Origin of the sequence: Stenotrophomonas bentonitica (assembly GCF_013185915.1) — a bacterium.
Taxonomy (GTDB): Bacteria; Pseudomonadota; Gammaproteobacteria; order Xanthomonadales; family Xanthomonadaceae; genus Stenotrophomonas; species Stenotrophomonas bentonitica.
Map to the genome: position 1 here is coordinate 1,604,471 of NZ_JAAZUH010000001.1, position 54,937 is coordinate 1,659,407.

Annotated in this window: 57 protein-coding genes and 1 other RNA gene (2 of these 58 cut by a window edge); 27 read left to right on the forward strand and 31 right to left on the reverse strand. The window is 68.4% G+C overall.

Features of this window, described 5'->3' with window-relative positions:
* The 11 genes from HGB51_RS07070 to HGB51_RS07120 form a co-directional block, all read right to left on the reverse strand.
* On the reverse strand, positions 1-2,045 hold the 5' portion of the coding sequence (locus tag HGB51_RS07070) for a CS1-pili formation C-terminal domain-containing protein (protein ID WP_070207388.1). Its footprint begins 559 nt before the window's first position; the window shows 2,045 of its 2,604 coding nt (coding positions 1-2,045); its start codon is at positions 2,043-2,045; the stop codon falls past the left edge of the window.
* Positions 2,046-2,093: 48 nt separating this feature from the next.
* A complete protein-coding gene (locus tag HGB51_RS07075; RefSeq protein ID WP_070207387.1) occupies positions 2,094-2,606 on the reverse strand; it encodes a CS1 type fimbrial major subunit in 513 nt (170 codons plus the stop codon).
* Positions 2,607-2,861: 255 nt separating this feature from the next.
* Complete coding sequence (locus HGB51_RS07080; protein WP_070207386.1) at positions 2,862-4,139, reverse strand: citrate synthase; 1,278 nt, start codon at positions 4,137-4,139, stop codon at positions 2,862-2,864.
* Positions 4,140-4,459: 320 nt separating this feature from the next.
* Positions 4,460-4,720 carry a type B 50S ribosomal protein L31 gene (locus HGB51_RS07085; protein WP_070207385.1) on the reverse strand — a complete coding sequence of 87 codons (261 nt, stop codon included), beginning with the start codon at positions 4,718-4,720 and terminating at the stop codon, positions 4,460-4,462.
* Positions 4,721-4,830: 110 nt separating this feature from the next.
* Complete coding sequence (locus HGB51_RS07090) at positions 4,831-5,769, reverse strand: nucleoside hydrolase (protein ID WP_070207384.1); 939 nt, start codon at positions 5,767-5,769, stop codon at positions 4,831-4,833.
* 63 nt (positions 5,770-5,832) lie between these two features.
* Positions 5,833-7,944: an ATP-dependent DNA helicase RecG gene (recG, locus tag HGB51_RS07095; RefSeq protein ID WP_070207383.1), complete on the reverse strand. Its 2,112-nt coding sequence runs from the start codon at positions 7,942-7,944 to the stop codon at positions 5,833-5,835.
* A gap of 8 nt (positions 7,945-7,952) precedes the next feature.
* Positions 7,953-8,339 (reverse strand): RidA family protein, encoded by a 387-nt coding sequence (locus HGB51_RS07100; protein ID WP_070207382.1) that lies wholly within the window; start codon positions 8,337-8,339, stop codon positions 7,953-7,955.
* 43 nt (positions 8,340-8,382) lie between these two features.
* Entirely contained in the window at positions 8,383-10,542 is a 2,160-nt protein-coding gene (locus HGB51_RS07105; protein WP_070207381.1) for a RelA/SpoT family protein, read from the reverse strand.
* A gap of 110 nt (positions 10,543-10,652) precedes the next feature.
* Entirely contained in the window at positions 10,653-10,952 is a 300-nt protein-coding gene (gene rpoZ / locus HGB51_RS07110; protein WP_068853884.1) for a DNA-directed RNA polymerase subunit omega, read from the reverse strand.
* Positions 10,953-11,068: 116 nt separating this feature from the next.
* Positions 11,069-11,731, reverse strand: coding sequence for a guanylate kinase (gene gmk / locus HGB51_RS07115; protein WP_070207380.1), 663 nt, complete (start codon positions 11,729-11,731; stop codon positions 11,069-11,071).
* Positions 11,728-12,588 (reverse strand): YicC/YloC family endoribonuclease, encoded by an 861-nt coding sequence (locus tag HGB51_RS07120; RefSeq protein ID WP_070207379.1) that lies wholly within the window; start codon positions 12,586-12,588, stop codon positions 11,728-11,730. Before HGB51_RS07120 ends, gmk begins: the two co-directional genes overlap by 4 nt.
* A 120-nt stretch (positions 12,589-12,708) precedes the next feature.
* Here HGB51_RS07120 and rph point away from each other — a divergent pair, with 120 nt between their 5' ends.
* The 7 genes from rph (at position 12,709) to pepQ (ending at position 19,936) form a co-directional block, all read left to right on the forward strand.
* A complete protein-coding gene (rph, locus tag HGB51_RS07125; protein WP_070207378.1) occupies positions 12,709-13,437 on the forward strand; it encodes a ribonuclease PH in 729 nt (242 codons plus the stop codon).
* The gene (locus tag HGB51_RS07130; RefSeq protein WP_070207377.1) at positions 13,434-13,823 is read left to right on the forward strand and encodes a VOC family protein; all 390 of its coding nucleotides are present in this window, start codon (positions 13,434-13,436) and stop codon (positions 13,821-13,823) included. The genes rph and HGB51_RS07130 overlap by 4 nt, the downstream gene beginning before the upstream one ends.
* Positions 13,820-14,407 carry an RdgB/HAM1 family non-canonical purine NTP pyrophosphatase gene (rdgB, locus tag HGB51_RS07135; RefSeq protein WP_070207376.1) on the forward strand — a complete coding sequence of 196 codons (588 nt, stop codon included), beginning with the start codon at positions 13,820-13,822 and terminating at the stop codon, positions 14,405-14,407. The genes HGB51_RS07130 and rdgB overlap by 4 nt, the downstream gene beginning before the upstream one ends.
* A gap of 36 nt (positions 14,408-14,443) precedes the next feature.
* Entirely contained in the window at positions 14,444-15,652 is a 1,209-nt protein-coding gene (gene hemW, locus HGB51_RS07140; RefSeq protein WP_246233411.1) for a radical SAM family heme chaperone HemW, read from the forward strand.
* A gap of 74 nt (positions 15,653-15,726) precedes the next feature.
* On the forward strand, positions 15,727-18,186 hold the full coding sequence (locus HGB51_RS07145) for a DUF1631 domain-containing protein (protein ID WP_070207375.1): 2,460 nt from the start codon (positions 15,727-15,729) through the stop codon (positions 18,184-18,186).
* Positions 18,183-18,530: a PilZ domain-containing protein gene (locus HGB51_RS07150; protein WP_070207374.1), complete on the forward strand. Its 348-nt coding sequence runs from the start codon at positions 18,183-18,185 to the stop codon at positions 18,528-18,530. The genes HGB51_RS07145 and HGB51_RS07150 overlap by 4 nt, the downstream gene beginning before the upstream one ends.
* 80 nt (positions 18,531-18,610) lie before the next feature.
* Positions 18,611-19,936: a Xaa-Pro dipeptidase gene (gene pepQ, locus HGB51_RS07155; protein WP_070207373.1), complete on the forward strand. Its 1,326-nt coding sequence runs from the start codon at positions 18,611-18,613 to the stop codon at positions 19,934-19,936.
* 567 nt (positions 19,937-20,503) lie between these two features.
* On the opposite strand, the gene HGB51_RS07160 is transcribed toward pepQ, so the two are convergent.
* A complete protein-coding gene (locus HGB51_RS07160; protein ID WP_141739088.1) occupies positions 20,504-21,832 on the reverse strand; it encodes an aminopeptidase P N-terminal domain-containing protein in 1,329 nt (442 codons plus the stop codon).
* Positions 21,833-21,839: 7 nt separating this feature from the next.
* Positions 21,840-22,388, reverse strand: a complete 549-nt coding sequence (locus tag HGB51_RS07165; protein WP_070207333.1) for a UPF0149 family protein — start codon at positions 22,386-22,388, stop codon at positions 21,840-21,842.
* Positions 22,389-22,517: 129 nt separating this feature from the next.
* Between HGB51_RS07165 and HGB51_RS07170 the strand changes: the two genes are divergently transcribed.
* From HGB51_RS07170 to HGB51_RS07205, 8 genes are all read left to right on the forward strand, one after another.
* The gene (locus tag HGB51_RS07170) at positions 22,518-22,739 is read left to right on the forward strand and encodes a TIGR02449 family protein (RefSeq protein ID WP_070207332.1); all 222 of its coding nucleotides are present in this window, start codon (positions 22,518-22,520) and stop codon (positions 22,737-22,739) included.
* On the forward strand, positions 22,736-23,032 hold the full coding sequence (locus HGB51_RS07175; RefSeq protein WP_070207331.1) for a cell division protein ZapA: 297 nt from the start codon (positions 22,736-22,738) through the stop codon (positions 23,030-23,032). The genes HGB51_RS07170 and HGB51_RS07175 overlap by 4 nt, the downstream gene beginning before the upstream one ends.
* Positions 23,033-23,117: 85 nt before the next feature.
* A non-coding RNA gene (gene ssrS / locus HGB51_RS07180) (6S RNA) lies at positions 23,118-23,302 on the forward strand.
* A 70-nt stretch (positions 23,303-23,372) separates the two neighbouring features.
* Positions 23,373-23,963, forward strand: coding sequence for a 5-formyltetrahydrofolate cyclo-ligase (locus HGB51_RS07185; RefSeq protein ID WP_070207330.1), 591 nt, complete (start codon positions 23,373-23,375; stop codon positions 23,961-23,963).
* Positions 23,960-24,436, forward strand: a complete 477-nt coding sequence (locus tag HGB51_RS07190) for an EVE domain-containing protein (protein ID WP_070207329.1) — start codon at positions 23,960-23,962, stop codon at positions 24,434-24,436. Before HGB51_RS07185 ends, HGB51_RS07190 begins: the two co-directional genes overlap by 4 nt.
* A gap of 26 nt (positions 24,437-24,462) precedes the next feature.
* Positions 24,463-25,110 carry a ribose-5-phosphate isomerase RpiA gene (gene rpiA, locus HGB51_RS07195; protein ID WP_070207328.1) on the forward strand — a complete coding sequence of 216 codons (648 nt, stop codon included), beginning with the start codon at positions 24,463-24,465 and terminating at the stop codon, positions 25,108-25,110.
* A gap of 48 nt (positions 25,111-25,158) precedes the next feature.
* Positions 25,159-25,614 carry a DUF192 domain-containing protein gene (locus HGB51_RS07200; protein WP_070207327.1) on the forward strand — a complete coding sequence of 152 codons (456 nt, stop codon included), beginning with the start codon at positions 25,159-25,161 and terminating at the stop codon, positions 25,612-25,614.
* Between the two features lie 74 nt (positions 25,615-25,688).
* A complete protein-coding gene (locus HGB51_RS07205) occupies positions 25,689-26,534 on the forward strand; it encodes a SirB1 family protein (protein ID WP_070207326.1) in 846 nt (281 codons plus the stop codon).
* Here HGB51_RS07205 and HGB51_RS07210 read toward each other — a convergent pair.
* Positions 26,531-26,722 carry a rubredoxin gene (locus HGB51_RS07210; RefSeq protein WP_070207325.1) on the reverse strand — a complete coding sequence of 64 codons (192 nt, stop codon included), beginning with the start codon at positions 26,720-26,722 and terminating at the stop codon, positions 26,531-26,533. The two genes, HGB51_RS07205 and HGB51_RS07210, sit on opposite strands and share 4 nt — an antisense overlap.
* 72 nt (positions 26,723-26,794) lie before the next feature.
* Between HGB51_RS07210 and thiE the strand changes: the two genes are divergently transcribed.
* Positions 26,795-27,442 (forward strand): thiamine phosphate synthase, encoded by a 648-nt coding sequence (gene thiE, locus HGB51_RS07215; protein ID WP_070207324.1) that lies wholly within the window; start codon positions 26,795-26,797, stop codon positions 27,440-27,442.
* Positions 27,439-28,731, forward strand: coding sequence for a glutamate-1-semialdehyde 2,1-aminomutase (gene hemL / locus HGB51_RS07220; protein WP_070207323.1), 1,293 nt, complete (start codon positions 27,439-27,441; stop codon positions 28,729-28,731). The genes thiE and hemL overlap by 4 nt, the downstream gene beginning before the upstream one ends.
* 73 nt (positions 28,732-28,804) lie before the next feature.
* On the opposite strand, the gene azu is transcribed toward hemL, so the two are convergent.
* Positions 28,805-29,263 carry an azurin gene (gene azu, locus HGB51_RS07225; protein WP_070207322.1) on the reverse strand — a complete coding sequence of 153 codons (459 nt, stop codon included), beginning with the start codon at positions 29,261-29,263 and terminating at the stop codon, positions 28,805-28,807.
* Between the two features lie 113 nt (positions 29,264-29,376).
* Between azu and HGB51_RS07230 the strand changes: the two genes are divergently transcribed.
* A complete protein-coding gene (locus HGB51_RS07230) occupies positions 29,377-29,991 on the forward strand; it encodes an HAD-IA family hydrolase (protein ID WP_070207321.1) in 615 nt (204 codons plus the stop codon).
* 18 nt (positions 29,992-30,009) lie between these two features.
* Here the strand turns inward: HGB51_RS07230 and HGB51_RS07235 are convergent, their stop codons facing one another.
* Positions 30,010-31,239 (reverse strand): acetylornithine transaminase, encoded by a 1,230-nt coding sequence (locus tag HGB51_RS07235; RefSeq protein WP_070207320.1) that lies wholly within the window; start codon positions 31,237-31,239, stop codon positions 30,010-30,012.
* A gap of 64 nt (positions 31,240-31,303) precedes the next feature.
* Between HGB51_RS07235 and HGB51_RS07240 the strand changes: the two genes are divergently transcribed.
* Positions 31,304-32,176, forward strand: a complete 873-nt coding sequence (locus HGB51_RS07240; protein ID WP_070207319.1) for an ion transporter — start codon at positions 31,304-31,306, stop codon at positions 32,174-32,176.
* Positions 32,177-32,403: 227 nt separating this feature from the next.
* Here HGB51_RS07240 and HGB51_RS07245 read toward each other — a convergent pair whose 3' ends face one another.
* A complete protein-coding gene (locus HGB51_RS07245) occupies positions 32,404-33,222 on the reverse strand; it encodes an SDR family oxidoreductase (RefSeq protein WP_070207338.1) in 819 nt (272 codons plus the stop codon).
* A gap of 108 nt (positions 33,223-33,330) precedes the next feature.
* Between HGB51_RS07245 and HGB51_RS07250 the strand changes: the two genes are divergently transcribed.
* Entirely contained in the window at positions 33,331-34,023 is a 693-nt protein-coding gene (locus HGB51_RS07250; protein WP_070207318.1) for a hypothetical protein, read from the forward strand.
* 7 nt (positions 34,024-34,030) lie between these two features.
* Here HGB51_RS07250 and HGB51_RS07255 read toward each other — a convergent pair whose 3' ends face one another.
* Positions 34,031-34,693, reverse strand: a complete 663-nt coding sequence (locus HGB51_RS07255) for a phosphotransferase (RefSeq protein WP_070207337.1) — start codon at positions 34,691-34,693, stop codon at positions 34,031-34,033.
* A 103-nt stretch (positions 34,694-34,796) separates the two neighbouring features.
* Between HGB51_RS07255 and HGB51_RS07260 the strand changes: the two genes are divergently transcribed.
* Positions 34,797-36,788, forward strand: coding sequence for a bifunctional DedA family/phosphatase PAP2 family protein (locus HGB51_RS07260; RefSeq protein ID WP_070207317.1), 1,992 nt, complete (start codon positions 34,797-34,799; stop codon positions 36,786-36,788).
* Position 36,789: 1 nt separating this feature from the next.
* On the opposite strand, the gene HGB51_RS07265 is transcribed toward HGB51_RS07260, so the two are convergent.
* From HGB51_RS07265 to HGB51_RS07275, 3 genes are all read right to left on the reverse strand, one after another.
* Positions 36,790-37,398: an LON peptidase substrate-binding domain-containing protein gene (locus tag HGB51_RS07265; RefSeq protein ID WP_070207316.1), complete on the reverse strand. Its 609-nt coding sequence runs from the start codon at positions 37,396-37,398 to the stop codon at positions 36,790-36,792.
* Between the two features lie 8 nt (positions 37,399-37,406).
* Complete coding sequence (mpl, locus tag HGB51_RS07270; protein WP_070207315.1) at positions 37,407-38,771, reverse strand: UDP-N-acetylmuramate:L-alanyl-gamma-D-glutamyl-meso-diaminopimelate ligase; 1,365 nt, start codon at positions 38,769-38,771, stop codon at positions 37,407-37,409.
* 370 nt (positions 38,772-39,141) lie between these two features.
* Entirely contained in the window at positions 39,142-39,705 is a 564-nt protein-coding gene (locus HGB51_RS07275; protein ID WP_070207314.1) for an adenylate kinase, read from the reverse strand.
* A 140-nt stretch (positions 39,706-39,845) separates the two neighbouring features.
* Here HGB51_RS07275 and HGB51_RS07280 point away from each other — a divergent pair, with 140 nt between their 5' ends.
* Positions 39,846-41,102, forward strand: coding sequence for a 6-phosphofructokinase (locus HGB51_RS07280; RefSeq protein WP_070207313.1), 1,257 nt, complete (start codon positions 39,846-39,848; stop codon positions 41,100-41,102).
* A 121-nt stretch (positions 41,103-41,223) separates the two neighbouring features.
* Complete coding sequence (locus HGB51_RS07285; protein ID WP_070207312.1) at positions 41,224-42,027, forward strand: hypothetical protein; 804 nt, start codon at positions 41,224-41,226, stop codon at positions 42,025-42,027.
* Positions 42,028-42,094: 67 nt separating this feature from the next.
* Here HGB51_RS07285 and HGB51_RS07290 read toward each other — a convergent pair whose 3' ends face one another.
* Positions 42,095-42,598: a hypothetical protein gene (locus HGB51_RS07290; RefSeq protein ID WP_070207311.1), complete on the reverse strand. Its 504-nt coding sequence runs from the start codon at positions 42,596-42,598 to the stop codon at positions 42,095-42,097.
* A gap of 317 nt (positions 42,599-42,915) precedes the next feature.
* Here HGB51_RS07290 and HGB51_RS07295 point away from each other — a divergent pair, with 317 nt between their 5' ends.
* On the forward strand, positions 42,916-44,943 hold the full coding sequence (locus HGB51_RS07295) for a sodium-translocating pyrophosphatase (protein WP_070207310.1): 2,028 nt from the start codon (positions 42,916-42,918) through the stop codon (positions 44,941-44,943).
* A gap of 44 nt (positions 44,944-44,987) precedes the next feature.
* Here the strand turns inward: HGB51_RS07295 and HGB51_RS07300 are convergent, their stop codons facing one another.
* Together HGB51_RS07300 and HGB51_RS07305 are read right to left on the reverse strand one after the other, a co-directional pair.
* A complete protein-coding gene (locus HGB51_RS07300; RefSeq protein ID WP_070207309.1) occupies positions 44,988-45,350 on the reverse strand; it encodes a YbaN family protein in 363 nt (120 codons plus the stop codon).
* A gap of 28 nt (positions 45,351-45,378) precedes the next feature.
* Positions 45,379-45,966 carry a biliverdin-producing heme oxygenase gene (locus HGB51_RS07305; protein WP_070207308.1) on the reverse strand — a complete coding sequence of 196 codons (588 nt, stop codon included), beginning with the start codon at positions 45,964-45,966 and terminating at the stop codon, positions 45,379-45,381.
* Positions 45,967-46,125: 159 nt separating this feature from the next.
* Between HGB51_RS07305 and HGB51_RS07310 the strand changes: the two genes are divergently transcribed.
* A complete protein-coding gene (locus tag HGB51_RS07310; RefSeq protein WP_070207336.1) occupies positions 46,126-46,371 on the forward strand; it encodes a DUF2789 domain-containing protein in 246 nt (81 codons plus the stop codon).
* Between the two features lie 36 nt (positions 46,372-46,407).
* On the opposite strand, the gene HGB51_RS07315 is transcribed toward HGB51_RS07310, so the two are convergent.
* The 7 genes from HGB51_RS07315 to HGB51_RS07345 form a co-directional block, all read right to left on the reverse strand.
* Positions 46,408-49,335 carry a TonB-dependent receptor gene (locus tag HGB51_RS07315; RefSeq protein ID WP_070207307.1) on the reverse strand — a complete coding sequence of 976 codons (2,928 nt, stop codon included), beginning with the start codon at positions 49,333-49,335 and terminating at the stop codon, positions 46,408-46,410.
* A 134-nt stretch (positions 49,336-49,469) separates the two neighbouring features.
* A complete protein-coding gene (locus HGB51_RS07320; RefSeq protein WP_070207306.1) occupies positions 49,470-50,426 on the reverse strand; it encodes a FecR family protein in 957 nt (318 codons plus the stop codon).
* A 76-nt stretch (positions 50,427-50,502) separates the two neighbouring features.
* Positions 50,503-51,003, reverse strand: coding sequence for an RNA polymerase sigma factor (locus tag HGB51_RS07325; RefSeq protein WP_070207305.1), 501 nt, complete (start codon positions 51,001-51,003; stop codon positions 50,503-50,505).
* Positions 51,004-51,042: 39 nt separating this feature from the next.
* Positions 51,043-51,678, reverse strand: coding sequence for a Vgb family protein (locus HGB51_RS07330; RefSeq protein WP_070207304.1), 636 nt, complete (start codon positions 51,676-51,678; stop codon positions 51,043-51,045).
* A gap of 43 nt (positions 51,679-51,721) precedes the next feature.
* The gene (locus HGB51_RS07335) at positions 51,722-52,942 is read right to left on the reverse strand and encodes a DNA-binding protein (protein ID WP_070207303.1); all 1,221 of its coding nucleotides are present in this window, start codon (positions 52,940-52,942) and stop codon (positions 51,722-51,724) included.
* A gap of 9 nt (positions 52,943-52,951) precedes the next feature.
* The gene (locus HGB51_RS07340) at positions 52,952-53,461 is read right to left on the reverse strand and encodes a hypothetical protein (RefSeq protein ID WP_070207302.1); all 510 of its coding nucleotides are present in this window, start codon (positions 53,459-53,461) and stop codon (positions 52,952-52,954) included.
* Between the two features lie 22 nt (positions 53,462-53,483).
* Positions 53,484-54,011 carry a hypothetical protein gene (locus HGB51_RS07345; RefSeq protein WP_070207301.1) on the reverse strand — a complete coding sequence of 176 codons (528 nt, stop codon included), beginning with the start codon at positions 54,009-54,011 and terminating at the stop codon, positions 53,484-53,486.
* A gap of 184 nt (positions 54,012-54,195) precedes the next feature.
* On the opposite strand from HGB51_RS07345, the gene ppa reads away from it, so the two are divergent.
* Entirely contained in the window at positions 54,196-54,732 is a 537-nt protein-coding gene (gene ppa / locus HGB51_RS07350; protein ID WP_070207300.1) for an inorganic diphosphatase, read from the forward strand.
* 153 nt (positions 54,733-54,885) lie between these two features.
* Positions 54,886-54,937, forward strand: the 5' end (the start) of a protein-coding gene (locus tag HGB51_RS07355; RefSeq protein ID WP_070207299.1) for an HDOD domain-containing protein. It continues 1,070 nt past the right edge of the window; only the first 52 of its 1,122 coding nucleotides appear in the window; the start codon lies at positions 54,886-54,888; its stop codon lies off the right edge, out of view.

Below are 54,937 nucleotides of genomic sequence, written 5' to 3' on the forward strand. Positions count from 1 at the left end.
AGGGTCGGCAGGTCGGCCGCGGCGACGCTCACCGCCACTCCGGCATCGGCGCCGTTGGCACTGCCCCAGAACACGCCGCGCCGCGACAGGGCCAGCGCCGAACCATGGCTGAGGCTGTAGGCGGTGGCCGTGGCGTGCGCCTGCCGGTAGTGCGACAGCACCGCGCCGGTATGCCCGAGCGGGGTGTACGTGCGCAGTGCGAGCAGCGCGTCGACAGCACCGCTGTCGTCGACCTCCAGTTCGGCGCCCGCTTCGCGTGCGCTGCCGTCCTGCTCCTGGCGCAACGACTGGGCCAGCACCACGCCGCGTTCCGGTTCGCCCTGGCGGGGTTGCCGCGCTTCGATGCCGAACCGGCGCAGCACACTGCTGCCGGCGGCGTGCTGCAGCCGCGACACGCTCACGCCGAACTGCGCACCCTGGTCGTGGCGCGCGCCGGCCTGGTGCCAGGCGCCGAGCCGGGCGCTGACGCTCATGCCGCGCCACTGCCGGGTCAGGCTGTAGTTCACCTGCACGCTGCGGGTGCGCTCGGCGATGCGCGCGCCGAAGGCGGAGCGCACGGGCGCTGCGCTCCGCCGCCGGGTGTGGCCGAGATACAGGCTGCCGCCGGCCAGCGGCAGGCTCACTGAGGCGCTCAGGGCATCGGCACAGCCGAGCCGGTCATGGCAGCGCGCACCGCGCATGCGCTGGCGGTACAGGTTCCAGGACGCGCGGTTGCGCATGCTCAGCTGCTGCTGGCTGCCGCGGCTGCCATCGCTGCCGGCGATGGCGCCGATCTCGGCCTGCAGGTCATGCGTGCGCAGGCGGTGCCGGGTACCGGTGCGCAGCTCGGCGTAGCTGCCGTCGCCGATCCGGGCGATGCCCAGGCTGGCCCCGGATTGGCGCGCCAGCGGCAGGCGCAGCCCGGCCTGCAGCGCGCGCTGCCCGCTTGCGGGTTCGCGCCCGTGCGCACGCTGGCGGCCACCCTGGACGAACCACTGCAGGCCGGGTTCGCCCCAGTCCTGGCCGCGCGAGAACGGCTGGATCTCACTGCGCACCAGCCGGCCGTCCTCATGGATGCGCAGGGTGACCTCGTAGCCGCCGGGCGGGAACTGGCGGGTGTCCAGGTCGGTGACGCCGGCAGGCAGGTAAAAGGTCTGCAGGAGGCGCTCGCCATCGAAGGCGTCCACGCGTGCCGGTCGGGACAGCAGCACGGTGAGCGGTGCGGCGCCGGGATCGGCGTCGACATCGACATAGGCCTGGGTGGTGCCCACGCGCACGCCGTCGAAACGTTCCAGCGGCAGCAGGCCCAGGCCGAACTGGCCGCCCTGGGTGCTGGCCAGGTTGCGGCGGTCCATGCGCCCCAGCTGCAGGTAATGGCGCCGGGCCAGGTCATGCCGGTAATACAGGTCGTCAAGCTGGAAGCGGTCGCGCGTGGGTTGACCGGGCCCGCCTTGCCGCGCGTAGTTCCAGCTGCCCCCGAGGTGCCCGCTGCGCAGCACGCCGAGCGCGGCACTGCCATGCGCGTTGAGCGCATGGTCGCGGCCGCCGCCGCTGAGAGTCAGGCTCTGCTGGTGCAGCAGCGCGTTTTCGGCGTGCTCGCTGAGGTGGTGCAGGCCGTCGTCGGCCGGCTGCTCGCGTGGCAACCAGCGCAGCGCGGGAAACAGCAGCAGGGCGCCGTCGCCTTCGTCGAAGATGGCATGCACGCGATGGGGGTCCTCGGACGGGGCGCGCCAGCCGCATCCGGGCTGCGGCTGGGCGTGGACGCAGGCGAGATGGCTGTCGCGCGGCAGCGGCGCCGACAGCGCGGGCAGCAGGGTCTGCTGGGCGGAGCGGGACAGGCCCAGCGCGGCCAGGACCTGCGCGGGGTCTTCGAGCTGGATGTGGTCGAGCGTGACCCAGGCGGGCCACAGGCCGGCCGAACGACCGAACGCGCGAACCTCGAGACGTTCGCGCTGGCCACTGACCAGGTCTTCGAAACCGGCCGGCACTGGGCTCGCCTGCACCGCCACCGGGGCAAGCACGAGCGCCACCGCCAGCCGGACCAGGGCGGAAGCAGGAATTCGCATGGCGGAAGCGCCGGCACCGAGCGCTCGGGCGCGGTGCCGGCATGCAGGTCAGAGGCTGCTGGCCCTCTGCACCAGTACCAGGCTGACCGGGCCGTCATACAGGCCGGCCGCCGCGATCGGACCCGGCGTAGCCTGGGCGACGGTCAGCGGCATTTCGATGGAGGCCCCGGGAATGGCGCCGAGGAACAGCTGGTCGGCAGTGAAGGCGATGGGCGCAACGCCCAGCTCGCGACCATTGAGGCTGACCGCCAGCGGGATGTCGGTGGCACCGGCGGCGGTGACCTTGGGCATCAGCACGGCCGGTTCGGCCAGCCGCACGTCCACATCCAGGCTGGTGTCGTTGGAGAACACGCGCACCCGTTCGCTCCAGCTGCCCAGCCCCTGCCCCGCGCGGTAGGGCATCTGCACGGCGTCGGGCAGCACGCTGCCATCGGCCTTGAGCAGCGACAGGGTCGGGTCGACGTTGGCCCAGACGGTGATGTGCGCTTCGGCGGCGTGGGCGGACAGTGCGGCGGTAAACAGCGCCAGGCCCAGCGCGGCCTGTTTCAGAGTGCGGTACATGACGTTCTCTCCCTTGATGGATGTGCACCTCGCATGAGGTTGTCGACCAAGGTAGGCAGTGCGCTGCGGTGTCCACACGCAAGCATTCTTAAAGCCGGCGCAGCGCCGCTCGATCTGCGACAGCGCGCGCGATACCGCTGTATTTCAAGCGTTCCGAGCAGTTTCCAGTCAATCGCGTCGCTGCCTGTCGCTTGCTGCAAGGACAAAAAAAAACACCTCCTTTCGGAGGTGTTTTTTGACGCAACCAGCGCTGGATCAGCCCTGGTAGTCGCGCACGTCGCTGCCGGTGTAGACCTGGCGCGGACGGCCGATCTTCATTTCCGGGTCGACCTGCTGTTCCAGCCAATGCGCGACCCAGCCGGAGGTACGGCCCAGTGCGAACATGACGGTGAACATTTCGGTCGGGATCTGCAGCGCCTTGTAGATGATGCCGCTGTAGAAGTCGACGTTCGGGTACAGCTTGCGGGCGACGAAGTAGTCGTCCTGCAGCGCGGCCTGTTCCAGCTTCACCGCAACGTCGAGCAGCGGATCCTGCACGCCCAGCTGCTTGAGCACCTTGCTGGTCATCTCACCGATGACCTTGGCGCGCGGGTCGAAGTTCTTGTACACGCGGTGGCCGAAGCCCATCAGGCGGAAGCCGGAGGTCTTGTCCTTGGCCTTGAGCACGGCCGATTCGACGTTGTCGGCCGAACCGATTTCCTCGAGCATCTTCAGCACGGCTTCGTTGGCACCGCCGTGGGCCGGACCCCACAGCGCGGTGACGCCGGCGGCGACCGAGGCATACGGGTTGGCACCGGTCGAACCGACCAGGCGCACGGTCGAGGTCGAGGCGTTCTGCTCGTGGTCGGCGTGCAGGATGAACAGCAGGTCCAGCGCCTTGACCACGTCCGGGTTCAGGTCGTACTGGCCGTCGGCGGACTCGAAGGTCTGCTTCAGGAAGCGGCTGACGTAATCCAGCGAGGTGTCCGGCTTGTTGGCCGGCAGGCCCTTGCCGTGGCGGTAGATCAGCGCCGACAGGGTCGGCACCTTGGCGATCAGGCGCACGGCGGACTGGCGACGCTGTTCGGCGTCGGACAGGTCCAGCGAGGCGTGGTACTTCGCCGACAGCTGCGCGATGGCCGCGGCCAGGATCGCCATCGGATGGGCGTCCTTGTCGAAGCTGGCGATCAGCGCGTTGATCGAGGCGTCGACGTTGGCTTCAGCCGCCAGCTCGTCGGTGAAGGCCTTCAGCTGCTCGGCGCTCGGACGCTCGCCGTTGATCAGCAGGTAAGCCACTTCGACGTAGCTGGACTTTTCCGACAGCTGTTCGATCGGGTAGCCGCGATACAGCAGCACACCCTTGTCACCGTCGATATAGGTGATGGCGGACTTGCAGCTGGCGGTGGCGGTGAAGCCGGAGTCGTAGGTGAAGAGACCGGTTTCCTTGGTCAGCTTCGAAATATCGACGCAATCGTTGCCGAGCGTGGGTTTGATGACAGGCAGAACAACCGACTTTTCGCCGGCGTTGAGCGTGACCTGATCAAGATCGGACACTGTGTGCGCTCCTCAGGGGAAGGCGCCCGCCCAAGCGCGTGGGGCGGGCACGTGAATGAAGTCCACAACCTGTGCTGTGGATCACGTCATTATCGCACAGCAACATTTGACACGCCCTAGGACGGAAGTCGTAGAAGAACAGCCGCCGCGCCCTGTGCGCGCAAGCGCTGGCGGGCCAAAACCGGGCCGGAATGGACACTGCGTTCCCGCGACCGGCGCAATTTATGAACCACCGTTCATCCGGCAGCAGGGTTCAGGCAGGCAAAAAAAAACAACGGCCGCCTGGGCGACCGTTGTTTTCGTGCAGCAGGTTCGACCGCTTACTCAGCAGCAGCCGCCGGCTTGCCGAAACGACGCTTGAACTTGTCGATACGGCCGCTGGTGTCGATCACCTTGTGCTGGCCCGTGTAGAACGGGTGCGAGGCCGAGGAGATTTCGATCTTGACCAGCGGGTAATCCTTGCCGTCGGTCCAGGTCGTGGTTTCCTTGGTCGCAATGGTCGAACGCGACAGGATCTTGAAGTCAGAGGTGACGTCCTGGAAGACGACGTCACGGTAGTTCGGATGGATATCGGCCTTCATGGACACACCGTAATTTGAATAAGAAAAACGTAAGCGCGACATTATAGTCCCGGCGACCCACAAGGGCAAGCCGGGACCCGCGCTACATGAACAGGCCCGCCGTGGCGGCCTTACTGGACCCCGAGCGCGCTACGGACCTGGGCTTCAAAGCGCCCCTGGTCGTAGGCCATCAGCAGCTGGGTGTTGTCCGGCTGCCCGGTCTGGCGGTTCCAGTCGACAATGGTAGCACCGCGGGCATGGCCCGGGGCCAGTTCGACATTCAGCGGACGGGACTCGACCCGCAGCGCGCCTTCGGGCTGCAGCGCCCAGGCCATGGCCAGCGCGTCGGCGGCGAACCAGCGGTCGCCACGGCTGTCTTCGGACCAGAGCCGGGTCTGGCGCGAGATCAGCTCGTAGAAGCGGGCCTTGTCGCTGTCGGCGGCCAGCCAGCCTTCGACATCCTTGTGCAGCAGGCCGTGGGCCACGGTGGCTTCCCAGTCGGCCACTTCGATGTGCGGGAAGCCGGTGAACACCACGTGCGCCGCTTCCGGGTCGAAGGCGATGTTGAATTCGGCGGCCGGGGTGATGTTGCCGTGGCAGGTCACTGCCCCGCCCATCACCAGGAAGCGCTTCACGCGCTGCGGCAGGGTCGGGTCCAGCTTCAGCGCCAGGGCCAGGTTGGTCAGCGGGCCCAGTGCGACCAGGAACAGCTCGCCGGCGTACTGGTGGGACAGGCGCAGGATCGCCAGCGCGGCATGTTCGGCTTCGGCCTGGCGCTGGGCGGCAGGCAGGTTGACGTCGCCGAAACCGTCGGCGCCATGCACGTGGGCGGCGTCGACGGACGGGTGCACCAGCGGTTCGGGGGTACCGGCGAACACCGGCACGTCTTCGCGGCCGGCGACTTCGCACAGCTTCAACGCATTGCGGACCGTGTGGTCCAGGCCGACATTGCCGGCGGCAATGGTGAGGCCGACCACGTCGTGGCGTTCGTCGGCAAAGGCCATCAACAGGGCCAGGGCGTCATCGACACCCGGATCGGTGTCGATCAACAGCGGAATCTTCTTGGACATGCGTGCCGTCTTGAATTAGCGGCAAGGGAATGTCGCACCCCTGCATGACAAATACAAGGCGGGTCAGGCGCCGGCGTATTTCACCGCGCTGCCGATCCAGCGATCCACGACCCGGTCCGCCACCGCGGGCTTCTCGCCCAGCAACCGCTCGGCCAGCGCGTGCACTTCCGGCAGCAGGTCGGCGTCGCGGGCCAGGTCGGCCATGCGGAAGCCGGCCAGGCCGGTCTGGCGGGTGCCGAGCAGTTCGCCAGGACCGCGCAGCTCCAGGTCCTTTTCGGCAATGACGAAGCCGTCGTTGGTCTGGCGCATGGTTTCCAGCCGTTCGCGCGCCATCGCCGACAGGCGTGCCTGGTACAGCAGCACGCAGCGCGATACCGCCGAGCCGCGACCGACCCGGCCGCGCAGCTGGTGCAGCTGGGCCAGGCCGAGCCGCTCCGCATTCTCGATCACCATCAGCGAGGCATTGGGCACGTCCACGCCCACTTCAATGACCGTGGTGGCCACCAGCAGGTCGATCTCACCGGCCTTGAACGCGACCATGGTGGCCAGCTTCTCGCTGGCTTTCAGCCTCCCGTGTACCAGCCCCACCCGTACGCCGGGCAACAGCGCCTGCAGCGATTCGTAGGTCGCCTGGGCCGGGGTGGCATCGAGCTCGTCGTTCTCTTCGATCAGGGTGCACACCCAGTACACCTGCCGGCCTTCGCGGCAGGCCAGCGCGATGCGCTCGATCAGTTCGGGGCGGCGGTCGTTGTTGAGCGCCACGGTCTGCACCGGGGTGCGACCGGGCGGCAGTTCGTCGATCGCCGACACGTCCAGGTCGGCGTATTCGGACATCGCCAGCGTGCGTGGAATCGGGGTGGCGGTCATCACCAGCTGGTGCGGCACGCTGCGCCCGCCCGCGCCCTTGTCGCGCAGCGCCAGGCGCTGGTGCACGCCGAAGCGGTGCTGCTCGTCGACGATGGCCAGCGCCAGGTCATGGAACACCACCGCGTCCTGCATCAGCGCGTGGGTGCCGACCACCACCTGGGCCTGGCCGTTGGCGACCTGCTCCAGCACCTTGCTGCGCGCCTTGCCTGTGACCTTGCCGGCCAGCCAGGCGACCTGCACGCCGAGCGGTTCGAGCCAGCCGCGCAGGTTGGTGAGGTGCTGTTCGGCGAGCAGTTCGGTCGGCGCGGCCAGCGCCACCTGCTTGCCCTGCTCCACCGCCAGCATCGCCGCCAGCGCGGCGACCACGGTCTTGCCGGAGCCGACATCGCCCTGCACCAGCCGCAGCATCGGGCGCGGCTTGGCGAGGTCGTCGCGGATTTCGCCGAACACGCGCTTCTGCGCGCCGGTGAGCGCAAACGGCAATTGTTTGAGCAGGGCCTTGCACAGCCGCCCGGGCCCGGCCAGCGGCGGCGCGTGATGCGCCTGCAGTGCGATGCGCTGGCGGCGCAGGCTGAGGTGGTGGGCCAGCAGTTCTTCCAGCGCCAGCCGACGCTGTGCGGGATGGGTGCCGGCCGCGAGTGCGGCCAGGTTGGCGTCCGGCGGTGGCCGGTGCACGGTGAGCAGTGCGCTGCGCAGCGAGGGCAGCGCCAGGCCGTCGAGCCAGCTGGGCGGCAGCAGTTCCAGCGTGGACTCTTCGGGCAACCGGTCCAGGGCCTGGCCGATCAGCCGGCGCAGGGTGGCCGGGCCCATGCCCTCCACGGTGGGATATACCGGGTCCAGGCTGTCGCCCAGCGCCGGGTCGTCGTTGCGGCCGAGGATCTGGTAACTGGGGTGGACGATCTCCAGCCCCAGCTGGCCCGGCTTGGGCGTACCGAAGCAGCGCAGCCGGGTGCCGACCGCGAACTGCGCGACCTGCTGCTGGCGGAAGTGGAAGAAGCGCAGCACCAGGGTGCCCTGCCCTTCGTCTTCCACCGCAACCTTGAGCGTGGGCCGGAAGCGCATGCCGCGGTCGACCGCGACCACGCGCGCTTCGACCTGCGCAGGCACGCCGTTGCGCAGGTCCTGGATGCGGGTCAGCGCGGTGCGGTCTTCATACCGCAGCGGCAGGTGCAGCCACAGGTCCTGCAGCGAGGCCAGGCCGCGTGCCGCCAGTTTGGCGGCCACGGCCGGGCCCACGCCGGCGAGCACCGCCAACGCGGTGTCGCCGGACGGCGCCAGCGCCGGGGTGACCGCCGACCTGCGTGCCACGTGGCGTGTCAGGCGATGACCATGACCGCGTCGACCTCGAAGTTCGCACCCTTGGGCAGGCCGGACACTTCGATGGTGGAGCGGGCCGGGAACGGCGCCTGGAAGTAGTCCTGCATGACCGCGTTGACCTTGGCGAATTCGGCCAGGTCGGTCAGGTACAGGCCCAGGCGGACCACCTGGTCGAGCGAGCCGCCGGCGGCTTCGGCAACGGCCTTGAGGTTGTCGAACGCGCGGCGGGCCTGCGCTTCGACGTCACCGGCACCGACGATGTCGCCGGTGGCGGGGTCGAGCGGGATCTGGCCGGAGAAGTACACGGTGTTGCCGGCGCGCACGGCCTGCGAGTACGGGCCGATCGCGGCGGGGGCCTTTTCGGTGTTGATGATCTGACGGGACATGGGGAATCCAGGGTCGAAAAACAGAGTCCCCATTGTACCGGCGTTATTGTCGCCGCACCGACTGCACCACCGAGAGCCGGCGCAGCCTGCGCATGACCTCGGCCAGGTGGTTGCGGTCGCGGACCTGGATGTTGAAGGCCAGCACCGCGGCGTTGAAGTCGCGGTCCAGGTAATCCACCCGTTCGATGTTGGAATGGCTCTGTGCGATCGCCGCGGCGAGCTGCGCCAGCACGCCGGTGCCGTTCTCCACTTCCACCACCAGCGCGGTGTCGTAGTCGCCGGAGACGGTGGTGTCCCAGCCGATCGGCACCCAGCGTTCGGGCGACTTGCGCAGTTCGGCCAGGTTCGGGCAGTCCAGGCGGTGCACCACGATGCCCTTGCCGGCGGTGTGGTAGCCCATGATGTCGTCGCCGGGGATCGGCTGGCAGCAGTTGGCGAAGCTGACCACGCCGCGCTCGCTGCCGTTGATCAGGATCTTTTCCTGCGAGTGCTTCGAATGCGCGCCACCGCGCAGTTCGGCATAGGCCATCAGCGCCTGCGCAGCCTGGTTGGGCATCCAGTTGCCCAGTGCCACTTCGGCCAGCAGCGCTTCCAGGCGCGGGTAGCGGTGTTCGGCCAGGAACGCGTCCAGGCGTCCCTTGGGCAACCGCTCCAGCGAGCTGTCCATCGCTTCCAGCGCACGGTCCAGCATGCGATGGCCCAGCTGCACGGCGTCTTCGTGCTCGAGCTGCTTGAGCTGGTGGCGTATCGCGGTACGCGCCTTGGAGCTGACCACGAATTCCAGCCACTGCGGCTTCGGCGTGGCCGAGCGCGCGGTGATCACTTCCACGGTCTGCCCGCTGACCAGCTTGGTGCGCAGCGGCACCAGTTTCTTGTCGACGCGCGAGGCCACCGCCATGTTGCCGACGTCGGTGTGCACCGCATAGGCGAAGTCCAGCGCGGTGGAATTCCGCGGCAGGGCCAGGATCTTGCCCTTCGGCGTGAACAGGTAAACCTCGTCGGGGAACAGGTCGACCTTGACGTTGTCGAGGAACTCCAGCGACGAACCGGCCGCGCGCTGCGAGTCGATCAGTTCCACGATCCAGGCGTGGGCACGGCTTTGCGCGCTGTTGGGGCTGTCGCCGCCGAACTTGTAGGTCCAGTGCGCGGCCACGCCGCGTTCGGCAATCAGGTCCATTTCCTCGGTGCGGATCTGCACTTCGATCGGCGAGCCGTACGGCCCGAACAGCACCGTGTGCAGGGACTGGTAGCCGTTGGCCTTGGGAATGGCGATGAAGTCGCGGAAGCGCCCGTCCAGCGGCTTGAACGTGGCATGCACCGCGCCGAGCGCGTGGTACGCATTTGGGACGCTGCGCACGACCAGGCGGAAGCCGAACACGTCCATGACCTGGTCGAAGGATTTGTTCTCGTCGCGCATCTTGTTGTAGATGCTCCACGGGGTCTTGATCCGGCTGACCAGGCGGTGCTCCAGCCCCTCCTTGGCCAGCCGCTGCGAGAGCTGGACTTCCACCTGCGCCATCGCTTCGCGACGCACCACCGGCTGGCTGCGGATGTGTTTTTCCAGGATCGCATGGCGCCACGGATACAGCGCCTTGAAGCCAAGGTTCTGCAGCTCGCTCTTGACCAGGCTCATGCCCAGCCGCTGAGCGATCGGGGCGTAGATCTCCAGCGTTTCGCGGGCGATGCGGCCGCGCGCCTCGGTGCTCTGCGCGCCGAGCGTGCGCATGTTGTGCAGGCGGTCGGCGAGCTTGATCATGATCACGCGCAGGTCGCGCGACATCGCCAGCAGCATCTTGCGGAAGCTCTCGGCGGCCGCTTCCTGGCGGTCGCGGAACTTCAGCTTGTCCAGCTTGGTGACCCCGTCGACCAGCTCGGCCACCGCTTCGCCGAATTCGGCGGCCAGCTCTTCGCGGGTCAGCGGGGTGTCTTCGATGGTGTCGTGCAGGATCGCGGCGATCAGCGCTTCCACGTCCAGGCCGAGCTCGGCCAGCACCTGGGCCACGGCCACCGGATGGGTGATGTAGGGCTCGCCGGACTTGCGGGTCTGCCCGGCATGCGCCGACGCGCCGACTTCCCAGGCACGGCGCAGCAGCGGCAGCTGCTCGGGCGGCAGGTAGTGCGCTGCGCGTTCAAGCTGGAGGACATAGTCGGGTACGGCCGCGCCGGGGGACGTGGCGACCTTGGCAGAGGGGCCTGGGTTCATGGCTGGAAGACTATTCCAGGCGCGGGATATCGGCAAACTATTGCGTCGTTGAAATGCAAACAGCCCGCACAAGGCGGGCTGTTCGAGGACAACAACGATCGCGCGGGCGATCAGTCGTCGTTCTTGGACATGTCTTCGTCGGCAACGACTTCGGCAGCGGCCCATTCCAGTGCTTCACGCTCGGCGCGCTCGCGTTCGGCCTTCTCGACTTCGTCGATCAGCGCGTTGTCGATCTTGCGGGCGGCAATTTCGCGCAGCGCCAGCACGGTCGGCTTGTCTTCGGTTTCGCTGTTGTCCAGGGTGGCCTGTACGCCATTGGCCAGCTGACGGGCGCGCTTGGACGCCATCATCACCAGCTCGAAACGGTTATCGACGACTTCCAGGCAATCTTCTACGGTGATGCGGGCCATGCGGGCTCCCGGCAGCCGGCAAGGGCTGCGCAATCGAATGAGGGAAAGGGGACGGATTGTAGCGGCCGGGGCTGGACAAAATCAAGCCGACCGGCTACCCGCCCCTTGTGAATCAGTCAGTTGGCGTTGCCGTCCTGGGTCAGCAGGGCCTGGATCAGGCCGGCGTGGCGGACTTTCTGCGACTCGCGGCGCAGGCGGCTGGCCGTGAAGATGGCGCACAGCTCGTCCACGGCGGTCTCGAACACCTCGTTGACGATGACGTAGTCGAAGTCATTGAAGTGCAGCATTTCCTCGCGGGCGGCGGCCAGGCGCTGGGCGATCACCGCCTCGCTGTCCTGCCCGCGCTTGCGCATGCGGTCCTGCAGGGCCTGCTTGGACGGCGGCAGGATGAACACCGTGACCGTACCCGGGACCGTCTGGCGGACCTGCTGGGCGCCCTGCCAGTCGATCTCCAGCAGTACGTCCTGGCCGGCGGCCAGCTGTGGTTCCACCGACTGCCGGGCGGTGCCCTTCCAGTCGCCATGGACCCAGGCGTGCTCGAAGAAGTCGCCGGCGGCGATCATCCGTTCGAACTCCTCGGCACTGACGAAGTGGTAGTGCTCACCATTCACCTCGCGCGGGCGGGTCGCGCGCGAGGTGAAGGAGATCGACAGGGCGATCTGCGGGTCGCGCGCCAGGGTGGCGTTGACGATGCTGCTCTTGCCGGCCCCGGAGGGCGCGGCCACGATGTACAGGGTGCCACGCGCCGGCGCGGCGCTGGAGGTGGGCTGGCTGCTCATTCGATGTTCTGCACCTGTTCGCGGATCTGGTCGATCAGCACCTTCAGCTCGACGGCGGCGTTGGAGGTGCGGCTGTCCACCGACTTGGAGCCCAGCGTGTTGGCTTCGCGGTTGAACTCCTGCAGCAGGAAGTCCAGGCGGCGGCCGACCGGCTCACGCTGCTTCAGCACGCGGCGGATCTCCACGATGTGGCTGCGCAGGCGGTCCAGCTCTTCGTCCACGTCCAGCTTCTGCAGCCACAGCACCAGCTCCTGCTCGGCGCGGCCGGGGTCGACCGGGTGCGGCAGGTCGGCCAGGCGCGCGGCCAGCTTGGTGCGCTGGCCCTCACGGATCAGCGGGATCAGGGTGGTGACTTCGGCGGCGATGCGCTCGATCGCGTCAACCCGTTCGCTGATCGCGGTGGCCAGCTTGTCGCCTTCGCGTTCGCGCGCGGCCACGAAGCCGTCCAGCACCTGCTCCAGCAGGGCCAGCGCCTCGGCCTGCAGGGCGGCGGCGTCGGTGGCCTCGCCCTGGGTCACGCCCGGCAGCTGCAGCAGGTCGGTGAAGCTGACCTGCAGGTTCGGGAAGTCGGAGGTCAGTCGGTGCGCCAGCGCGCCCAGCTGCCCGAGCAGGGCCTCGTTGACCTGCAGGCTGCCGCCGCTTTCCGGGGCGCGCAGGCGCATCACCAGGTCCAGCTTGCCCCGGCTCAGCCGCGCGGCAATGCGCTCGCGCAGCTGCGGCTCGAGCGCGCGCAGCTCCTCGGGCAGGCGCGTGCCGACCTCGAGGAAGCGGTGGTTGACCGAGCGCAGCTCGCACCCCAGCGTGCCCCAGGGGGTCGCCCGCTCGCCGCCGGCGTAGGCGGTCATGCTTCGAATCATTCGGGGTTTCCGATGCTCTCAAAGGGGGAATGGTACCCTAGCGGCCTTCTTCGAGCCTCCTCGCCTGCCGGTCCCCGGCCGGGCGCGGAACTGCATCCCCCGTCTTACCGGAAGCCATCCATGTCCGATCCCCGTCCCAGCGGCCGCCAGGCCGACCAGCTGCGCGAAGTGCGCATCGAACGCGCCTTCACCCGCCACGCCGAAGGCTCGGTGCTGGTCAGCTTCGGTGAAACCCGCGTGCTGTGCACCGCCAGCGTGGAAAACCGCGTGCCCGGCTTCCTGCGCGGCAAGGGCGAAGGCTGGGTCACCGCCGAGTACGGCATGCTGCCCCGCTCCACCCACACCCGCAACGACCGCGAAGCGGCGCGTGGCAAGCAGGGCGGCCGCACCCTGGAGATCCAGCGCCTGATCGGCCGCACCCTGCGCGCCTGCATCGACCGTGGCGCGCTGGGCGAACGCACCATCACCCTGGACTGCGACGTGCTGCAGGCCGATGGCGGCACCCGCACCGCCGCCATCACCGGCGCCTACGTGGCGCTGGTGGATGCGGTGAACTTCCTGCTCAAGCGCGGCGACATCAAGCGCAACCCGATCTTCGGCGCGGTGGCCGCGGTGTCGGTCGGCATCTACCGTGGCACGCCGGTGCTGGACCTGGACTACGCCGAAGACAGCGACTGCGACACCGACATGAACGTGGTGATGAACGACGGCGGCGGCTTCATCGAGCTGCAGGGCACCGCTGAAGGCCACGCGTTCCGTCGCGACGAGCTGGACGCGCTGCTGGCGCTGGCCGAAAAGGGCATCAACGACCTGTTCGCGGCCCAGCAGGCCGCGCTGGCGCAGCCGTGACCCGGCGGCTGGCCCTGGTCACCCTCGTGGTGGCCGATTACGACGAGGCGATCGCCTGGTACACGGGCAAACTCGGCTTCCACCTGATCGAGGACATCGACCAGGGCAGCAAGCGCTGGGTGGTGGTCGGCCCGACCGACGGCAGCGCTGCGGCGCTGCTGCTGGCGCGCGCGTCCAACGACGAGCAGCGCGGCCGCGTCGGCAACCAGACCGGCGGCCGGGTCGGCTTCTTCCTCAACACCGACGACTTCCACCGCGACCATGCCGCGATGACCGCGCGTGGCGTGGAATTCCTTGAAGCCCCGCGCGAAGAGTCGTACGCCACGGTCGCCGTGTTCCGCGACCTGTACGGCAACACGTGGGACCTGCTGGAGCCCAGGCAATGAAACTGGTACTGGCCAGCGGCAACGCCGGCAAACTGAAGGAGCTGCAGGCCATGCTGTCCGGCCTGCCGCTGGAGATCGTGGCGCAGGCCGAGCTGGGCGTGGGCGACGTGCCGGAAACCGGCCTGACCTTCGTCGAAAACGCACTGATCAAGGCACGCCACGCCTGTGCCAGCACCGGCCTGCCAGCGCTGGCCGACGACTCGGGCCTGATCGTGGACGCGCTGGACGGCGCGCCCGGCCTGTACAGCGCGCGCTACGCGGGCAGCCCGACCGATGACGCGGCCAACAACGCCAAGCTGCTCGAGGCAATGCGCGATGTTCCCGCCGGCAGCCGCACCGCGCGCTTCTACGCGGTGATCGTGCTGCTGCGCCACGCCAACGACCCGCAGCCGCTGATCTGCGAGGGCAGCTGGGAAGGCGAGATCCTCGACGAGCTGCGCGGCAGCCACGGCTTCGGCTACAACCCGCTGTTCCTGGACACGGTGCTGGGCCAGACCGCTGCGGAAATGGCGCCGGACGTGAAGAACGCGATGAGCCACCGGGCCAAGGCGCTGCAGCTGTTGAAGTCGAAGCTGGCCGCCTGAATCTAATGTTTCCGGCCAACGGCCGGGGTTATCGATATGTCTGAAGAACACTGCCACCACCTGCCCGGCGAGCACTGCGACCACGACCATGGCGTGTCGCTGGTGCCGCCGCCGCTGTCGCTCTACGTGCACCTGCCCTGGTGCGTGCGCAAGTGCCCGTACTGCGATTTCAATTCGCACCAGGGCAAGGGCGCGCTGCCGTTCGATGCCTACATCGATGCGCTGGTCCGCGACCTCGACCAGGACCTGCCGCTGGTCTGGGGCCGGGTGGTGAACAGCGTGTTCTTCGGCGGCGGCACGCCCAGCCTGTTCCCGCCCGAGGCGATCGACCGCTTCCTGCAGGCGGCGTCGGCACGCCTGCGCTTCGCGCCGAACCTGGAAGTGACCCTGGAAACCAACCCGGGCACGGCCGAGCATGGCCGCTTCGACCGCTACCGCGCGGCCGGGGTGAACCGGATCAGCTTCGGCATCCAGACCTTCAACGACGCCGCGCTGCAGCGGCTGGGGCGGATCCACGACAGCGGCGAAGCCGAGCGCGCGGTGAAGCTGGCCCAGGACGCGGGCTACGACAACTTCAACATCGACCTGATGTACGCGCTGCCGGAGCAGACCCTGGCCCAGGCCGAGCACGACCTGGAACGCGCGTTCGCCCTGCAGCCCACCCACCTCTCGCACTACCAGCTGACCCTGGAGCCGAACACGGTGTTCTTCGCGCGGCCGCCGCAGGGCATTCCCGACGACGACGCGGCCTGGGACATGCAGGAGCACTGCCAGCGGCTGCTGGCCGAAGCCGGTTACGCTCAGTACGAGGTCAGCGCCTATGCGCGCCCCGGCCGGCAGAGCCAGCACAACCTGAACTACTGGCGCTTCGGCGACTACCTGGGGATCGGCGCCGGCGCCCACGGCAAGATCAGCAGCGGTGCCGGGCAGAACGTGCTGCGGCGCTGGAAGCACAAACACCCGCAGACCTTCATGGACACCGCCGGTACGGCCGCCTCGCTGGGTGGCGACGAGGTGATCGATGCCGGACGCCTGCCGTTCGAGTACATGCTCAACCTGCTGCGCCTGCACGAAGGCTTTTCGCTGCGGGATTTCGAGTCGCGCACCGGGTTGGAGCGGGCGCGGATCGCCGCGCCGGTGCAGGTGGCGGTGGACCGGGGCTGGTTGACGGTGGACGGCGACCGGGTGCAGCCGACCGAGCTGGGCCGGCGCTTCACCAACGATGTGGTGGAACTGTTCCTGTAGGAAGTTCCCTTCTGGCGGGGACCCCGGGAACACGGTAGATTCTGTGCTCTCAGGGGAGCCGGAACCTACAACGGATGTCAGCGTCCGCACCTTCATCGCAGCCCGATCCGACCCGGTTCGCCGGCGTCAACGCGCCTCCGCGCGTGCGCCACCTGCTGGCCGCGCTGCACGCGCTGGCCGAGAAGACCCTGGGTACCCCGCTCAAACTGACCATCGTCGAGCTGGAGCGCGAGCTGTTCCGCGACGCCGAGCGCGCCCGCAACAGCCAGATCCAGGCCGACATCTACGCGCAGACCCGGCGCCTGCACGAGATCAACGCGCAGTTCGCGTCGCGCTTCCTGGACGCGCTGGGCACGGTGCTGGCCAACCTGCGCGAACCGCGCGTGCGCCACGTGCCGGCGCCGACCCAGCCGGTCTCGGCCACCACCCTGACCCTGGTCACCGATACCGACATCGACCGCGACATCGTGCTGGCCGACATCGTCCGGCGCGAGTCGCAACGCTCGGCCGGGGCACTGCAGCTGCTCGGGCAGCGCTTCGGCGTGCTCGCGGCGGGGCCGGCCTTCGACGTGGAAGACCTGCCGTTCGGGCCCAACGTGCTGTGCCGGATCGCGCGCGACCTGGGCGAGGAGTTCGCGCTCGGGCTGGAAACCCAGCTGGCGCTGTACCGGGTGTTCGACCGCCAGTTGATCGAGCGCCTGGGCGAGCTGCTGGAACGCGCCAACATCCTGCTGACCCACGAAGGCGTGCTGCCCGGGCTGGTCTACACCCCGTATCTGGCACGTTCGGCCACCACCCGGCGCATCGTCACCGGGCCGGAGCGCGGCGCGGGCAACAACGCTGCCGGCGGCGCCGCCAACCGCCCGGTCACCGGCTGGAGCGGGTCGGCTGGCGCGGGCAACTGGGCGGCGATGACGAGCGAGGCGATCGGCCCGGTCGCCGCGCCCGCCTCCACCGCGACACCGCCGCCGCTGCCCGCCATGGGCACGCCGGGTCCGGGCGCGGACATGAACGCACCGGCGCTGTCGGCCCTGCATCACCTGCTGGACGCGGCCCGCCACAGCCAGGGTGCTGCTGGCCTTGCGGCCGCCGGCGCTGCCGGTGGCGCGGCTGGCACAGGCACAGGCACGGGCACGGGACCGGCTGCCGGCGTGCCGGGTCCGGGCGGAGCGGCGGCTGACGCGGCCGATGCCCCTGCCGACGCCAGCCGCCTGCCACCGGTGGCGGTGGACAGCAGTGCGGTGCATGCCACGCTGGCCAAGCTGCAGGCACAGGCCGCCGGGGTCCGCCGCAGCATGGCCGACCTGCACAACGCGCTGCTGGCGCAGATGCGCGCCGAGCACGGCCCGCAGGCCAGCCTGACGGTGAATGACACCGACACCTTCGACCTGCTGGACATGCTGTACGGGCAGATCCACCGCGAGGTGCGCCCGGATGCGGCCGCGGCGGACCTGCTGACCCGGCTGCAGGTGCCGGTGGCCCGCGCGGCGCTGTCCGACCCGGCGTTCTTCGTGCGCGACCAGCACCCGGCGCGCGAACTGCTCAATGCGGTGGCCGAAGCCGGGGCGAACTGGCTGGGCGAGGACGATGTCGATCCGCAGCTGGTGCAGAAGCTGGACCGCGCGGTGGACAAGGTGGTCACCGACTACGAAGGCGACACGGCGGTCTTCGACGCGGCCAATGAAGAGATCCAGCAGCACTTCCGCGCGCTGGCGCACAAGGCCGAGCTGGCCGAGCGCCGGCATGTGGAAGCGGCACGCGGCAAGGAACGGCTGGAGTCGGCCAAGCAGCAGGCGGGTGCGAGCATCGAGCAGCTGTGCGCGCAGGCCGCGCCGCCGCGCTTCGTGCAGTCGCTGCTCAAGCAGGCCTGGTCGGACGTCCTGACCCTGACCCTGCTGCGCAACGGCGAAGGCTCGGAGCAGTGGCACGCGCGCGAGAAGGAGACGGCGCGCATCGCCGAGGTGACCTGCCAGCCGCCGGGCAGCGCCGAGAGCGATGCCGAACTGGGCCAGCAGGTGGAATCGGCACTGCTGCAGGTGGGTTACCACCAGGACGAGGCGTCGGCGATCGCGCGGCGCCTGTCGACCCCGGGGGGCGAGGACGAGGCCAGCTCGCGCACCGAGCTGACCGCGCGCATCCGTGCGCGCTCGCGGCTGGGCGAGCAGGCCGAGGGCACCGAAGCCCGGCGCGAGGCGCCGTTGGCGCGCAGCCCGGCCGAGGAGGACTACTACCGCCAGCTGCGCACGCTGCCGTTCGGTACGTGGTTCGAGTTCACCACCAACCAGCAGGGCGACATGCGTCGCCAGCGACTGTCCTGGTACAGCCTGATCACCGACAACGCGCTGTTCGTGAATCCGCGCGGGCAGAAGGTGGCCGAGCATTCGCTGGACGGCCTGGCCCGTTTGATGGCGCACGGGCAGGCGCGGCTGGTCAGCGAAGGCAAGAGCCGCCTGATCGACCGGGCGTGGCAGGCGACCCTGCGCACGCTGCGTTCGCTGGCCGGCACGTCGACCCCTGCGGAGTCTGAAGAATGAACGACGACACCCGCCGCGCGCCGCGCCGCAACGTCAATGACCAGGTGCCGGTGACGGACACGCTGGCCGAAGCCGTGATCGGGCGCCTGGGCAATATTTCCGAGACGGGCATGCTGATGCTGTGCTCGGTGCCGATGAACGAGGATGCGCTGTACCAGATGCGCTTCGCCATTCCCGGGGCGAATGGCCAGCCGCAGACGCTGGACGTGGGCGTGCACCTGCTGTGGAACGAGCCCAGCCATGTGACCGGGCAGAGCTGGGCGGGGTTCCGCTTCCTGACCCTCAGCCGGGAGCACAAGGAGCAGTTGCGGGCGTGGATCGCCGAGGAATCTTCGGCGGTCTGAGTGCCGGTTCCGGCACAGCACGCGCTGGCCGATTGCGGCAGAATCAGGGGCTGCATTCCGCTGCCTGATGAGCCCCCGCGATGAACCAGTCCGACCTTGGTGCCCTGTATTCCCAGCACGTGCGCGTGCTTTGCCAACGCGCGGATCAGGCGCTGGCCCGTGGGGGGTTCGATCATCTGGTGATTCCCAGCGGGACGCTGCATTACCAGGCGTTCGATGACCGCGATTATCCGTATGCGGTGAATCCGAACTTCAAGGCGTGGCTGCCGCTGACGAAGGTGCCCAACAGCTGGGTGGTGTACACGCCGGGGCAGCGGCCGAAGGTGATCTTCCACCAGCCGTTCGATTACTGGCACGTGGTGCCGGACGCGCCCAACGGCTGGTGGGTGGAGCATTTCGACATCGAGATCATCCGCACGGCGGACGAGGCGCTGGCACTGCTGCCGCGCGATGCGTCGCGCTCCGCGATCCTGGGTGAGCCGCAGAGTGCGCTGGGCGGGTTCGTGCCGAACAATCCGGAGCCGGTGATCCATTACCTGGACTGGCACCGGGCGTACAAGACGCCGTACGAGATCGCGCTGATGCGCGAGGCGCAGCGACTGGGGGTGCGTGGGCACCGTGCGGCGGAGGCGGCGTTCCGTGCGGGGGCGAGCGAGTTCGAGATCCACATGGCGTACTGCCGTGCGGTGGGCCAGGACGCCAATGAGCTGCCGTACGGCAACATCATCGGGTTGAACGAGCATGCGGCGGTACTGCATTACACGGACCTGGGGCGTACGCCGCCGCAGCCGCTGCGTAGTTTCCTGATCGATGCGGGCGCGAGTGCGTCCGGTTACGCGAGCGACATCACGCGTACGTATGCGGCGGGTGGCCACGATGAGTTCCAGGCGATGATCGAGGCGGTCGACGCGGCGCAGCAGCAGATGGGCGCGGGGGTGCGCGCGGGGGTGGACTACAAGCAGCTGCACGTGGATGCGCACCTGTCGTTGATGGGCATCCTGAAGGACTTCGGGGTGCTGAAGGTGTCGCCGGAAGCGGCGCTGGCGACGGGGGTGAGCGCGGCGTTCTTCCCGCACGGGCTGGGCCATCTGATCGGGCTGCAGGTGCACGATGTGGCGGGCTTTGCGGCGAGCGACCGGGGCGGCCGGGTGGAGCGTCCGGAAGGTCATCCGTACCTGCGCCTGACCCGCTCGCTGGAGCCGGGCATGGTGGTGACGATCGAGCCGGGCGTGTACTTCATCGACATGCTGCTGGACGAGGTGAAGCAGCGCGGCCATGCGGACAGCATCGACTGGAACCGCGTGGACTTCTTCCGCCCGTACGGCGGGATCCGCATCGAGGACGAGGTGCTGTGCACCGAGGGCGATGCGGACAACCTGACGCGTCCGGAGTTCGCAAAGGCGTAACGGCATTCGACGCCATCCGGTAGAGCCGGGCCCTGCCCGGCTGCTGTTGGATTCAGGTGGTAGAGCCGGGCCTTGCCCGGCTGCTGTTGGATTCAGGCGAAAAGCCGCAGGCGCACCGTTTCCCTGGCTTGGGCCGCCCGGTGCCGGTTTGCGGGGTCGCCGTAAACCCATCCATGGGGGCTAAGCGGACGCCATCCATGGCGCCGATTCCCCCGCAAACCGACCCCGGTCGACCCTTTGACAGTGGGCCGGTGGCCACGGAAAAAGCAGGGACCGATCATTTCAATGCGTCACCGGGCGCGGATGATTTCACGGCAGTCGTTTGGGAACCGACCCTACCAAAGCGGGCCAGCGCACGGTCGAACCCGCGTAGGGACACGCCATGCGTGTCTTCTCTCGCAGGTGGGGCGATCTCTCTGGAGAAAAGCCCCCTTCTTGTTGAAGGGGGCGCGCCGAAGGCGGGGGGTTAAGGTGGAATGCGCGGATAACGCGGGCCGAAGGCACGTGTTATCCCGGAGCGGGGCTGCCCGGCGGCCGCCCCTGCACGTAGAAACTGAGACGCTGCTTTCAGCGCGAACCCAACATCTCCGCTTCAATCTCATCGGCACTTCGCGCCAATGCTGCAGTCAACACGTGGTGCCCGTCATCGGTGATCACCACATCGTCTTCGGTACGAATGCCGATGCCGCGCCAGCGCGCTTCCACGCTGGTGTCGTCCGCACCGATGTACAAGCCCGGCTCGATGGTGAAGGCCATGCCGACTTCGAGCATGCGTGAGTCGCCGGCGAGGCGGTAGTCGCCTACGTCGTGCACGTCCAGGCCGAGCCAGTGGCCGGTCTTGTGGCGGTAGAAGCGCTGGTAGTGGCCTTCGGCGATGTTGTCTTCCAGCGTGCCCTTGAGCAGGCCGAGCCGCAGCAGGCCTTCGGTGAGGGTCTGCACGGCAGCGAGGTGGCCGGCTTCGTAGGCGACGCCGGGGCGCGCCTGGGCCAATGCGGCGGCCTGCGCTGCGCCGACCAGGTCGTGCAGCGCGCGCTGCTCGGCGCTGAAGCGGCCGTTGACCGGGAAGGTGCGGGTGATGTCGCTGGCGTAACCGCGAAACTCCGCGCCGGCGTCGACCAGGACCAGCTCGCCGTCGCGGCTGCGTGCGTTGTTGGCGCGGTAATGCAGGATGCAACCGTTGCTGCCGGTACCGACGATGCTGCCGTACGCCGCCCATGCATCGTTGGCGCGGAACACGCGTTCGAGGTCCGCCTGCAGTTCGTACTCGTGGATGCCCGGTCGCGCCGCGTGCATGGCGGCGCGGTGCGCCTGCACGGTGATGTCGGCGGCGCGCTGCATCAGTGCGATTTCCGCGTCGGACTTGAACAGCCGCTGCTCGTGCAGCAGGTGGCCCAGCTCCAGGAACTCGTGCGGCGGTTGCGCACCGTGCCGCACCTGCGAGCGCACGCGGTTCACCCAGCCGATCAGCTTGAGGTCGAACTCCGCGTCGCGCCCGAAGTGGTAGTACACCCGCGAGCGGCCTTCCAGCAGGCCAGGCAGGATGTCGTCCAGATCGTCGATCGGGTAGGCATCGTCCATGCCGTATTGCGAAACCGCGCCCTCCTGGCCGGCGCGGGCGCCGTCCCAGGCTTCGCGCTCGGCGTCGCGCTCGCGGCAGAACAGGATCACTTCACCGTGGCGGCGGCCCGGGATCAGCACCAGCACCGCGTCCGGTTCCGGGAAACCGCTCAGGTACCAGAAGTCCGAGTCCTGGCGGAACGGGTAATGCGTATCCAGGCTGCGCACCCGTTCGGAGGCGGCCGGCAGCACCAGAATGGCGTCATCACCGGCCATCTCCATCAGCTGCTGGCGGCGGCCGGCGTACTCGGCGGCGGAAATGCCGGTCAACGCATGGATGCCCATCTCAGTTCAGGCGCTGCCGGTGGCGCGCGGCCATCACGCAGTCGCCGTGCAGCAGCAGTGCCGCCACGCGGATGAACTCTTCGATCTCGGCCAGCGCGTCCTCGTCGTCGTCGTTGCCGCTCTCGAAGTCCTCGCTGGAGGCCTGGGCCAGCTTGGCCAGGTCGGTGAGCGCTTCTTCACCTTCTTCGGACAGGGGCGGCCGCTTGCTGCCCGCGCCCAGGCCGAAACCGCCGAGGAAGGCGCGCGCCCAGGTGAACAGCGCGTCGGCCTGCGCGGCGGTGTCCTCGCTGTCGGTCAGCAGCAGCTCGAAGGCGAAGTCGCGGTCTTCCAGCTGCGCCACGCTGGCGACGCGGAGCTGGTCGAGCGCATCGCCGTCGACCGGGGTGGGCGCGTTGTCGTCGGCCAGCACCCGCGCCGGCCATTCGCGCACGGGTGCGCCGCCGGCCGACAGCCAGCCGCACAGGCCGCCGTGCAGCTCGGCTGCATTGGCACCCAGGCCGGCCGCCTGGCTGGCCTGGTTCACGTCGTTGACACTCGGAAGTTCGGTCATTTCAAGGCTCGATCTGGTGGGGCGCCGGGACAGCCGGCGACCCCGGGGTGGCAGCGCCACAGTGTATCAATCCGCCGGTGTTCATTATTCGCTTGACCGGCTCCAGTCCCCTTGCCTATCGTGCCGGACATGGAACCTTCCGATGCCATCGCCCAGTTACAGGCCTTTGCCGCCCGGGTGGAGGCGTTGCTGGAGCGCAACCAGCGCCTGGCCGAGGAGAACCGCAGCCTGCGCCACCAGCAGGAGACGCTGGTCAACGAGCGCTCGCAGCTGCTGGCCAAGAACGAGCAGGCCCGCTCCCGGGTGGAAGCGATGATCACCCGGCTCAAATCGCTGGAGCAGCACACATGAGCCAGAACGAACCGGTCAGCGTCCGCATCCTGGACCGCGAGTACACGGTGGGCGTGGGCGCGGACGAACGCGAAAGCCTGACCGCCGCCGCGCGCCTGCTCGATGCCAAGATGCGCGAGATCCGCGGCAGCAACCGCATGGCCGCGGTCGACCGCATCGCCGTGCTGGCCGCGCTCAACCTGGCCCATGAACTGCAGCAGCTGCGCGATGACTACGCGCGCCAGGCAGTCGCCCTGCAGCAGACGCTTGCCGATCTGAACAGGCGCCTGGACCGCGCCATCGACGGCGCGTGATCCGTTCTTCATTGTTCTGAATTGGCCTGTAATCCGACCGACGAACGGGGTATCCGATTTCGCGGCGTTGGCTATAATGGCCTCGCGTTCTCTGCTGTGAACGACGGCGTGTGCAAACATTCGCCTTGTCCCTTAATTACGACCACGGGTGCGCGACGGCGCCGGGAGTGCAGGTCCGCCTTGTAGCGGGAAGCCCGAAGGAGTCCCAGCGTACCCACTTGAACCCCGGGTTCAAGGTCGTTTCGCACGCATCGTCACCGCGGAGAATGCAGTATTCCTGCAAGAGCGACGTTCCATCGGGACGTCGCTCTTGTTTTATCCGGCCCCAACGGACCCAGGCATGACCGACCCGCGCTCCGCACTGCGCCAGCAGTTGCGCCAACGCCGCCGAGACATTCCCGCCGCGCAGCGCCTGGCCGCCGCCGAACAGCTCGCCGATGCCCTGCTTGCCCTGCCCTTCGCGCCCACCCACGGCCACGTGGCCGGCTACTGGGCGCTGGATGGCGAGATCGCCCTGCACCGCTGGCAGATGCGCCTGCCCGACAGCGTGCGCTACTGCCTGCCGGTGCTGGACGGCGACACCCTGCGCTTCGCGCCGTGGCGCCCGGGCCAGCCGCTGACCGCCAACCGCTTCGGCATTCCCGAACCCGACATTGCCATTGCCGACACGCTGGCGCCGGCGCAGATGACGCTGGTGGCCGCGCCGCTGGTGGGCTTCGACACGCAGTGCCGGCGGCTGGGCATGGGAGGCGGCTGGTATGATCGCAGCTTCGCATTCCGCCAGCAGCGCCCGGCTCCGCCGTGGCTGGTGGGCGTCGGTTTTTCGGTGCAGCAGGTGGATGACCTGCCGGTGCAGCCGTGGGACGTCGGCGTGGATGCGATCTGTACCGACGCTGCCACCCATTTCCCCGTACCGAACGATCCCGAATGACCGCACGCAAGCGCTACTGGCTGATGAAGTCCGAACCGGACGCCTTTTCCATCGACGACCTCAAGCGCGTGGGCCAGGAACCCTGGAACGGCGTGCGCAACTACCAGGCGCGCAACTTCATGCGCGACGGCATGAAGGTCGGCGACGGCATCCTGTTCTACCACTCCAATACCAAGGTACCCGGCATCGTCGGGCTGGCCACGGTCGCGACCGAAGCGTACCCGGACGACACCCAGTTCGATCCGAAGTCCGACTACTACGACCCCAAGGCCACCCGCGAAACGCCGCGCTGGCTGCTGGTGGACGTGGCCTTCGAGCGCAAGCTGCGCGACACCATTTCGCTGGACGAGATCAAGCTGCATGCCGACGCCCTGGGCGAAGGCTTCGCGCTGACCGCGCGCGGCAACCGCCTCTCGATCATCCCGGTTACCGCCGCGCAGTGGAAGCTGCTGCTGTCGCTCGAAAAGCACTGACCCCTTTCCCGTACGAGTTTCCCGCCATGTCCGAAGCCAAACGCCTCGCCGCAGAGAAAGCCCTGGAATACGTCGAAGACGGCATGATCGTCGGGGTCGGCACCGGTTCCACCGTTGCCTACTTCATCGACGGCCTGGCCCGTATCCAGCACCGCATCAAGGCCACCGTGTCCAGCTCCGAGCAGAGCACCGCGCGCCTGCGCCAGCACGGCATCGAAGTGCTGGAACTCAACCACACCGGCAACCTGTCGCTGTACGTGGACGGCGCCGACGAGTGCGACGGCAACAAGTGCCTGATCAAGGGCGGCGGTGCCGCACTGACCCGCGAGAAGATCATCGCCGAGGCCAGCGAGCGCTTCGTGTGCATCGTCGACCCGAGCAAACAGGTGCCGGTGCTCGGGAAATTCCCGCTGCCGGTGGAAGTGATTCCGATGGCACGCAGCCTGGTCGCGCGCCGGATCATGGACATGACCGGCGGCCAGCCGGCCTGGCGCGAAGGCGTCATCACCGACAACGGCAACCAGATCCTGGACATCCACCACCTGCAGATCACAGACCCGGTGGCGCTGGAACGCGAACTCAACCAGCTGCCCGGCGTGGTCTGCGTGGGCCTGTTCGCGCGCCGCCCGGCCGACGTGGTGATTGTTGGCGGCGAACCGCCGAAGGTGTTCTGATACCCCCTGCCGGCACGCCCGTGCCGGCTCCTGCCCGAGGGTCTGCCCATGCGCTTGATGCGCCTGCTGTTGCCGTTGCTGTTGCTGCTTACCCTGTCCGGCTGCGCCAGCACCGGCACCAGCCATTGGGTGGAACTGGGCGGCGCCCGTTACCAGGTCGAACTGGCCACCAATGACGAATCGCGTGCGCGCGGGCTGATGTTCCGCGACGAGATGCCTGCCGACCACGGCATGTTGTTCCTGCACGAGCGCCAGGAGCTGCAGGCGTACTGGATGAAGAACACCAAGATCGCGCTGGACATCCTGTATTTCGATGACCAGCGCCGCCTGGTCAGCCAGCAGCGCGACGTGCCGCCGTGTTCGGCCGGCGACCGCTGCCCGCCCTACCCCAGCAGCGGTCCGGCACGCTACGTGCTGGAGCTCAATGCCGGCCAGGCCGAGAAACTGGGCCTGCAGGACGGGGCCCAGCTCACCTTCGGCCCCGGCATCGCCGACCAGCCCTGAACGCCCTGCGGTGGCGGCGTTGTTTTCACGCCGCACCGCTTGAATCGCTCCGCATTTGTCGCCAGTCTGTGTCCATGCAGGGGCACATGACATTGCCGGCGTGGGACTCCCTGGCCGAACTGGACGACGAGGCGCTGCCGCTGTTGCCCACGGCCCTGCTGATCGCGCGCGACGAGTACCCCGACCTGGACCCGCAGGTCTACGACGCGCTGGTGCAGAGCCACGCCGACCACCTGCGCAGCGAGGTGGACACCATCGCGCACTGGCCGCTCAAGATCGCGGCGGTCAACCGCCATCTGTTCGACGAGCTGGGCTACGGCGGCGACCACGGCGAGTATTACGACCCGCGCAACAGCTACCTCAACCAGGTGTTCGAACGCCGCCTGGGCAACCCCATTTCGCTGGCCATGGTGCAGATGGAAGTGGCGCGGCGGCTGGGCATTCCGCTGGACGGGGTGTCGTTCCCGGGACACTTCCTGGTGCGGCTGCCGGTCGACGACGGGATGCTGGTGATGGACCCGTTCAACGGCGGCCGGCCGCTGGACGTGGAAGAGCTGCGCGAACGCGCGCGTTCGCACCTGGGCGGCGAAGTGCCGGACGACCAGGTGCTGGCGCAGATCCTGGACGCGGCGCCGGCGCGCGCGATCTTGATGCGCATGCTGCGCAACCTGCACGGGGTGTATGCCGAGCGCAGCGAATGGGACCGCGCCGCGCGCAGTGCCGACCGCCTGCTGAAGCTGGCGCCGGAGCAGGACGATGCCCTGCGCGATCGGGGGCTGGCGTACCTGCAGCTGGATTACGAAGCCGGCGCCCGCCACGACCTGGGACTGTACCTGCAGCGCAATGCCCAGGCCAATGACGCGCAGTGGGTCCGGGAGAAGCTGGTGGAAATGGGCAGCAGGGTGCCGCGGTTACATTAGTCGATCTCGACCATCTCGAAATCGTCCTTGGTCACGCCGCAGTCCGGGCAGGTCCAGGTGTCGGGCACGTCTTCCCACGCGGTGCCCGGGGCGATGCCCTCTTCGGGCAGGCCGTCGGCCTCCTTGTAGATGAAGCCGCAGACAACGCACATCCAGGTGCGGAAGGTGGTGGCGGTGGCGTCGGTCATCGGATAATCAGGCGTTGGACAGTACGGTCATAGGCCATTGTCCCACTCCCGCCGCGCTACCGGTAGCCATCGATGACAGCCCCTGTTCCCCCGTCCGCGCCCGTGCGCGGCGTGTACCTGATCACCCCCGACGACGCCGACACCGCCCGCCTGCTGGCGCGGGTCGAGCCCCTGCTGGCCGCCGGCCCGACCTGGCTGCAGTACCGCAACAAGACCGCCAGCAGCGACCTGCGCCACGAACAGGCGCGGGCCCTGCAGGCGCTGTGCGCCGCGCACGGGGTGCCGCTGATCATCAACGACGACCCGGCGCTGGCGCTGGCGGTCGGTGCAGCCGGCGTACACCTGGGCGGCACCGACGGCGACATCGGCGCGGCCCGCGCCCTGCTCGGCCCACAGGCCATCATCGGTGCGTCCTGCTACGACCAGCTGGAAAACGCCCAGCGCGCGGTGGCCGCCGGGGCCAGTTACGTGGCCTTCGGCGCGTTCTTCCCGACCACCACCAAGGTCACCAGCAGCCGCGCCCACCCGGACCTGCTGCGGCAAAGCGCCGCACTGGGCGTGCCACGGGTGGCGATCGGGGGGCTGAGCCCGGACAATGTGGGCCCGCTCATCGACGCCGGCGCCGACCTGCTGGCCGTGGTCAGCGGCGTGTTCGCCGCCGCCGACCCGGTGGCCACGCTGCGCGCCTACCTCGCCCGTTTCCAGGAACCTTCCGCATGAACCACGACCAGTCCCACGCCCTGTTCACCCGCGCCCAGGCGCTGCTGCCGGGCGGCGTCAATTCGCCGGTGCGCGCGTTCAAGTCGGTGGGCGGCGAGCCGTTCTTCGTCGAACGCGCCGACGGCCCTTACCTGTACGACGTGGACGGCAACCGCTACATCGACTACGTGGGCTCGTGGGGCCCGATGATCGTCGGCCACAACCACGCCACGGTACGCCAGGCGGTGAAGCAGGCGATCAACAACGGCCTGTCGTTCGGCGCGCCGTGCGCGGCCGAGGTGACCATGGCCGAGACCCTGACCCGCCTGGTGCCGTCGTGCGAGATGGTGCGCATGGTCAACTCCGGCACCGAGGCGACCCTGTCGGCGATCCGGCTGGCGCGCGGCGCCACCGGCCGCAACCGCATCGTCAAGTTCGAAGGCTGCTACCACGGCCACGGCGACTCGTTCCTGGTCAAGGCCGGCAGCGGCATGCTGACCCTGGGCGTGCCGACCTCGCCGGGCGTGCCGGCCGGGCTGAGCGAGCTGACCCTGACCCTGCCGTACAACGACTTCGATGCCGCCACCGCGCTGTTCGCCGAACAGGGCGCGGACATCGCCGGCCTGATCATCGAACCGGTGGTGGGCAACGCCAACTGCATTCCGCCGCGCGACGGTTACCTGCAGCACCTGCGCGCGCTGTGCACGCAGTACGGCGCGGTGTTGATCTTCGACGAAGTGATGACCGGCTTCCGCGTCGCCCTGGGGGGCGCGCAGGCGCATTACGGGATCACCCCGGACCTGACCACCTTCGGCAAGATCATCGGCGGCGGCATGCCGGTGGGCGCCTATGGCGGCCGCCGCGAGCTGATGTCGCAGATCGCCCCGGCCGGCCCGATCTACCAGGCTGGCACGCTGAGCGGCAACCCGGTGGCGATGGCTGCGGGCCTGGCGATGCTGGAACTGGTGCAGGCACCGGGCTTCCACGATCGCCTCTCCGCTACCAGCGCGCGCCTGTGCGCCGGGCTGGAAGCAGCCGCGGCCGAGGCGGGCGTGGCGGTAACCACCAACCAGGTGGGCGCGATGTTCGGGCTGTTCTTCACCGACCAGAAGGTGGAAACCTACGCGCAGGCAACGGCCTGCGACATCGCGGCCTTCAACCGGTTCTTCCACGCCATGCTGGAGCGTGGTGTGTTCCTGGCACCGTCGGCGTACGAAGCCGGGTTCCTGTCGAGCGCGCATGATGACGCGATCATCGACGCGACCCTGGACGCGGCGCGCGAGGCGTTCAAGGTGGTCAAGGCGGGTTGATCGCGGGTGCCACGCAGGGCGTGGCACTACCGAAAGCGAGGACGGTAGAGCCACGCCCTGCGTGGCTGCGCCGTCAGCCGAAGACGAATTTTCCTTTCATCATCGCGAAATGCCCGGGGAACGAGCAGAAGAACGTGTAGTCCCCACCCTTGCGCAATGCGGCGGTGGAGAAGGTGACGCTGGTGCTCTGTCCACCACCGATCACGGCGGTATGCGCCAGCACCCTCGCGTCCTTCTTCGGCAGGTAACTGTCGGCCAGGGTCATGCGCATGCCCGCCATCGCAACTGGCTGGTAATCGGCGGTGCGGGTCAGGACCCAGTTGTGCCCCATCGCGGTGGCGGCCAGCTTGCCGGTGTGGCGCAGGGTCAACTTCACCTGGGTGCAGTCGCCGGCGACCTTGATCTCCTTCTGGCTGAAGCTCATATGGTCGGTACTGTCCAGGCTCACCGCGCACATGCGCGCCTGCGCGGCGGGGGCCAGGGTGAGGCCAGCGAGCAACACGGGAACAAGCAGTTTCACGGCGATCTCCATCGGCAGACACTGCAATTCTAGGCAGGCCGGTGGTGACCGTGGTGCGACGCGATGTCGCAGCAACGGCGTCCAATGCGGTAACGTCAGCCGCTACTGCACCGACAACAGACACCATGCGCGTCGCCCTGGACTGCCTGCTGCTGGATTTCGACGGCGTGCTGGTCAATTACGCGCGGCACCTGCGCGTGCGGCATCTGGCCGACACGTGCGGGCGTACGCCCGCCGAGGTGCAGGCCGCGTTGTTCGACAGCGGACTGGAGCGGCGCCATGACGAGGGCATGGACAGCAGCGCTTACCTGCAGGAACTGAGCGCCGCGCTGGGCACGGAGATCAGCGTTGCGCAGTGGCAGGCCGCACGAATCGCCGCTTCACCGCCGCAACATGGCGTGATCGAACGCATGCAACGCATCGCATGCACGCTGCCGATCGCGATCCTCACCAACAACGGTGCGCTGATGGCGATGACGATTCCGCTGATCCTGCCGGGCCTTGCCGCAGCGCTGGACGGCCGCATCCTGTGCAGCGGCGAACTGGGCGGGCGAAAACCCGACCCGACCGTGTTCCTTCAAGCGGTGGAGCGGCTCAACGCACGCCCCACCCACACCCTGTTCGTCGACGACCTGTTCGTCAACGTGCGCGGTGCCCGCCAGGCCGGCCTGCATGCCGACACCGCCCACGACAGCCGCAGCTTCGGCAAGCTCATGCACCGCTTCGGCCTGGATGCCTGACCCACGCTGCGTGGCGCCTCAACGCGACGCGATGTACGACTGCACCGCCGCCCGCAGCCGCTTCAGGCCTTCGGCGACTTCTTCATCGGTGATGTTCAACGCCGGCACGAACCGCAGCACATCCGGTCCGGCCTGCAGCGTCAGCAGGCCCTGATCGGCCGCATGGTCCAGGATCGCGCCGGCCTGGCCAGCGAAGTCCTTGTCCAGCACCGCGCCCAGCATCAGGCCGCGACCGCGCACCTGGCCGAACACCTTGAACTCATCGTTGATCTTCCCCAGTCCATCGCGAAGCGCCTGCGACTGCCGGCTCACGTTGCGCGCGATCTCCGGCGAGGACAGCTTGCGCAGCGCCACCCGGGCCACCGCAGCGGCCAGCGGATTGCCACCGAAGGTGGTGCCGTGCGCGCCGAACTGCATCACCTCGGCCACCTTCGGCCCGGCCAGCATCGCGCCGATCGGGAAACCACCGCCCAGCGCCTTGGCCAGGGTCACGATGTCGGGCTTGACCTCGTCCTGCCAGTGCGCGAACAGGGTGCCGGTGCGGCCCATGCCCACCTGGATCTCGTCCAGCACCATCAGTGCGTTGTGCTGGTCGCACAGCTCGCGGATGCGCTTCATGAAGCCCGGCTTGGCCGGCATCACCCCGCCCTCGCCCTGGATCGGCTCCAGCATCACCGCGGCGACGTCGCCGGCGGCCATCGCCGTTTCCAGCTGCACCTCGTCGTTGAAGTCGACGTAGCGGAAGCCACCGGGCAGCGGCTCGTAGCCTTCCTGGTACTTCGGCTGCGCGGTGGCGGTCACCGCCGCCAGGGTGCGGCCGTGGAAGCTGCCGCGGAAGGTCACGATCACCCGCTGGTGGGCCGGGCGGCCCTGCGAGGAGGCCCACTTGCGCACCAGCTTGATCGCCACTTCATTGGCTTCGGCGCCGGAATTGCACAGGAACACCCGCTCGGCGAAGCGCGAGGCGGTGACCAGCTCTTCGGCCAGGCGCAGCGGCGGTTCGCTGTAGAACACGTTGCTGGTGTGCCACAGCTTGCCGGCCTGCTCGATCAGCGCGGCCTTCAGGTCCGGGTCGTTGTGGCCCAGCCCGCACACGGCGATGCCGGCGGCCAGGTCGATGAACTCACGGCCCTGGGTGTCCCAGACGCGGGCACCCTGGCCGCGCTCAAGCACCACCTGGCGCGGCTTGTAGACCGGCAGGTAGTAATGCGACAGGGACAGGAGCGGATCGGGGGCAGCGGCGGTCATGGCGGTCAGGGGTCCGGGAAAGCCTCCATTCTCCCCCTCCACCGGCTGGGGCACAATGCGGCCCATGCACCCCTTCCGCGCCCCCCAGCTCAACCCCGCGACCGAGGCCGGCTGGCGCCGGACCTGGTTCGACATCATCTACCGGCACGACACCCGGCCCTCGCGCAACTTCGACCTGCTGCTGGTCTACGCGATCATCGCCAGCGTGCTGGTGGTGATGTTCGACAGCGTGCAGCGCTTCCACATCGAACATGCCAGCTGGCTGTACGTGGTGGAGTGGGGCTTCACCCTCCTGTTCACCACCGAGTACCTGCTGCGCCTGGTGGTGGTGAAACGGCCGCTGCGCTATGCCTTCAGCATCTGGGGCATCATCGACCTGGCCTCGATCCTGCCCACCTACCTGTCGCTGTTCATCCCCGGCGCGCAGAGCCTGCTGGTGGTGCGCGCGCTGCGCATCCTGCGCGTGTTCCGCATCCTCAAGCTGACCCGCTACATCGAAGAAAGCGGCGTGCTGATGGAGTCGCTGTGGCGCAGCCGGCGCAAGATCCTGCTGTTCCTGTTCACGGTGGTCACCATCACGATCATTGCCGGCACGATGATGTACGTGATCGAAGGGCCGAACCACGGTTTCACCAGCATTCCCAGTGCGATGTACTGGGCGGTGGTGACGATGGCCACGGTGGGATTTGGCGACATCGTGCCGCAGACGGTGCTGGGGCGGTTCGTGACCTCGGTGTTGATCCTGATCGGTTACAGCATCATCGCCGTGCCGACCGGTATCTATACCGCCGAGCTGGCCAATACGATGCGCGATGCCGAGCGTGCCGCCAAGCGCGATGCACGTGGGTGCCCTTCGTGTGGGTTGGAAGGGCATGAGGCCGAGGCGAAGCATTGCCGGGCGTGTGGGCATGCGTTGCCGGAGACGTTCAATCAATGAACGATCTCGGGTCTGTGCAGGCCTGATGGGTGGTGTCGGTTGGGGTTAAACGTTGGACGCGTAACCGGTGACCGATCCCGTGCGGCTTCGGATGCTTGGGCCGCGCTGCGCGCGGGTGCCACGCAGGGCGTGGCACTACGAATTGTTACGTGCGCAGGACGTTGACGACAGCAACACCTGCGCACGTGTGGGGGTAGAGCCACGCCCTGCGTGGCTGCTCCGGCCCGTCAATCCAAAAACAAGTCCGGCAACAACGGTCGCGACGGATCGACCGCGTATCCGCTGAGGTCAGTGATACCCGCCTCCGCCAGCACCTCATCGTCCAGCAGGAAATTCCCGCTGAACCCCTTCGCTTCACGCGTCAACACCGCGTGCGCGGCGTCGGCCAGGATCTCCGGCGTGCGGCAGCCGCCCACGTCCACGCCCGGAATCATGTTGATTGCGTCAGTGGCGATCACGGTACGCGGCCACAACGCATTCACCGCCACGCCCTGCGGTCCGAACTCCGCGGCCAGGCCCAGGGTGACGAAGCTCATGCCCATCTTGGCCAGGGTGTAACCCGTATGCGGCCCCCACCACTTCGGGTCCAGGCTGGGCGGCGGCGCCAGGGTGAGGATGTGCGGGTTCGGCGCCTGCAGCAGGTGCGGCAGGCACGCCTGTGCGCACAGGAAGCTGCCGCGTGAATTGACCTGCTGCATCAGGTCGAACCGCTTCATCCGCGTATCCAGCGTGCCGCGCAGCCAGATCGCGCTGGCGTTGTTGACCAGGATGTCGATGCCACCAAAGGTGTCCACGGTGGCCGCCACGGCGGCGCGCACCTGGTCTTCCTCGCGGATGTCGCACTTCAGCGCCAGGCCCTGGCCGCCCGCGGCGGTGACCGCCTCGGCCGCACTGTGGATGGTGCCCGGCAGCTTCGGGTTGGGCACCGCCGACTTCGCCGCGATCGCCACGTTGGCGCCGTCACGGGCCGCGCGCAGCGCGATGGCCAGGCCAATGCCGCGCGAGGCACCGGTGATGAACAGGGTTTTCCCTTGCAGACTGGCCACGTCGATCACTCCCGCGAATTCATGATGGGCCCAGTATGCCGCGCCCACGCGCAATTAACCGCCCCTTGACGATAGTGACAACCTGGTTACCGCTGCGAGGTCCCTGCCATGCGCCGTTCCCGCTGTCTGTTCCCCGTCCTGGGTCTGCTCGTTCTTGCCACTGCGTGCCAACGCAACCCCTCTGATGCGGCCGAGGCGCCAACACCGGCTGCCGCTGCCGACGCGACCGCCCCATCGGCAGCCGCCAACGCCAACCTGCGCTGGAGCAATGCGGTGGTCTGGAGCGGCGACCTCAACAGCTGCCGCCAGGGCGAGGCTGCGGCCACCCGCGAATGCCTGATCGCCGCGATGCGCAGTGCCGGCGCCAATGCCGACGCCATCGCTGCCGCCGAGCAGCTCTCCAGCGGCGGCGAGCTTGCCTTTGCCAGCGCCTGGCACGACCAGGACGGCATCGGCGTTGCCACCGTCACCTATCCGTTCCGCGCCAACACCAACGAAGGCACCCGCCTGATCGACGCCAGCGGCAAGCGCATCGACGTGGACAACGTGCAGCTGGATGACACGCTGCGTGCGGACCCGGGCGTGCAGGCGCTGTTGGCCACCGACCCGCAGGCCATGCCGTTCCCGCCGGCGCAGGCGGCCGCCAGCACACCGCTGGACGGCGGCGGCGTTCGCCTGCTGTACCGCACGCCCCTGCGCGAATGCCACGCCTGTGCCGATGTCGGCGCCGTGCAGATCGGCTACGACTTCGATGCGCAGCGCAATTTCATCGGGCAGCAGGTGGTACCTGCGACGCCGTAGGTGATTGTCAGGGCTTCGGCCCCTGCCCTTCGTTGTCTTCCCAGTGCAGGATCTTGCGGGTGACCACGCGGTAGACCGGCTTGCCGGTGCGGAACCACAGGTCGCGCACCCACGAGTGGCGCTTCAGCACGCGCTTTTCCACCGGGGTCAGCGCTTCGCGGCAGTACATGCGCTTGTGCTTGAGCAGGTGGCGCAGGTCTTCGCGGGCGAGCAGGCGCATCCAGCGCGAGCGCGGGTTGCCGATCACCGCCAGCTGGAAATCGATCAGCGCCGGGCTGCCGTCTTCGCGCACCAGCCAGTTGGCTTCCTTGGCCAGGTCGTTGTGGGCGATGCCGTGGCGGTGCACCTTCTGCAGCAGGCGGCGCGCGGCGCGGAAATAGGCGATGTCGCCACGCGGCGGGCGCTGGTACATGGCGTCGCCGGCCATGAAGCTGCGGTCCAGCCAACGCCCGTTCCAGGCCAGCAGCGCTGGGGTGTCGGGCATCCCGTCCAGGTGCGCCAGCGCGCGCGCCTCGCGTCGGGCCAGCCACCAGGCCGGTAGGCGCAGCCACCACGGCGTGGCCCCCAGGTCGCGACGGACGAAACGCCGGCCGTCCTGTTCCATCAACAGGATGCGGCCAAAGCTGTCGGCCTTCAGGGCATGTGACGCGGGCGGGAGCGGACGGTTCATGCCGGCCATTCTAGGCGGCGGACCGCGTTCTTTGCCGCCCCATGACGAACACCGGGCGGCCCTGTCGGGCAGTCAGTCACGTTGCCGCCTCTATAATCAGCCGATGGACTCGTCATGGATCGATGCCACGCTTGCGTGGATATCAGCTCACCCGGTGCTCGCCGGCGCGGTCATCTTCCTCATCGCCTTCTGCGATGCGGTGATCGTGCTGGGCGCCATCGTGCCCGCCCTGCCGCTGCTGTTCGCGGTGGGCGTCTTCATTGGCCTGGGCCAGATCTCGGGACCGTATGCGGTGGCGTGCGCGGCACTGGGCGCCTTCGCCGGTGATGGCATCAGCTATTGGATAGGCCGGCGCTGGGGCGACCGGCTGCGCGGGGTGTGGCCGTTCAGCCGTTACCCGCAGCTGCTCGACCGTGGCGAAACCATGTTCCGCCGCAATGCGTTCAAGAGCATCCTGGTGGCCCGCTACGTGGGCGCGATCCGCCCGTTCGTGCCGGCCATCGCCGGGATGATGAACATGCCGGCGATGCGCTACGTACAGGCCAGCGGCATCGCCAGCATTTCCTGGGCGGTGCTGTTCCTTGCACCGGGCTGGGTGCTGGGCGAAGCCTACGACGCGGTCGCGGCGGTGGCCGGGCGGCTGGTGATGGTGCTGGCGCTGGTCGGCGTGGTGATGGGCGTGGTCTGGGCGATCGTGCTGTACGGCTACCGCTGGTCGGCCGCGCGCATGGACAGCTGGCTGGCCAGCCTGCTGCAATGGTCGCAGCGCCATCCCACGCTGGGCCGTTATTCGGTCTCCGTGTTCGACCCGCAACGGCGCGAGTCGGTGCCGTTGGCGATGCTGGCGCTGATGCTGCTGTTGCTGGGCTGGGGCTGGTTCGCGTTGTTGATGGCGGTGGTCGCGCATGGCGAACCGCTGAGCCTGGACCTGGCCGTGCACCAGGCGATGCTGGCGCTGCGCAACCCGCTGGCCGATTACCCGATGGCCGCGCTGGCCTCGCTCGGCGCCTGGCAGGTACTGCTGCCGCCGACCGTGGTGACCATGGGCTACCTGATCTGGCGCCGCCGCTGGATGGCCGCCGCGCATTGGCTGGCCGCGCTGGCCTTCGGCCTGGCCCTGACCCGGCTGCTGGGCGCCACGGTGGACGTGGTGCGGCCGCCGGACGCGAGCAGCGGCTTCGGCTTCCCGTCGGTGTCGGTGACCATGGCCACCATCACCTTCGGCTTCTTCGCGGTGCTGATCGCGCGTGAGCTGCCCGGGCGCACGCGGGTGTGGCCGTACCTGCTGTCGGGCATCATCGTCAGCCTGATCGGATTCGCGCGGCTGTACCTGGGCGCGCACTGGCTGAGCGACGTGATCGGCGGCATGTTGTTCGGCACGTTCTGGCTGCTGGTGCTGGGCATTGCCTACCGTCGCCGCTTCAACCGCTCGTTCTGGGTCAAGCCGGTGTCGTGGCTGTTCTATGGCACCTTCGCGGTGGCCGCGCTGTGGTACGCGCCGCGCAACGTCGACCTGAAGCTGCAGCGCTTCGAACCGGCCCAGCCTGCGCCGGCCAGGCTGGTGGCGCAGGCCTGGTGGGGCGGCCAGTGGCGCAGCCTGCCGTCGCGCCGCAACGAGTTCGACGACGACCAGCGCTGGCCGCTGGACGTGCAGGTGGCCGGGCCGCTGGAGCCGTTGCGCGAGCGGCTGGAAAGCCAGGGCTGGCGCGTGCAGCCGCAGGCCGGCTGGGAGCAGGCGCTGCTGATGCTGGACAAGTCCGCCACCCAGGACGAAGTGCCGGTGCTGCCGGCCACCCTGGACACCCAGGTGGAATCGCTGCTGATGCTGCGCCCGGGCAACGCGCCCAACGAGATCTTCGCGCTGCGCCTGTGGCCGGCGCCGGCCCAGCTGCAGCCGGGCGACCAGCCGTTGTGGCTCGGAAGCGCGCAGACGCTGCACTACCAGCAGCATTTCAAGCTGATCGGGATGTGGCGGCCGATGCGCGGGATCGATCCTTCGCTGACGGCGGTGCGCGAAGCGCTGGAAGGGCTGCCGCAGGACGTGGGCAACCATCCGGATACCGGCATACCGGTGCTACGCGTCAGGACCTATTGAATTACCAATTTTCGTCGATCACGGTGGCGTTGGGCGGCATCCAGCGCAGCAGTGCGTCCAGGCGCTGGTGCGGGTCGTCCATCTGCAGCAGCTGCAGGCGCTGGGCTTCTTCCAGCGGCATCAGTTCGGCCAGCCGCCAGCCGACCCAGGCCGACTGATCCAGCAGCGCCGGATGGCTCGGCTCGAAGGCGCTGCCGGCCTGTTCGATGATGTGCGCCAGCACGGTGGAAAGCAGCGCGTGTTCCGGACGCAGTTCGTCGTCGGGGTCGGGCGCGCTCCACTCGACCTCGGCCACGATCAGGCCGTTGTCGCGGATGCGCGGCGGGCGCGCGTGGAAGCGCCGGTGGCCGCGCAGGCGCAGCACCAGGACGCCGTCGGCGCCCATGTCGAAGTCTTCGATGCGCGCTTCCACGCCATGCGTGGCCGGGGTGGCCGGGGTGCCGACCTCTTCCCCTTCCAGGATCAGGCAGATCCCGAACGGGGTATCGTTGCGGCTGCACTCGCGCAGCATGTCCAGGTAGCGGCGCTCGAATACGCGCAGGCCCAGCGCGGCACCCGGCAGCAGGGCCGAATGCAGCGGAAACAGCGGCAAGGTCGTGGTGTCGGTCATTGCAGCGCTCACCGCGCCTGCAACTGGGCCAGGAACCGGCGCGGCGCGCCGTCGAAGCCCCCGTTGGACATGAACACCACGTGGTCGCCGGGCTGCACGATGTCACCCAGCTGGACCAGCAACGCGTCGGTGTCGGGCACCGCATGCGCTTGGCCGCGCACCGCAGCGATCACGCTGGCGGCGTCCCACGCCAGTTCCGGGCGGTGCAGGAACACCACCGCGTCGGCCAGCGCCAGCGACGGCGCCAGCGCCTCGGCATGCGCACCGAGCCGCATCGAATTGCTGCGCGGCTCCATCGCGACCACGATGCGGCGGGCGCCCACCTTGGCGCGCAACCCTTCCAGCGTGGTGTGGATCGCGGTGGGGTGGTGGGCAAAGTCGTCGTAGACGGTGATGCCACCCGCCTCGCCGATCACTTCCATGCGCCGCTTGACACTGCGGAAGTTCGCCAGCGCCGGGATCACCGTGGCCGGGGCAACGCCAACCGCATGCGCGGCCGCCAGTGCCGCCAGGCCATTGAGCACGTTGTGGCGGCCGAGCAGCGACCAGCGCACTTCGCCCAGCGCCACGCCACGGTGGTGCACGATGAAGGCGCTGCCATCGGCGTTGACCAGCTCGGCATGCCATTCCAGGCCGGGGTCGAAGCCGAAGCGCTCCACCGGGGTCCAGCAACCCATCGCCAGCACCTCGGCCAGGTAGGCGTCCTCGCCGTTGACGATCAGCCGCCCGCGCGCGGGCACGGTGCGGACCAGGTGGTGGAACTGGCGCTGGATCGCGGCCACGTCCGGGAAGATGTCGGCGTGGTCGTACTCGAGGTTGTTGAGGATCGCCACCAGCGGGCGGTAGTGCACGAACTTGCTGCGCTTGTCGAAGAACGCGGTGTCGTACTCGTCCGCTTCGACCACGAATTCACGGCCCTGCCCGATCCGTGCGGAGACGCCGAAGTCTTCAGCCACGCCGCCGATCAGGAAGCCGGGTTCGCGGCCAGCGGCCTGCAGCAGCCAGGTCAGGATGGTGGTGGTGGTGGTCTTGCCGTGGGTGCCGGCCACGGCCAGCGTGTCGCGGCCCGGCAGCACCTGCTCGGACAGCCACTGCGCGCCTGAAATGTAGCGTTGGCCGGCATCGAGGACGGCTTCGACCGCCGGATTGCCGCGCGACAGCGCATTGCCGACCACGACTTCGTCGCAGTCGCTGGCGACGCTGTCGGTGCGATAGCCCGGGTCGAGGGCGATGCCCAGCTGTTCGAGCTGGGTGGACATCGGCGGGTAGATCGCCTGGTCGCTGCCACGGACCGTATGGCCCAGTTCCCGCGCCAGCGCGGCCACGCCGCCCATGAAGGTGCCGGCAATACCAAGAATGTGGATCGTGCTCATCGGACGATTGTCGCCCAAAGCCAACCATGAAGGGGAGGCGCAATGCATCTGGGGGGAGAGCCCCCTGAGTCAGGGGGCGGCCGCGTAGCGGCGGGGGTCTGGAAGCAGACAAAGGGGCCCACGGTTTGCGCAGCAAACTGTGGGACTACAGCACGCATGTATTTGCGTGCTGTAGGGGAATCCCTGATAGCGACGTACTGTGAATACGGACACAATTCATCGCGCCAGCCGCAGTACTCCCGATGGTCCTACTCCCCAAGAGGCCATCCCACGGGGGGCTCATATTGTGAGGCTCTGAGCAGGCCTGATCGCTGGCGTTCTACACCGCACGCCCGGTTCCGATAGGACCGGGCGTGCGCGTGTAGGTTGTTCAGCCCTTGATGGCTGCGTGGATGCGGGCTTCCACTTCTTCGAGTTCACCCACGCCGTCCACGCGCGCCAGGGTGCCGCGACCTGCATAGAAATCCACCACCGGCGCGGTCTGGTCGGTATAGACCTGCAGGCGCTGGCGCACCGATTCCGGATTGTCATCGGCACGGCCCTGCTCGGCCGCACGGCCGGCAATGCGCTGCACCAGCAGTTCGCTGGCCACGTCCAGCTGCACCACGGCATCCAGCGGCTGGCCGATCTTGGCCAGCAGGACATCCAGCGCGTTGGCCTGGGCCACGTTGCGCGGGTAACCGTCGAGGATGAAGCCCTTGGCCACGTCCGGCTGGCCCAGGCGCGATTCGAGCATGCCCAGCAGGATGTCGTCGGACACCAGGTTGCCGGCGTCCATCACGGCCTTGGCCTGCTTGCCCAGCTCGGTGCCGGCGGCCACTTCGGCACGCAGCAGGTCGCCGGTGGAAATGTGGGCAATGCCCAGGTGTTCCTTCAGGCGCGTCGCCTGTGTCCCCTTGCCCGAACCGGGCGGTCCCAACAGAACCAATCGCATCAACCTGACTCCAACTTGGTAAAAAACGGAAGGGCGCGCGCCCCGGGATTGTCCACAATCACGCTGCACCGCAATACACGCACTTTACCTCATACCGGTAATGTCCCTGCAATGTCCTTCCCCCCGACCAAGGTCCGACCATGTCCAAAGGTACCCTGCTGTACGCCCAGTCAGGCGGCGTCACCGCCGTCATCAATGCCACCGCCTCCGCTGTGATCAGCACCGCCAGGGCCAAGGGAATCAAGGTCTTGGCCGCGCGCAACGGCATTTTGGGGGCGCTGCGCGAGGAGCTGATCGACACCTCGAAGGAATCGGCGGCGGCCATCGCGGCGCTGGCCCATACCCCGGGCGGGGCGTTCGGCTCGTGCCGCTACAAGCTCAAGTCGCTGGACGCCGACCGTGCCCGCTACGAGCGCCTGCTGGCGGTGCTGCAGGCCCATGACGTGCGCTGGTTCCTCTACAACGGCGGCAACGATTCGGCCGACACGGCCTGGAAGGTGTCGCAGCTGGCCAAGGCGTTCGATTACGACCTGACCTGCATCGGCGTGCCCAAGACGATCGACAACGACCTGGCGGTGACCGACACCTGCCCCGGCTTCGGCTCGGCGGCCAAGTACACCGCGGTGTCGGTGCGCGAAGCGGCGCTGGACGTGGCGGCGATGGCCGAAACCTCGACCAAGGTGTTCGTGTACGAGGCCATGGGCCGTCACGCCGGCTGGCTGGCCGCCGCCGCCGGGCTGGCCGGCAACGGGCCCGATGAGGCGCCGCACATCATCCTGCTGCCCGAGCGCGCCTACGACGAGGCCGCGTTCCTGGCCAAGGTGAAGCAGGTGGTGGAGCGCGTGGGCCACTGCGTGGTGGTGGCGTCGGAAGGCATCCAGACCGCCGATGGCCGCTTCGTGGCCGACGCCGGCGGCGGTAAGGATTCGTTCGGGCACACCCAGCTGGGCGGCGTGGCCTCGCAGCTGGCCGCACGGGTCAAGGACGCGCTGGGCTACAAGGTGCACTGGACCCTGCCCGACTACCTGCAGCGCTCGGCGCGGCACATTGCCTCCAAGACCGACTGGGAACAGGCGCAGGCGGTGGGCAAGGCCGCGGTGCAGTACGCACTGAAGGGCCAGAACGCGGTGATGCCGGTGATCGTGCGCAGCAGCGACGCGCCGTACCGCTGGAAGATCGAGCCGGCGCCGCTGCACAAGGTGGCCAACCACGAGAAGAAGATGCCGGCCAGCTTCATCCGCCGCGACGGCTTCGGCATCACCGACAAGGCCCGCGCGTACCTGTCGCCACTGATCAAGGGCGAAGCCCCCCTGCCCTACGGCGCGGATGGTCTGCCGAAGTACGTAACGCTGAAGAACGTGGCGGTAAAAAAGAAATTGCCAGCCTTCGAGGCGTAAGCGGTTTGCGACACCCTCCGGTGCCGCCTACAATCCCCCAACGCCGGCAGGACACGTCGGCGTTCGCAACCGCGACCCACCCTCCGCGCCCTGCGGACGATGACAAGGACAGTACCCGACCATGAAGTGCACCCCTCTGTTTGCCGTGCTGCTGCTCGCTGCGGCGGCCCCGGCGTTTGCCGCCGATACCTGTGAAAGCTCGTTCCTCAAGAAGGGCAACCCACTGAAGGGCACCAACTTCACCGCTTCGGTCAGCCACCCGGGCCTGACCGTGCCAAGCGCCATTGGCCAGATGCGCGTGATTGCCAAGAACGCCAACATGGACGTGATCGACGAAGATGTTGCAAGCGGCTCGATGCTGATCGAAGAACCGCAGACCGGCATGCACAAGAACCTGCCGCTGATCGTCAGTGCGACCAACGAGGGCGGGACCGGTACGGTCGGCCTGCTTCTGAAGGTCAATCCGGGCGCGTTCGCCAGCACCGATGGCGTGAAGAAGGCGATGTGCGACCTGCTGACCCAGGTCAAGCCGGGCAAGGCCGGCGAGCAGCTGGCAGCGGCTACCCCGAAGGCGTCGGTGGTGAACACTACGGCCCGTGAGTTCGGTTCGCGCCTGCGCTCGCAGCACAAGGACAACCCGGGCGCGATGGAAGCGCGTTACCAGGGCAAGGAATACGCGATCACCGGTCGCGTGATCACCGTGTTCAAGGACGGCAACGGCTACAACACCGGCTTCGATGTCGGCGGCAATCCCAGCGGTGGCATCGATTTCGACAGCGTCGCCATCTCCTGCCGTTTCGCGCCGAGCCAGACCGCGTATGCGATGGCGCTGCGCCCGAAGGAAAACGTCACCCTGAAGGGCGTGATCGATCATTACGATCAGAACAACCGCGTGATGTGGCTGCGGGACTGCAAGGGCAACTGAGCCCCGCTCCCCGCTGCAGCGATACCCAAACCCGGACGGCCCTGCCGCCCGGGTTTTTTCATGCCGGTTACTGGCAGGCGTTGCCTTCCATCGTCATCTGCGCGGCGAACATCGGGATCTGCGCGATCTTGCCGGCGGCGGCCTGCTTCTTGGCTTCTTCCAGGTAGATCCGCGACTGGCCCTGGCCGTCGAGTTCGGTCTTCTGGGTTACCGGCAGGCGCCATACCCGCACCACCGCCTGTTGCGCCGGGCAGGCCGCGCTCGGGACGCGGATCACATCATTGAGCTTCCAGCCCTTGGCTTCGCTGGGCTGCGCCTTGGTGTAATCGACGAAGCGGGCGCGGGGCTGGCACTGCTCGCTGGTGCGGACCACGGCGAACTTGTAGGGCTGGGCCGCGTCGCCGGTGAAGGTGCCTTCGAGGCGGGCGCAGGCTTCGGGGATCTGGCGCAGGGTGTGGACGGCGTTGATCGCCTGCGGGGCGCCGATGGGGCGCTGCAGTTCGGGGGTTTCGGCGGCGGTTGCGGCGAAGGTGGGCAGGAGGGTGAGGAGGAGGAGGTGGCGGGGGGACATGGGGCGGCGCCTGTGGGGGTCTGCAGGTGAGGTTGGCGGGTGGTGGATGAATGTCGCGCCAAGGGCCAGGCCAGGCAGGGCCTGGCTCTACCGCCTCGTGCGTCCGGCAGGTGGGCTTCGCCACGCGGCCTGGCGCATGCGATGGGCAGGATGGGGAATTTCACTGCATACTCGGGGGCACCAGGATTGCTGAACAAAGCCACACGCTTGATGACCGGGGACGGTCTGAACGGGTTGGTCCATCGTTGCAGCCCGTTGTGCCCCGCGTGGTGAGGTTCGTCCGTCGACTGGATGCCATCCATCACCCGGGAGGGGACATGCTGGAACGTTATGGGCTTTCACTTGCGCTGTTCTGCGCCATCCTTGCGATTCTCTACGGCATCGTGTCGGCACGCTGGATCCTCCGGCAACCGGCCGGCAATGCCCGCATGCAGGAAATCGCCGCCGCCATCCAGGAAGGCGCGCGCGCCTACCTCAACCGCCAATACCTGACCATCGGCATCGCCGGCATCGTGTTGTTCGTGCTGGTCGGAATCTTCCTCAGCTGGTACACGGCGATCGGCTTCGCGATCGGTGCGGTGCTGTCCGGCGCGGCCGGCTACATCGGCATGAACGTGTCGGTGCGGGCCAACGTGCGCACCGCCGAAGCAGCGCGCAACGGCCTCAGCGCAGCCATGGACGTGGCGTTCCGCGGCGGCGCGATCACCGGCATGCTGGTGGTCGGGCTGGGCCTGCTGGGCGTGGCCGGTTACTACGCGCTGCTGCTGCGGCTGGGGCTGGGCACCGGCGCGGCGCTGCATGCGCTGGTCGGGCTGGCGTTTGGTTCGTCGCTGATCTCGATCTTCGCGCGCCTGGGCGGCGGCATCTTCACCAAGGGCGCCGACGTCGGCGCGGACCTGGTCGGCAAGGTCGAAGCCGGCATTCCCGAAGACGACCCGCGCAACCCGGCGGTGATCGCCGACAACGTGGGCGACAACGTCGGCGACTGCGCCGGCATGGCCGCCGACCTGTTCGAAACCTACGCGGTCACGGTGATCGCCACCATGCTGCTGGGCAGCCTGATGATCGCCGAGGCCGGGCGCAATGCGATCCTGTACCCGCTGGTGCTGGGCGGGGTGTCGATCATCGCCTCGATCATCGGCGCGTTGTTCGTCAAGGTGAAGCCCGGCGGTTCGATCATGGGCGCGCTGTACAAGGGCGTGATCGTGTCCGGCGTGCTGGCGGCCATCGCGTTCTACCCGATCACCCAGCAGCTGATGCCCGACAACGCGCACGGGGCGATGAACCTGTACATCTGCGCGCTGATCGGCCTGATCCTCACCGGGTTGATCGTGTGGATCACCGAGTACTACACCGGCACGCAGTACAAGCCGGTGCAGCACGTGGCGCAGGCCTCGACCACCGGGCATGGCACCAACATCATCGCCGGGCTGGGCGTGTCGATGAAGTCGACCGCGCTGCCGGTGATCGCGGTATGCCTGGCGATCTGGCTGGCGCACCTGCATGGCGGGCTGTACGGGATCGCGATTGCGGCCACCTCGATGCTGTCGATGGCGGGCATGATCGTGGCGCTGGATGCGTACGGGCCGATCACCGACAACGCCGGCGGCATCGCCGAGATGGCCGAGCTGCCGCCGGAGATCCGCGACATCACAGACCCGCTGGATGCAGTGGGCAACACCACCAAGGCGGTGACCAAGGGCTATGCGATCGGCTCGGCGGCACTGGCCGCGCTGGTGCTGTTCGCCGATTACACCCACAACCTGCAGGCCGCGCATCCGGGCGAGGTGTTCGCGTTCGACCTGTCCGACCACACGGTGATCATCGGGTTGCTGATCGGTGGCCTGATCCCCTATCTGTTCGGCGCGATGGCGATGGAGGCGGTTGGCCGCGCGGCGGGTGCGGTGGTGGAAGAAGTGCGCCGCCAGTTCCGCGAGATCGCGGGAATCATGGAAGGTACCGGCAAGCCGCAGTACGACCGCGCGGTGGACATGCTGACCCGTTCTGCGATCCGCGAAATGATCGTGCCCTCGCTGCTGCCGGTGGCGGTGCCGGTGGTGGTCGGCCTGCTGCTGGGGCCGCGTGCGTTGGGTGGCCTGCTGATCGGCACTATCGTGACCGGCCTGTTCGTGGCGATCTCGATGACCACCGGCGGCGGGGCCTGGGACAACGCGAAGAAGTACATCGAAGACGGGCATTTCGGCGGCAAGGGCAGTGAAGCGCACAAGGCTGCGGTGACCGGCGACACGGTGGGCGATCCGTACAAGGACACGGCAGGGCCGGCGATCAATCCGTTGATCAAGATCATCAACATCGTGGCGTTGTTGCTGGTGCCGTTGTTGTAATTCGGTTGGGGCCGCGACGTCCTTGGGGGCGTCGCGGCAGTTCGTCAGGGGACCGGTGACGGACGCGACAACACGTAAACCGCGCTGGCTAAAAAGAACACCGCCACGCCCAGCAACAACGGCCAAGACGGCCGCGCGCCCCACAGGAACATCACGAACCCGAAGGCCATGCCTCCGGCGGCGAAGGCCTTGCCCTTGCGGCTGATCGCGCCCTGCTCGCGCCAGGCGCGCAGCGATGGCCCATAGCGCGGGTGCTCCAGCAACTTCCGCTCGAACTTCGGTGAGCTGCGCGCGAAACAACCCACTGCCAGGATCAGGAAGATCGTCGTCGGCATCACCGGCAGCAGCGCGCCGATCACGCCCAGCGCGACCATCACCCAGCCCAGGCAGAACCAGAGCCAGCGCATCAGGGTGCCCGGGCGCGGCCGTCAGCGCTCATGCGAACTCCAGTTCTACATGGTCGTGCACGCTGCGGAACGCCGCGTCGGCGGCGTCGATCACCTGCTGTTCCTGCTCGGCGGTGAGCACCACCGTATCGAGCGCGGCGGTGAACGCGCGCCAATGACGTGCCGCGCCATCGGGATGGGCCGCCAGGTGGCGGGCGCCGAAGTCCGCGTCCAGGCCGAGCTGGCCCGCCATCTTGTACAGGATGGTGCCGCCGAGGTTGGAGCCTTCGGCCACGTACAGCCAGCCCAGCGCAGCCGCCAACGGCAGGTCCGGACCCAGCCGCATCGGCACCGGGCCCGGCAGCACCTGTTCCAGGTCGTGCAGGTCGCGGGTGACCTGCGGCAGCCGCCGGCGCTCGGCCAGGTCGGGCAGCAGCGCGTCCAGCGCGGCATTGGCGTACAGCGCGTCGATGTCCCGGTGGAAGCGGTACTGCACGCGCAGGAACCGGGCGAAGCGGTCGCGGTCGGCGAAGATCTCGCCGGCCATGATGCGCTTGTCCAGCGCGCCGTGGCTGTCGCGGGTAGCGGCCTTCAGGCGTTGGCTGCGGGTGGCTTCAAGGGTCTCGGTGGCGTTCATGGCGTTCTGGCAGGAAAAGGTGGCAGTGCCGCGCAGCGCGCGTCACACGGGTAAGACGCCTGCCACGCAGACTACCCCAAGCCGGATTGGGGGGCGATGCCATCCTCACCCCGGGGTGTTGATAATGGCGCATTCTTCCGCCCCACAAGGATCGCCATGATGGACACCACCGAATCGCGCATGACCAACCTGTTCGAGCAGTTGGGACTGGACTCCAGCAAGGAGGCCATTGCCCGGTTCATCCTCGACCATCAGCTGCCGGCCGATGTCACCCTGGCCGAAGCGCCGTTCTGGAATGATGCGCAGCGGCAGTTCCTGGGCGAAGAGCTGAAGGAAGATGCCGATTGGGCCATCGTGGTCGATGAGTTGAACGAAGCACTGCACGCGGACGCGACCAAGGCGTGAACGGAAATGGGCGCGGCGAGTGCCGCGCCCATCTGATCAATACCGCCAGGTCACCGCCAGGCGCATGATCCGGCCCGGCGCCGGCATCACGCCCAGCGCCAGCGGGTCCAGGTAGTAGCGGTCGGTCAGGTTGTCGACGTTGAAATCGAACGCCAGCTGCGCGCTGGCCTGCCAGCTGGCGAACACGTCCACCACCGTCGCCGGCTGGTACAGCTGCTGGATCGCCGACAAGCCCACATTCCATTCCTTGTCGAGCTTGCTGATCGGGCCGCTGTTGTGGATCACCCGGGTGCCGAAGCTCAGCCGCTGGTCGAACAGGCGCGAGCCCAGGGTCAGGTTGACCGTGTAGCGCGGCGGGTTCTGGGTGTTGCTGTAGGAACCCTCGAAGCCACCGTCCACGCAGTCCGGCGTCGCAGCCAGCTCGGCGATCTTCCGCTGCACGCCATAGGCGCGGCGCTCGGCGGCGATGTCCGGCGCGCAGGTCTTGGCCTCGAAGTAGTAATGCGCCGACAGATCGGCAAATACCTTGCCGGCATCGTAGCTGGACTGGAACTCCAGGCCGGAGACCTTGAAGCGGTCGATGTTGCGGATGTAGCCGGCCGACAGCGTGCGGTAGTCGCGGGTGATCAGGTCGTCGATGCGGGTGTTGAAGTAAGCCAGCTTGAACGCGGCCTGGTTGCCGTCGGCGAACAGGTCGTGCTTCACCGTGCTGGCCCCCACTTCCCAGGTCGCAGCGCGTTCCGGCTTGAGCTCCCCGTCGATCGGCTTGGCCGCCGTGAACAGGCCCAGCGTGCTTTCGAACAGGCTCGGCAGCTTCACCCCTTCGGCGTACTTGATGTACAGCAGGGTGTCTTCGTCGGCATGCCAGGTGACGCTGGCGGTGGGCATGAACGCGTGGTCGGTACGGCGGATCGGCTGCGACCAGGTCCAGCTGGTGGGCACCACCAGGTCTTCGGTGGCGGTAACGTCGTGGAAGTTCCACCCGGTGATGTCGGCCACCGTGCCCTTCTTGTACGGCGAGGCCAGCAGCGAGGCTTCGGTGAACTGGCCGTTCGCGTCCGGGTACCAGTTGAGCATCGCGATGCGCTGCGCGCGCCAGGCCGGCAGCGCCGGGTTGCCGTTGAGCAGCTGGGTGTAGCGGTACTGGCCGATCACTTCCTCGCCGTCCGGCGTGGCCAGGCGGTTGCGGTCATGGATGCTGACCCGGCTGAAGCGCCCGCCGAGCAGCACGTCCCAGCGCTCGCCTGGCTGCCACTTCATCGACGCCACCGCGCTGTATTCCTTGCGCGCGGCGTTGCGCAGGAAGCGGTTGTTGATCAGGTCGTCGTGCTTGATCGGCGCGTTCTCGCCCGGGCCCACGTCTTCGTCGCTGAAGGCCAGGCCGTAGTCGAAGGTGAACAACCCCGCGCTGTCGGTGACCAGCACCGTGGTGTTGGACACGTCCAGGCCGAACCGCTTCTGGGTCATGTCATTGCGGTAAGCGTCCTTGTAACCCGGATCGGTGTTGAAGGTCGGGCCGTCGTACCACTCGGTGCGGCGGTCGAAGTACCACGGGGTGATGCCGGTCAGGCCGTTGTACATCAGGCTGTCGGCCTCGGTGTACCAGAGGTTGGCCTTGAGGTCGACGACGTCGTTGCCGGGGTTGAACCGGTAGCGCAGGTTGTAGGCATCCAGGTCGACGCTGCCCGGCTCCCACTGCGGCACGCGGTCGCGGTCCACGCGGATGATCTGCGAGGCCATGATCTCGCCCTGGCGCCCGCTGTAATGGCGGTAGCCCGCTTCCAGGGTCTGGCTGTCGTCGATCCGCCAGGTGCCCTTGAGCAGCACCGAGTTGGACTTGGACGAGGTGTTGAACACTTCGGTGTTGGGCGGGTTCAACGGCGCCAGGGTGCGGCGGGTCTGCGGGAAGTCATCGTAGCCGTGCTTGCCCGAGTAGTAGTTGCCGGTGTCGCGCCAGGCGTATGCCGCAACCAGGTCGAAACGGTCCCAGTGCTTGCCACCGGCGATGTTGAAGAACTGGCCGCCGAGGCTGTTGCGGTCGGTGCGCGGTGCGGCATTGTAGGCCGGCAGGTCGCGGGCGCTGCCGTTGGACACGCCGCTGCGCACGCGCAGGCCGGCGTCCTGGCCCTCGCGCAGCACGTCACCGATGTTCAGCGTTTCCATTTCCACCACGCCACCGATACCGCCGGACGCGTTCGCGCCCAGGCTGGGGCCCTTGGTCACGGTCAGGCTGGAGATCAGGTCCGGGTCGAGATAGGTACGCTGCGACTGGCCGGCATAGCCGCGGTAGGTGTCCATGGTCGACTGGCCGCCGTCGATGATGACCGGAATGCGGCTCTGGCCCTGGATGCCGCGGATGTTGAGGTCCAGCGCATTGGCGGTGCGCGGATCGCCGGCGGTGACGCCGACCACGCCCTTGACGATGTCGGCGGTGGAGGTGCCGCGGAAGCGTTCGATGGTGGCGCGCGGTACGTACACGCTGGAGCCGCTGCTGCGGTAAACCTCGAGAGCGCGTTCGTTGTCGCCGCCCTCTGCGCTGGACTGGTCGCCGGCCACGCGCAGGGTGTCGGTGACGATCACGCCGTCGGCACGTTGGCCACGCGTGGCACGTTCCAGGCTGACCGCACCCGGGCCAAGCACGCGCGGGGCCAGCCCGCTGCCGCCCAGCAGCTGCGCCAGCGCGCTCTGCGCATCCAGCGTGCCGCGCACCGCCGTGGAGGTGGCACCTTCAGCCAGCGCCGCCGGATAGGCCACTTGGACACCCGACTGGCGCATGTAGCTGCGCAGCGCGTCGGCCAGCGGCTGGGCCGGAATGTCGAACGACTGCACGGTGGAGAGTGCGGCGGTGTCGGCGGACTGGGCCAGCGCCGGCGCTGCGGATGCAGCGGCCAAGCCGCACGCCAGCAGGGCGATGCACAGGCGGGACGGGCGCGGCAACGCGCGCGGTCGGGAGTTGGAAAGCATGTTGAAACCTGTAGGAAAGGCGATGCCGTGCAGACGGCGTCCCCGCACGATGTGCGGGCGCTGCGAAGTACGTGGCGGCGGCGGGTACGTTCGGGGGTAAGACGTGTGCGGGGCGCACGTCCCCAAGATCGATTTCAGTGCGTCGCCGCGCGGCTCACGATCGCCACGCCCAGCGGCAGGCGGGTGACGCGCAGGCCGGCCGACATCGCCAGCGCGTCCAGCGCCTGCTCGGGCTGGTCGACGCGCAGCGCGGCGTTGACCGGCGACAACGCCGACAGGTCGCCGCGCACGAAGGTCGGCCCGGTGCGATACCGCGCGATCTGGTCGACCGCCGCGCGCACCGGCACCGCATCCAGCAGCAGCTCGCCCTCGCGCCATGCCGCGATCCGGTCCGGCGCGAGGTCGGCGTGGCGCAGCACCTGCCCGCCACGCGCGAAACCGGCGCGTTGCCCGGCCAGCAGGTAGGTCCAGCCGCCTTCCGGCGTCGCCGCGACGCGGATCTGTCCCTGCGACACTTCGGCGTCCACCCCGTGTTCGGTCTCGGCCACCGCGAAGGCCGTGGCGATGTCTTCCACTACCCCACCCTGCGCGCGGACCCGGAACGGCTGCGCGTGCCCGGGCGCGACTTCAAACCAGGCGCGGCCGCGCAGCAGGCGGATGCCGCGCTCGCTGTCGTCGTAGTCCACGGCGATTGCCGAGTCGGCATCGAGCACCGCGCGGCTGCCATCGGGCAATGCCAGTGTCACCACTTCGCTGCCGCTGCGGTGGTCGGCGCGCAGGCGCAGCCAGGCATCCGGCGCCACCCACAGCAGCGCGAGCACTGCCGCAGCCGCCAGCGCGATGCGCGGCGCGCGCCGACGCCGTGGACGGTGGGCGCGCACCGGCGGCTGCGCCACCGCCTGCCACAGCTGCCGTTCGTACTCGAACGCGCGGCGGTGGCCGGGTTGCTTCAACCACTGCTCGAAGGCCTGCATGCGCTCGGGTTCGACCGCGCCGCACGCCAGCCACGCGATCCACGCCTGCGCCTGTTCGGCAAGCAGGTCGGGCGGTATCGGTGCGGTGGGCTTTCTGGGCAGGTTATGCGGGCTCATGGCTGGCAGGAAACGCGATCGTGGCGCCGTTACCATCAAGACGTGCGGGAACGGCACTTCCCCAAGCCCATGCGCCTTACCGCCCGCTGCGCGCCCACGCCAGCCGCTGCAACGCGGCCCGCACGTGGTTTTCCACGGTGGTGACCGACACGCCACGGCGCCGGGCAATCTCCGCCTGGGTCAGCCCCTGCAGCCGGTTGAGGCGGAAGATCGTGCGGGTCGGTTCGGGAAGGTGGTCGGCGGCGGACAGCACGCGCTGCAGCTCGTCCTGGGCCATGGCCTGTTCTTCCGTGGACAGCACTTCATCCGGCCCCCACAGGTAGTGGTCGGCCAACAGCCGCGCCTGGCGGCTGCGTTCCCGGCCCTGGTCGGTGGCCAGGTTGGTGGCCAGACGGTACAGATAGGCCCGCGGGTTGTCGATGGCCACGCTGCCGTCGACTCCGCGGGCCTTGAACCAGATCGCCTGGATCACATCCTCAGCGCTGCTGTCGCTGCCCAGGATCCGCCGCACCAGGCGCAGCAGCGCCGGGCGTTCGCGGATCAGCAGATCGGTGAGGGTCGAGGCATTGGACGACATGGGCGCGGCATCTTACCCTCCAAATGAGAATGAGTCACGTTAAGCCCGTGGCCGCCGCACCACGCGAAGTTTGCCGCTGCGCCCGCCGCCGGCGTAGAACAGGCCCGCACCGTCGGCTTCCAGGCCACTCACGTGCTGGCCGTCGGGCATCTCCAGCCGTTCCAGCACCTCACCGCTGTCCGGGTCCACGCGGCGGATGTCGCTGCGTTCGCCGTCGTCGGTGCCATGCCAGAGCTCACCGTCGACCCAGGTCACGCCGGTGACGAAGCGGTCCGATTCAATCGTGCGGATCACGCGCCCGTCGGCCGGATCGATCTGGTGGATGCGACGGTCGCGGTACTGCCCCACCCACAGGCTGCCTTCGGCCCAGGCCATGCCCGAGTCGCTGCCTTCACCGGGGGCAGGAATGGAACCGAGCACCTGGCCGGTCTGCGGGTCGATCCGGTCGATCCGCGCTTCTGCGATCTGGTACAGATGCGTGCCATCGAAGGCGGTGCCGGCGTCGCAGGGTACCGGCAGCGAACGCACGGTCTGGCCGGTGTCCGGATTGATCGCGAGCAGGGCCGCGCCGGTGGCGGCCCAGATGTGGCGGCCATCGAAGCTGACCCCATGCACGGCGTCGGCGCCGGCAAACGGGCCGAATTCGCGGGTGACTTCAGCAGTTGCAGTGTTCATCTGAGCATCTCCTGGCACGTTGGAAGGGTGCCTGGCCATGACACTAGTCGCCTGGCAGCGAGACAGGGAGTAACAAGATCGTCGTGAATCCGGCCAGCGGCGTGCCCAGCCAGCGCTGCGCGCGCCCACGCCCATGGCTGCGCACCGCGCCTTCTGCTTCAAGCACCGCCAGTTCGCGCTGCACGGTGCGCTGGCTTGCGCCCACCGCCAGCGCCAGTGCCGAGGTGGACCAGGCCGCGCCGTCGGCCAGCAGCGCTTCCAGTGCCGCCGGCTCGCCATCGCGCGGGGGTACCAGCACGGCCACGTCAATACCGGTCGGTGCGCACAACCGGTACCCGGTGTCGGTTGCTTCGATCTCCAGCAGATCCTGCAGCGCCGTGCGGACGCGCCCAATGTCCACGCGCAGGCGCGCGCGGTGGGTGTGGTCGCCGGCGCGGGTACGGAACACCCCTGCAATCAACAGGTCGCGATCCACGTCGCCCGGCCAGGCCTGGCCGAGCGCACGCAGCAGGGCGAACAGCAGCGGGCGGCGTGCCAGCGAGCGCCACTGCCCCGACTGCCAGACACCCCGCCGACAGCCGTCAATCACGCACGCAGGCGACGCGAGCAGGCGTTGTACGGCGGCCAGGTCCAGCGGCATTGCGGCGCCCTCCGCCAGCCTGCGTGCTGCGGGCTGCGCCAGCTGACTGCTCGCATGCGCGACTTCGGCCTGCAGTGCGGCGATGCCGGATGCCTGGGCCGCGTCGGCCGCCAGCAGCAACGCAGCCTGTGCCTGCGGCACCTGCAGTGCACAGGCCGCCAGCGCGGCATCGGTCAATGCGGCCATCGCCGCGAGCGCCGGTGCCTGCGCGCGTGCCCGTACCTGTGCCAACGCAGTGACCGCTTCCTGCGGGCGTCCCAGCAGCAGTGCGCGGCGCGCCAGGATCAACCACGCCTGCTGTGCGTTGTGCGGGTCACCGCGCGTCTGCAGGGCGAGTGCGGCTGCCAGTAAGGGCGTACTGGACCCGGCGAGGTCGCGCAGCGCCAGCGCCACTTCGGCCTCGGCCACTACACAGCGCGCACGTGCCAGTACTTCCTCGCGACCAAAGCCCCGCTGGGCCTGGCGCAGCAGGTCGCGGGCCCGCTCCAGTTCGCCCAGCTGCGCCATGGCCACGCCACGCAGCGCAAGCGCGGGTGGGTCGCCGCGCAGGGACACGTGCCCCAGCGCGGTGAGCACATCACCGGCGGCAAGGGCACGGGCGGCGGCGGTAAGCAGTGAATCCATGCCCGCAGGCTAACGCAGGCACTCGGCCAGTGCGTCGAACATCGTCTTGCTGGTGCCCGGCAGCGACTGGAACAGCGGCTGTGGCCCATCGAGCGACGCCAGCAGCGCCCCCACCGAGGTCCGTGCACCGAGCGGGAAGCGGCACAGCCAGGTCGGTTGCCGGTGCAGTAGTGCGCCACTGACCGGATCGACTTCGATCTCACTGGCCGCAAACGCCCAGCCACACGCACTCACCCTGCCACTGGCCTTCTCGACCGAGCAGCGCAGCTTCATCGGCGCGTAGTCGGTGAACTCGCCTTCGCAGAACGTGTCCGGGCAGACGTCGTCGAAGGCGCTTTCCAGACGGCGGCGCAGGTCGCGGAACGCGGACCAGTTCGCCTGCGGCGTGGGGTAGTCGACCAGGTCGACGTGCAACGGCGGGGCAACCTGCGCGGCCTGCGCCGGCGCTTCCGCGGCAGGCAGAACGGCCAGCGCAGCGGCCAGCAGGGGAATATGGACCAGCGGTAGATAGGCGGTCATGGCGGTTCTCCTTGGCGGGGGATCAGGACAGGCAGCGGCGCAGCACGTCGAACAGCGAGACCTGCCCGCCAGGCAGGCGGTTGAACAGGTAGCCGGAGCTGTCCGGCTGCAGCGTGCCCATATGGGAAAGGAAGTCTTCGGCCGACAGCGCGTACGGCAGCGGCAGCGGGCAGTACCACTGGCTCAGTTCGGTACGCACCGCGCCGGTGCCCGGGTGCACCCAGGTCTGGCTGGCCACCACGGCATAGCGGCAGGTGTGGATCCGGTCCTGGCGGGTGTCGACCACGCAGTCCAGCCGCAGCGGACGGTAGTTGCCGATACGCCCGGCACAGAACGCGTCGGGACAGGCGTCGGTGAACTCGTCGGCCAGCCAGCGGTCGAGCTCCCGGTAGGCAGTGTCGTCGGGCGTCTCGCCGGGCGCGAGACGGTCGGCCAGGTCGATGTAACGCGGCGGGCCGGCCATCCCTTGGGCCGACGCGCCCAACGGGAGGGCCAGCAGGGCGGCGGACAGGGGGAGCAGATGGCGGAAACAGGCGGTGCGCAGGGTCATGGTCGGGCTCCGTGGAAGGAGCTCTACCGTGCGCCGGCCCGGGCGCCGGGAGGATCAGGCGGGTGCGCGGGCGAGGGTCGGCCCATGCCGCAACGAACAGTCGGCCACGCCCCACCTGCACGGAGGACGGCAAAGGCATAAAATGGGAGGTCTTATCGCGCCATCCCCCCTCTCGGAGCACACCATGGGTCTGGAACTCGTCTCGCCCGGCAAGAACCCGCCGGAAGAAATCAACGTCATCATCGAGATCCCGAAGGACTCGGAACCGGTCAAGTACGAAGTGGACAAGGAAACCGGCGCGATCTTCGTCGACCGCATCCTCTCCACCCCGATGCGCTATCCGTGCAACTACGGCTACGTGCCGAGCACCCTGTGCGGCGACGGCGACCCGGCCGACGTGCTGGTGGTGCTGCCGCTGCCGCTGATCCCGGGTTCGGTGGTGCGCTGCCGTCCGGTCGGCGTGCTGAAGATGAGCGATGAAGCCGGCAGCGATGAAAAGATCCTGGCGGTGCCGGTGTCCAAGGTGTTCAGCGGCTATGCGCACGTGGAAGACATCGAACAGGTGTCCAGCCACTGGCTGGAGCGCATCGGCCACTTCTTCGAGCACTACAAGGACCTGGAAAAGGGCAAGTGGGTCAAGCTGGATGGCTGGGGCGGCGCCGCCGAAGCCAAGCAGATCCTGGTCGAAGCGCACCAGCGCTACCTGTCCAGCGCCAGCTGAGACTGAATGAGCCCCGCTCCGGCGCCTGCCGCCGGAGCGACGCCCATCACGTTTTTACGCTGTGGCACATCACAGTTTGTGCCGGATTGGGTACATTGCGACTTCTACACCGTCCACGGTGGGTTTCACCGTGGTCACCCAGGGGATTGTGTCGTGCGTATTCTGTTAGTTGGGGACGAAGCCAGCCTGTCGGCTGAGCTGTTGG

Excerpts from the sequence above, each read along its gene's own strand:
- HGB51_RS07150 (WP_070207374.1), top strand. The coding sequence starts at position 18,183 with ATGAACGACGACACCCGCCGCGCGCCGCGCCGCAACGTCAATGACCAG.
- HGB51_RS07250 (WP_070207318.1), top strand. The coding sequence starts at position 33,331 with ATGCGCCGTTCCCGCTGTCTGTTCCCCGTCCTGGGTCTGCTCGTTCTT.
- HGB51_RS07090 (WP_070207384.1), bottom strand. The coding sequence starts at position 5,769 with ATGTCCAAGAAGATTCCGCTGTTGATCGACACCGATCCGGGTGTCGAT.
- HGB51_RS07320 (WP_070207306.1), bottom strand. The coding sequence starts at position 50,426 with ATGAGCCCGCATAACCTGCCCAGAAAGCCCACCGCACCGATACCGCCC.
- HGB51_RS07200 (WP_070207327.1), top strand. The coding sequence starts at position 25,159 with ATGCGCTTGATGCGCCTGCTGTTGCCGTTGCTGTTGCTGCTTACCCTG.
- HGB51_RS07175 (WP_070207331.1), top strand. The coding sequence starts at position 22,736 with ATGAGCCAGAACGAACCGGTCAGCGTCCGCATCCTGGACCGCGAGTAC.
- HGB51_RS07185 (WP_070207330.1), top strand. The coding sequence starts at position 23,373 with ATGACCGACCCGCGCTCCGCACTGCGCCAGCAGTTGCGCCAACGCCGC.
- pepQ (WP_070207373.1), top strand. The coding sequence starts at position 18,611 with ATGAACCAGTCCGACCTTGGTGCCCTGTATTCCCAGCACGTGCGCGTG.
- HGB51_RS07085 (WP_070207385.1), bottom strand. The coding sequence starts at position 4,720 with ATGAAGGCCGATATCCATCCGAACTACCGTGACGTCGTCTTCCAGGAC.
- rph (WP_070207378.1), top strand. The coding sequence starts at position 12,709 with ATGTCCGATCCCCGTCCCAGCGGCCGCCAGGCCGACCAGCTGCGCGAA.
- HGB51_RS07285 (WP_070207312.1), top strand. The coding sequence starts at position 41,224 with ATGAAGTGCACCCCTCTGTTTGCCGTGCTGCTGCTCGCTGCGGCGGCC.
- HGB51_RS07260 (WP_070207317.1), top strand. The coding sequence starts at position 34,797 with ATGGACTCGTCATGGATCGATGCCACGCTTGCGTGGATATCAGCTCAC.
- HGB51_RS07300 (WP_070207309.1), bottom strand. The coding sequence starts at position 45,350 with ATGCGCTGGCTCTGGTTCTGCCTGGGCTGGGTGATGGTCGCGCTGGGC.
- rpiA (WP_070207328.1), top strand. The coding sequence starts at position 24,463 with ATGTCCGAAGCCAAACGCCTCGCCGCAGAGAAAGCCCTGGAATACGTC.
- HGB51_RS07330 (WP_070207304.1), bottom strand. The coding sequence starts at position 51,678 with ATGAACACTGCAACTGCTGAAGTCACCCGCGAATTCGGCCCGTTTGCC.
- HGB51_RS07255 (WP_070207337.1), bottom strand. The coding sequence starts at position 34,693 with ATGAACCGTCCGCTCCCGCCCGCGTCACATGCCCTGAAGGCCGACAGC.
- mpl (WP_070207315.1), bottom strand. The coding sequence starts at position 38,771 with ATGAGCACGATCCACATTCTTGGTATTGCCGGCACCTTCATGGGCGGC.
- HGB51_RS07120 (WP_070207379.1), bottom strand. The coding sequence starts at position 12,588 with ATGATTCGAAGCATGACCGCCTACGCCGGCGGCGAGCGGGCGACCCCC.
- hemL (WP_070207323.1), top strand. The coding sequence starts at position 27,439 with ATGAACCACGACCAGTCCCACGCCCTGTTCACCCGCGCCCAGGCGCTG.
- HGB51_RS07305 (WP_070207308.1), bottom strand. The coding sequence starts at position 45,966 with ATGAACGCCACCGAGACCCTTGAAGCCACCCGCAGCCAACGCCTGAAG.
- HGB51_RS07340 (WP_070207302.1), bottom strand. The coding sequence starts at position 53,461 with ATGACCGCCTATCTACCGCTGGTCCATATTCCCCTGCTGGCCGCTGCG.
- HGB51_RS07335 (WP_070207303.1), bottom strand. The coding sequence starts at position 52,942 with ATGGATTCACTGCTTACCGCCGCCGCCCGTGCCCTTGCCGCCGGTGAT.
- HGB51_RS07190 (WP_070207329.1), top strand. The coding sequence starts at position 23,960 with ATGACCGCACGCAAGCGCTACTGGCTGATGAAGTCCGAACCGGACGCC.
- HGB51_RS07170 (WP_070207332.1), top strand. The coding sequence starts at position 22,518 with ATGGAACCTTCCGATGCCATCGCCCAGTTACAGGCCTTTGCCGCCCGG.
- HGB51_RS07165 (WP_070207333.1), bottom strand. The coding sequence starts at position 22,388 with ATGACCGAACTTCCGAGTGTCAACGACGTGAACCAGGCCAGCCAGGCG.
- ppa (WP_070207300.1), top strand. The coding sequence starts at position 54,196 with ATGGGTCTGGAACTCGTCTCGCCCGGCAAGAACCCGCCGGAAGAAATC.
- gmk (WP_070207380.1), bottom strand. The coding sequence starts at position 11,731 with ATGAGCAGCCAGCCCACCTCCAGCGCCGCGCCGGCGCGTGGCACCCTG.
- HGB51_RS07345 (WP_070207301.1), bottom strand. The coding sequence starts at position 54,011 with ATGACCCTGCGCACCGCCTGTTTCCGCCATCTGCTCCCCCTGTCCGCC.
- HGB51_RS07325 (WP_070207305.1), bottom strand. The coding sequence starts at position 51,003 with ATGTCGTCCAATGCCTCGACCCTCACCGATCTGCTGATCCGCGAACGC.
- hemW (WP_246233411.1), top strand. The coding sequence starts at position 14,444 with ATGTCTGAAGAACACTGCCACCACCTGCCCGGCGAGCACTGCGACCAC.
- HGB51_RS07105 (WP_070207381.1), bottom strand. The coding sequence starts at position 10,542 with ATGAACCCAGGCCCCTCTGCCAAGGTCGCCACGTCCCCCGGCGCGGCC.
- HGB51_RS07310 (WP_070207336.1), top strand. The coding sequence starts at position 46,126 with ATGGACACCACCGAATCGCGCATGACCAACCTGTTCGAGCAGTTGGGA.
- HGB51_RS07315 (WP_070207307.1), bottom strand. The coding sequence starts at position 49,335 with ATGCTTTCCAACTCCCGACCGCGCGCGTTGCCGCGCCCGTCCCGCCTG.
- HGB51_RS07230 (WP_070207321.1), top strand. The coding sequence starts at position 29,377 with ATGCGCGTCGCCCTGGACTGCCTGCTGCTGGATTTCGACGGCGTGCTG.
- HGB51_RS07235 (WP_070207320.1), bottom strand. The coding sequence starts at position 31,239 with ATGACCGCCGCTGCCCCCGATCCGCTCCTGTCCCTGTCGCATTACTAC.
- HGB51_RS07290 (WP_070207311.1), bottom strand. The coding sequence starts at position 42,598 with ATGTCCCCCCGCCACCTCCTCCTCCTCACCCTCCTGCCCACCTTCGCC.
- azu (WP_070207322.1), bottom strand. The coding sequence starts at position 29,263 with ATGGAGATCGCCGTGAAACTGCTTGTTCCCGTGTTGCTCGCTGGCCTC.
- rpoZ (WP_068853884.1), bottom strand. The coding sequence starts at position 10,952 with ATGGCCCGCATCACCGTAGAAGATTGCCTGGAAGTCGTCGATAACCGT.
- HGB51_RS07210 (WP_070207325.1), bottom strand. The coding sequence starts at position 26,722 with ATGACCGACGCCACCGCCACCACCTTCCGCACCTGGATGTGCGTTGTC.
- HGB51_RS07240 (WP_070207319.1), top strand. The coding sequence starts at position 31,304 with ATGCACCCCTTCCGCGCCCCCCAGCTCAACCCCGCGACCGAGGCCGGC.
- HGB51_RS07280 (WP_070207313.1), top strand. The coding sequence starts at position 39,846 with ATGTCCAAAGGTACCCTGCTGTACGCCCAGTCAGGCGGCGTCACCGCC.
- HGB51_RS07100 (WP_070207382.1), bottom strand. The coding sequence starts at position 8,339 with ATGTCCCGTCAGATCATCAACACCGAAAAGGCCCCCGCCGCGATCGGC.
- HGB51_RS07295 (WP_070207310.1), top strand. The coding sequence starts at position 42,916 with ATGCTGGAACGTTATGGGCTTTCACTTGCGCTGTTCTGCGCCATCCTT.
- HGB51_RS07205 (WP_070207326.1), top strand. The coding sequence starts at position 25,689 with ATGCAGGGGCACATGACATTGCCGGCGTGGGACTCCCTGGCCGAACTG.
- HGB51_RS07265 (WP_070207316.1), bottom strand. The coding sequence starts at position 37,398 with ATGACCGACACCACGACCTTGCCGCTGTTTCCGCTGCATTCGGCCCTG.
- thiE (WP_070207324.1), top strand. The coding sequence starts at position 26,795 with ATGACAGCCCCTGTTCCCCCGTCCGCGCCCGTGCGCGGCGTGTACCTG.
- HGB51_RS07145 (WP_070207375.1), top strand. The coding sequence starts at position 15,727 with ATGTCAGCGTCCGCACCTTCATCGCAGCCCGATCCGACCCGGTTCGCC.
- HGB51_RS07275 (WP_070207314.1), bottom strand. The coding sequence starts at position 39,705 with ATGCGATTGGTTCTGTTGGGACCGCCCGGTTCGGGCAAGGGGACACAG.
- HGB51_RS07075 (WP_070207387.1), bottom strand. The coding sequence starts at position 2,606 with ATGTACCGCACTCTGAAACAGGCCGCGCTGGGCCTGGCGCTGTTTACC.
- rdgB (WP_070207376.1), top strand. The coding sequence starts at position 13,820 with ATGAAACTGGTACTGGCCAGCGGCAACGCCGGCAAACTGAAGGAGCTG.